Annotated in this window: 51 protein-coding genes and 1 tRNA gene (2 of these 52 only partly in view); 26 read left to right on the top strand and 26 right to left on the bottom strand. The window is 32.6% G+C overall.

Annotation, left to right across the window (positions count from 1 at the left end):
* Both ACZ098_RS10220 and ACZ098_RS10225 read right to left on the bottom strand, forming a co-directional pair.
* Window positions 1–766: the beginning of a CHAT domain-containing protein gene (locus ACZ098_RS10220; RefSeq protein WP_487311648.1), read on the bottom strand. The gene continues 1469 nt to the left of window position 1, outside the view; only the first 766 of its 2235 coding nucleotides appear in the window; its start codon is at window positions 764–766; the stop codon falls past the left edge of the window.
* 95 nt (window positions 767–861) lie between these two features.
* On the bottom strand, window positions 862–1098 hold the full coding sequence (locus ACZ098_RS10225) for a helix-turn-helix domain-containing protein (RefSeq protein WP_487311649.1): 237 nt from the start codon (window positions 1096–1098) through the stop codon (window positions 862–864).
* Between the two features lie 579 nt (window positions 1099–1677).
* Between ACZ098_RS10225 and ACZ098_RS10230 the strand changes: the two genes are divergently transcribed.
* From ACZ098_RS10230 to ACZ098_RS10240, 3 genes are read left to right on the top strand one after another with little or no spacing between them, the layout of a single operon-like run.
* Window positions 1678–4764, top strand: a complete 3087-nt coding sequence (locus ACZ098_RS10230; protein WP_487311650.1) for a SusC/RagA family TonB-linked outer membrane protein — start codon at window positions 1678–1680, stop codon at window positions 4762–4764.
* A 17-nt stretch (window positions 4765–4781) separates the two neighbouring features.
* Window positions 4782–6155 (top strand): RagB/SusD family nutrient uptake outer membrane protein, encoded by a 1374-nt coding sequence (locus tag ACZ098_RS10235; RefSeq protein WP_487311651.1) that lies wholly within the window; start codon window positions 4782–4784, stop codon window positions 6153–6155.
* On the top strand, window positions 6155–8770 hold the full coding sequence (locus ACZ098_RS10240) for a S9 family peptidase (RefSeq protein WP_487311652.1): 2616 nt from the start codon (window positions 6155–6157) through the stop codon (window positions 8768–8770). Before ACZ098_RS10235 ends, ACZ098_RS10240 begins: the two co-directional genes overlap by 1 nt.
* 46 nt (window positions 8771–8816) lie before the next feature.
* On the opposite strand, the gene ACZ098_RS10245 is transcribed toward ACZ098_RS10240, so the two are convergent.
* From ACZ098_RS10245 to ACZ098_RS10260, 4 genes are all read right to left on the bottom strand, one after another.
* Complete coding sequence (locus ACZ098_RS10245; protein WP_026704840.1) at window positions 8817–9098, bottom strand: DUF6520 family protein; 282 nt, start codon at window positions 9096–9098, stop codon at window positions 8817–8819.
* Between the two features lie 93 nt (window positions 9099–9191).
* Window positions 9192–10679 (bottom strand): MauE/DoxX family redox-associated membrane protein, encoded by a 1488-nt coding sequence (locus ACZ098_RS10250; RefSeq protein ID WP_487311653.1) that lies wholly within the window; start codon window positions 10677–10679, stop codon window positions 9192–9194.
* Between the two features lie 92 nt (window positions 10680–10771).
* Window positions 10772–11341 carry a helix-turn-helix domain-containing protein gene (locus ACZ098_RS10255; protein ID WP_487311654.1) on the bottom strand — a complete coding sequence of 190 codons (570 nt, stop codon included), beginning with the start codon at window positions 11339–11341 and terminating at the stop codon, window positions 10772–10774.
* A 185-nt stretch (window positions 11342–11526) separates the two neighbouring features.
* On the bottom strand, window positions 11527–12765 hold the full coding sequence (locus ACZ098_RS10260; RefSeq protein ID WP_487311655.1) for a site-specific integrase: 1239 nt from the start codon (window positions 12763–12765) through the stop codon (window positions 11527–11529).
* 458 nt (window positions 12766–13223) lie between these two features.
* On the opposite strand from ACZ098_RS10260, the gene ACZ098_RS10265 reads away from it, so the two are divergent.
* From ACZ098_RS10265 to ACZ098_RS10315, 11 genes are all read left to right on the top strand, one after another.
* Window positions 13224–14456: a tyrosine-type recombinase/integrase gene (locus ACZ098_RS10265; protein WP_487311656.1), complete on the top strand. Its 1233-nt coding sequence runs from the start codon at window positions 13224–13226 to the stop codon at window positions 14454–14456.
* Window positions 14457–14507: 51 nt separating this feature from the next.
* On the top strand, window positions 14508–15725 hold the full coding sequence (locus ACZ098_RS10270) for a hypothetical protein (RefSeq protein ID WP_487311657.1): 1218 nt from the start codon (window positions 14508–14510) through the stop codon (window positions 15723–15725).
* 98 nt (window positions 15726–15823) lie between these two features.
* Complete coding sequence (locus tag ACZ098_RS10275; RefSeq protein ID WP_026726786.1) at window positions 15824–16111, top strand: helix-turn-helix domain-containing protein; 288 nt, start codon at window positions 15824–15826, stop codon at window positions 16109–16111.
* A gap of 3 nt (window positions 16112–16114) precedes the next feature.
* Entirely contained in the window at window positions 16115–16390 is a 276-nt protein-coding gene (locus ACZ098_RS10280) for a helix-turn-helix domain-containing protein (protein ID WP_374549777.1), read from the top strand.
* A gap of 2 nt (window positions 16391–16392) precedes the next feature.
* Complete coding sequence (locus ACZ098_RS10285; RefSeq protein ID WP_487311658.1) at window positions 16393–18651, top strand: DUF3987 domain-containing protein; 2259 nt, start codon at window positions 16393–16395, stop codon at window positions 18649–18651.
* 110 nt (window positions 18652–18761) lie between these two features.
* A complete protein-coding gene (locus ACZ098_RS10290; RefSeq protein ID WP_487311659.1) occupies window positions 18762–21656 on the top strand; it encodes an SNF2-related protein in 2895 nt (964 codons plus the stop codon).
* Between the two features lie 44 nt (window positions 21657–21700).
* Window positions 21701–23554 (top strand): site-specific DNA-methyltransferase, encoded by a 1854-nt coding sequence (locus ACZ098_RS10295; RefSeq protein ID WP_487311660.1) that lies wholly within the window; start codon window positions 21701–21703, stop codon window positions 23552–23554.
* On the top strand, window positions 23555–26236 hold the full coding sequence (locus ACZ098_RS10300) for a DEAD/DEAH box helicase (protein WP_487311661.1): 2682 nt from the start codon (window positions 23555–23557) through the stop codon (window positions 26234–26236). It begins immediately after the preceding gene.
* 6 nt (window positions 26237–26242) lie between these two features.
* Window positions 26243–26770 carry a hypothetical protein gene (locus ACZ098_RS10305; RefSeq protein ID WP_487311662.1) on the top strand — a complete coding sequence of 176 codons (528 nt, stop codon included), beginning with the start codon at window positions 26243–26245 and terminating at the stop codon, window positions 26768–26770.
* A gap of 19 nt (window positions 26771–26789) precedes the next feature.
* Window positions 26790–27026, top strand: a complete 237-nt coding sequence (locus ACZ098_RS10310) for a hypothetical protein (RefSeq protein ID WP_487311663.1) — start codon at window positions 26790–26792, stop codon at window positions 27024–27026.
* 1 nt (window position 27027) lies between these two features.
* Window positions 27028–27444, top strand: a complete 417-nt coding sequence (locus ACZ098_RS10315) for a hypothetical protein (protein ID WP_487311664.1) — start codon at window positions 27028–27030, stop codon at window positions 27442–27444.
* Between the two features lie 1270 nt (window positions 27445–28714).
* Here the strand turns inward: ACZ098_RS10315 and ACZ098_RS10320 are convergent.
* Window positions 28715–29518 (bottom strand): hypothetical protein, encoded by an 804-nt coding sequence (locus ACZ098_RS10320; protein ID WP_125012700.1) that lies wholly within the window; start codon window positions 29516–29518, stop codon window positions 28715–28717.
* A gap of 90 nt (window positions 29519–29608) precedes the next feature.
* Here ACZ098_RS10320 and ACZ098_RS10325 point away from each other — a divergent pair, with 90 nt between their 5' ends.
* Window positions 29609–30103: a thermonuclease family protein gene (locus ACZ098_RS10325; RefSeq protein ID WP_487311665.1), complete on the top strand. Its 495-nt coding sequence runs from the start codon at window positions 29609–29611 to the stop codon at window positions 30101–30103.
* 84 nt (window positions 30104–30187) lie between these two features.
* Here the strand turns inward: ACZ098_RS10325 and ACZ098_RS10330 are convergent.
* From ACZ098_RS10330 to tpx, 7 genes are all read right to left on the bottom strand, one after another.
* Window positions 30188–30272 (bottom strand) — tRNA-Ser (locus ACZ098_RS10330).
* A 158-nt stretch (window positions 30273–30430) separates the two neighbouring features.
* Entirely contained in the window at window positions 30431–31564 is a 1134-nt protein-coding gene (gene ribB / locus ACZ098_RS10335) for a 3,4-dihydroxy-2-butanone-4-phosphate synthase (protein ID WP_487311666.1), read from the bottom strand.
* The gene (locus ACZ098_RS10340; protein WP_487311667.1) at window positions 31554–33011 is read right to left on the bottom strand and encodes an LptF/LptG family permease; all 1458 of its coding nucleotides are present in this window, start codon (window positions 33009–33011) and stop codon (window positions 31554–31556) included. Before ACZ098_RS10340 ends, ribB begins: the two co-directional genes overlap by 11 nt.
* A gap of 6 nt (window positions 33012–33017) precedes the next feature.
* Entirely contained in the window at window positions 33018–33659 is a 642-nt protein-coding gene (gene lolA1 / locus ACZ098_RS10345) for an outer membrane lipoprotein periplasmic chaperone LolA1 (protein WP_487311668.1), read from the bottom strand.
* A 10-nt stretch (window positions 33660–33669) separates the two neighbouring features.
* On the bottom strand, window positions 33670–36153 hold the full coding sequence (locus tag ACZ098_RS10350) for a DNA translocase FtsK (protein ID WP_487311669.1): 2484 nt from the start codon (window positions 36151–36153) through the stop codon (window positions 33670–33672).
* A gap of 49 nt (window positions 36154–36202) precedes the next feature.
* Window positions 36203–36574, bottom strand: a complete 372-nt coding sequence (locus tag ACZ098_RS10355) for a diacylglycerol kinase family protein (protein WP_487311670.1) — start codon at window positions 36572–36574, stop codon at window positions 36203–36205.
* Window positions 36575–36581: 7 nt separating this feature from the next.
* The gene (gene tpx / locus ACZ098_RS10360) at window positions 36582–37079 is read right to left on the bottom strand and encodes a thiol peroxidase (RefSeq protein WP_487311671.1); all 498 of its coding nucleotides are present in this window, start codon (window positions 37077–37079) and stop codon (window positions 36582–36584) included.
* Window positions 37080–37218: 139 nt separating this feature from the next.
* On the opposite strand from tpx, the gene ACZ098_RS10365 reads away from it, so the two are divergent.
* From ACZ098_RS10365 to arsB, 4 genes are all read left to right on the top strand, one after another.
* Window positions 37219–37542, top strand: a complete 324-nt coding sequence (locus ACZ098_RS10365) for an ArsR/SmtB family transcription factor (protein WP_487311672.1) — start codon at window positions 37219–37221, stop codon at window positions 37540–37542.
* 282 nt (window positions 37543–37824) lie between these two features.
* Window positions 37825–38301: a DUF6428 family protein gene (locus ACZ098_RS10370; protein WP_487311673.1), complete on the top strand. Its 477-nt coding sequence runs from the start codon at window positions 37825–37827 to the stop codon at window positions 38299–38301.
* 153 nt (window positions 38302–38454) lie between these two features.
* A complete protein-coding gene (locus ACZ098_RS10375) occupies window positions 38455–39066 on the top strand; it encodes an arsenate-mycothiol transferase ArsC (RefSeq protein ID WP_487311674.1) in 612 nt (203 codons plus the stop codon).
* 4 nt (window positions 39067–39070) lie between these two features.
* A complete protein-coding gene (gene arsB, locus ACZ098_RS10380; protein WP_487311675.1) occupies window positions 39071–40117 on the top strand; it encodes an ACR3 family arsenite efflux transporter in 1047 nt (348 codons plus the stop codon).
* Here arsB and ACZ098_RS10385 read toward each other — a convergent pair.
* The 4 genes from ACZ098_RS10385 to ACZ098_RS10400 form a co-directional block, all read right to left on the bottom strand.
* Window positions 40114–40887, bottom strand: a complete 774-nt coding sequence (locus tag ACZ098_RS10385; RefSeq protein WP_487311676.1) for a sulfite exporter TauE/SafE family protein — start codon at window positions 40885–40887, stop codon at window positions 40114–40116. The genes arsB and ACZ098_RS10385 overlap by 4 nt on opposite strands.
* Before the next feature lie 52 nt (window positions 40888–40939).
* Window positions 40940–41197 (bottom strand): DUF6952 family protein, encoded by a 258-nt coding sequence (locus tag ACZ098_RS10390; protein WP_290831531.1) that lies wholly within the window; start codon window positions 41195–41197, stop codon window positions 40940–40942.
* A gap of 126 nt (window positions 41198–41323) precedes the next feature.
* A complete protein-coding gene (locus ACZ098_RS10395) occupies window positions 41324–41632 on the bottom strand; it encodes a thioredoxin family protein (protein ID WP_290831530.1) in 309 nt (102 codons plus the stop codon).
* A gap of 94 nt (window positions 41633–41726) precedes the next feature.
* A complete protein-coding gene (locus ACZ098_RS10400; RefSeq protein ID WP_487311677.1) occupies window positions 41727–42362 on the bottom strand; it encodes a peroxiredoxin in 636 nt (211 codons plus the stop codon).
* A gap of 471 nt (window positions 42363–42833) precedes the next feature.
* On the opposite strand from ACZ098_RS10400, the gene katG reads away from it, so the two are divergent.
* Entirely contained in the window at window positions 42834–45083 is a 2250-nt protein-coding gene (gene katG / locus ACZ098_RS10405) for a catalase/peroxidase HPI (protein ID WP_487311678.1), read from the top strand.
* Between the two features lie 177 nt (window positions 45084–45260).
* Window positions 45261–46937, top strand: a complete 1677-nt coding sequence (locus ACZ098_RS10410; RefSeq protein WP_487311679.1) for an amino acid permease — start codon at window positions 45261–45263, stop codon at window positions 46935–46937.
* A gap of 172 nt (window positions 46938–47109) precedes the next feature.
* On the opposite strand, the gene ACZ098_RS10415 is transcribed toward ACZ098_RS10410, so the two are convergent.
* Together ACZ098_RS10415 and ACZ098_RS10420 are read right to left on the bottom strand one after the other, a co-directional pair.
* A complete protein-coding gene (locus ACZ098_RS10415) occupies window positions 47110–47898 on the bottom strand; it encodes an anti-sigma factor (RefSeq protein WP_487311680.1) in 789 nt (262 codons plus the stop codon).
* Entirely contained in the window at window positions 47899–48429 is a 531-nt protein-coding gene (locus ACZ098_RS10420) for an RNA polymerase sigma factor (protein WP_487311681.1), read from the bottom strand.
* A gap of 189 nt (window positions 48430–48618) precedes the next feature.
* On the opposite strand from ACZ098_RS10420, the gene ACZ098_RS10425 reads away from it, so the two are divergent.
* A complete protein-coding gene (locus ACZ098_RS10425; RefSeq protein WP_487311682.1) occupies window positions 48619–49206 on the top strand; it encodes a glutathione peroxidase in 588 nt (195 codons plus the stop codon).
* A gap of 44 nt (window positions 49207–49250) precedes the next feature.
* Here ACZ098_RS10425 and ACZ098_RS10430 read toward each other — a convergent pair whose 3' ends face one another.
* Window positions 49251–49745, bottom strand: a complete 495-nt coding sequence (locus ACZ098_RS10430; RefSeq protein ID WP_487311683.1) for an N-acetyltransferase family protein — start codon at window positions 49743–49745, stop codon at window positions 49251–49253.
* Between the two features lie 140 nt (window positions 49746–49885).
* On the opposite strand from ACZ098_RS10430, the gene menD reads away from it, so the two are divergent.
* Entirely contained in the window at window positions 49886–51544 is a 1659-nt protein-coding gene (gene menD / locus ACZ098_RS10435; protein WP_487311684.1) for a 2-succinyl-5-enolpyruvyl-6-hydroxy-3-cyclohexene-1-carboxylic-acid synthase, read from the top strand.
* A 53-nt stretch (window positions 51545–51597) separates the two neighbouring features.
* Here menD and ACZ098_RS10440 read toward each other — a convergent pair whose 3' ends face one another.
* On the bottom strand, window positions 51598–52029 hold the full coding sequence (locus ACZ098_RS10440) for an SET domain-containing protein-lysine N-methyltransferase (protein WP_487311685.1): 432 nt from the start codon (window positions 52027–52029) through the stop codon (window positions 51598–51600).
* Window positions 52030–52140: 111 nt separating this feature from the next.
* On the opposite strand from ACZ098_RS10440, the gene ACZ098_RS10445 reads away from it, so the two are divergent.
* On the top strand, window positions 52141–52983 hold the full coding sequence (locus ACZ098_RS10445; protein WP_487311686.1) for a CvfB family protein: 843 nt from the start codon (window positions 52141–52143) through the stop codon (window positions 52981–52983).
* Here the strand turns inward: ACZ098_RS10445 and ACZ098_RS10450 are convergent.
* Window positions 52973–53695, bottom strand: a complete 723-nt coding sequence (locus ACZ098_RS10450; RefSeq protein WP_487311687.1) for a hypothetical protein — start codon at window positions 53693–53695, stop codon at window positions 52973–52975. The two genes, ACZ098_RS10445 and ACZ098_RS10450, sit on opposite strands and share 11 nt — an antisense overlap.
* Before the next feature lie 134 nt (window positions 53696–53829).
* Between ACZ098_RS10450 and ygiD the strand changes: the two genes are divergently transcribed.
* The gene (ygiD, locus tag ACZ098_RS10455; RefSeq protein WP_487311801.1) at window positions 53830–54663 is read left to right on the top strand and encodes a 4,5-DOPA-extradiol-dioxygenase; all 834 of its coding nucleotides are present in this window, start codon (window positions 53830–53832) and stop codon (window positions 54661–54663) included.
* A gap of 19 nt (window positions 54664–54682) precedes the next feature.
* Here ygiD and ACZ098_RS10460 read toward each other — a convergent pair whose 3' ends face one another.
* The 3 genes from ACZ098_RS10460 to ACZ098_RS10470 all read right to left on the bottom strand — a co-directional run bounded on the left by ACZ098_RS10460 (window position 54683) and on the right by ACZ098_RS10470 (window position 56849).
* Window positions 54683–55108, bottom strand: a complete 426-nt coding sequence (locus tag ACZ098_RS10460) for a PH domain-containing protein (RefSeq protein WP_487311688.1) — start codon at window positions 55106–55108, stop codon at window positions 54683–54685.
* A gap of 2 nt (window positions 55109–55110) precedes the next feature.
* Entirely contained in the window at window positions 55111–55635 is a 525-nt protein-coding gene (locus ACZ098_RS10465; RefSeq protein ID WP_487311689.1) for a hypothetical protein, read from the bottom strand.
* A gap of 104 nt (window positions 55636–55739) precedes the next feature.
* On the bottom strand, window positions 55740–56849 hold the full coding sequence (locus tag ACZ098_RS10470) for a C1 family peptidase (protein ID WP_487311690.1): 1110 nt from the start codon (window positions 56847–56849) through the stop codon (window positions 55740–55742).
* 109 nt (window positions 56850–56958) lie between these two features.
* On the opposite strand from ACZ098_RS10470, the gene ACZ098_RS10475 reads away from it, so the two are divergent.
* Window positions 56959–57671, top strand: the 5' portion of a protein-coding gene (locus ACZ098_RS10475) for a 1,4-dihydroxy-2-naphthoyl-CoA synthase (RefSeq protein WP_487311691.1). It continues 127 nt past the right edge of the window; only the first 713 of its 840 coding nucleotides appear in the window; its start codon is at window positions 56959–56961; its stop codon lies beyond the right edge, outside the window.

The raw sequence follows: 57671 nt of genomic DNA on the forward strand, positions 1-57671 counted from the left end.
TCATTGAAATATTATCAATTTTTTGTGATTGATTAATTATTTCTTGTGTTCGTTCAGCATGATTCGTTATTAGGTTATCAGGTTTTTTCAACTGGTTAACCCATATATTACCAATAATTTGATTTAGTATAAAGTAATTGTTTTGTGCAATATTTGAGCCTGGGAAATCATTTGAATTAATGAAGGTACCATTTGGATTTATAGGAAAATCGATGCCTAAATCGATATTTTCACCTTGCTTTTTGTAATAATCGATTATTGACTGATTAATTTTGGCACTATCTCTGTTTATCAAATCAATAAAATCATGTTCCGATTGAAAATAATTATTTGTATTGTATTGATTTTTGTAATCCTCTGAACTTGGTAAAATTGTAAAGTAAGAATGTTCAGAAATTTCTAAAAATTGAGAAATTTGCTGATGATTTTTTAATGAGCTGTCAATTATAAAAACGTTTAAGTTTGAAATGATTTTATAAAGATTTATATATTCATTGAATTTGGATAAATCATCCTCACTATCATCAGTAAAAAAAAATGAAGGAAATGTAAATATTTCAAATGATCTCCTAGAATTAAATCTAAAATTAAATTCAAAATTATTTATCGAATTTTGTAATTGAGACAAATCTATAGGAAGTACGCGTAATAGGTTTAAAGCAGTGCAATAAAATTCATTACTACTATAAGACATTGTATCTGTTATTAAAATATACTGAATACAACTTGGAGATGTTGTTTTTATTACCGAATTAGATACCCTCATAAATTTATTATTTTCAAGTATCAAATATACATAACTGTATTCTAACTTATTCAAACAAAAAAAGATGCTATTTAGCATCTTTAAATTGTATTTTTCTATAATGGTTTATCTGGCCAAAGGTCTTTAGGAGAACATTCGAGTATTTTTGCAATATCATTCAAATGTTTGACATTATACTTTGCTTTTTTCGATGGAGCTTCAATATCAGATATGAAAGTTGTACTTTTACCTAAAGCCAAAGACAGAGAAACTTGACTAAGACCTTTCTTTTCTCTCAATTCTTTTACTCTTTTTATTAAGTATTTTTCTATGTCATCTAGTGATTCGTGCATATTACAAAATGACTTCAAAAAAGATTAAAAAACTAAGGACTATAATCCTGTATTTGAAATATTTTATTATATTAGCACCGAATTAATTAAATTTGCGATTCTTCAAATACAATATTGAAGCATTCGCTTAGAATCTCGCACTGGAAAACTGGTAATTTTAAAGAAACGAGATGATAAGTAAGATGCTCACACTCTTGGGTGTGGGCTCACTTATTGTTTCTAGGTATACCAGTACCTCCAGTGCAGTAAGATGAGTTCCATGCCTTTTTTTTGTACCCAAAGGTTTCCTCAACTGTATTCTTAGCACTGTTTCTATTTTTCTTGGTTTTGCAAATTGTTTTCAGAAGTTCTCGATACAATTTTCTGTACCTAAAACTAGCGTTTTATGTACAGAAAATCACTCGAAGTGACGGTAGCAGTATAAACAAATAAAGCGATTGCCTATGGAATAACCTAATTAAACAACAGCGAGATTGCTTCGTGCCTCGCAAAAACAAAAAAGCCCTCTATCTCGTCGGGAAAACTAGTATAGAGGACTGGACAAACAAAACTAATGTTTCATTTAACTCAACCAAAATTATGAATAAAAAACGTAATGGGAAAGAAAGGTGGTTTATTCTGCTTTTCTGCCTTTATATTCAAGTTGCTTTTTCTTATGGAAGCGACATTGGAAGAAAGAAGAAAGAAGAAAAATGCAAGACTTTTTACACTTTGAATATTGAATGCGATTCCTCCTTCGTCGGAATGACAAAAGACGGAAAGACTCTGAATCAAGTTCAGAGTAAAATTACTGGAATAGTTCGCGATGCCAGCGGTGTATTGACTGGTGTTACCGTTTCTATTAAAGGTAAGCCAATTAACACTATAACAGATGCCAATGGTCAGTTTACTATAGGTGCTGCTGAAGGCGATGTGCTTGTTTTCAGTTTTATAGGATATACTTCAATATCAATGACAATAACAATTGCAAACTTCAATGGGAATGCATTGAATATAACCATGAAAGAAGATGCGACTACTTTGAAGGAAGTGGTTGTGAATGCTGGGTACTATACTGTAAAAGATAAAGAACGTACTGGAAGTATTTCTAAGATTACTTCTAAAGATATAGAAAAACAACCAGTAACTAATGTGCTTTCGGCTATGCAAGGACGTATGGCTGGTGTGGATATTGTGCAGGATAGTGGAAGTCCTGGTGGTGCTTTTAGTATTAAAATTAGAGGTACTAATAGTTTGCGTGCTGATGGAAATCAACCACTTTATATTATTGATGGTGTTCCGTATTCGTCTGAAACTATTGGTTCTATTGCTACTTCTGGAACGGCACCGAGTTTGACTAGTCCGTTGAATTCAATTAATCCATCGGATATTGAGAGTATTGAAGTGCTAAAAGATGCTGATGCTACGGCGATTTATGGTTCGCGTGGTGCTAATGGTGTGGTCTTGATTACTACCAAAAAAGGAAAGGCAGGAAAAACCACCTTTACTGTGAATGGTTCTACGAGTGTTGGAAGTGTTACCCGAACACCTAAACTGATGAATACGCAACAGTATTTAGCGATGCGCCAACAGGCATTTGCTAATGATGGTATTAGTGTTTATCCCGATTTTGCTTATGATGTGAATGGTACTTGGGATGCGAACCGCTATACTGATTGGCAAAAGGAATTTATTGGTGGTACTGCCGAGGTTAATAATTTGCAAGCTTCGGTTTCTGGCGGAAGTGCCAAAACACAGTATTTATTGAGTGGGAATTATAGAACGGAAACGACTGTTTTCCCTAGTGATTTTAAGTATAATAAAGGTGCTGCGCATTTCAACATGAACCATACTTCGGACGATGATAAATTTAAGTTGGTGTTTTCGGCTAATTATACCGCACAAAAGAATAATCAACCTGCTACGGATTTGACTGCGGTATCGAGAACTTTGTCACCTAATGCACCTGCGCTTTATGATGCGGATGGTAATTTGAATTGGGAGAATAGCACATGGGATAATCCGTTGGCTAGTTTGCTATCGGAGTTTGATTCGAGGATTAAAGATTTGAACGCTAATACGGTTTTGTCTTATCAAATTTTAAAGAATTTACAAGCGAAATCGAGTTTTGGTTATTCGGATTTGAAGAATACGGAAAGCAGAACCCAGCCGCATACGATGTATAATCCGGCTTATGGATTAGGAAGTGAGTTTTCGGGATTGAGTGTTAGTCAGACTGATAGAAGTACTTGGATTGTTGAACCTCAATTGAATTGGAATACCACTCTTGGAAAAGGAAAAGTAGAAGCTTTGGTTGGAAGTACTTTTCAGCAACAGAAAACCAATCGATTGTTTATGAATGGATTTGGATTTTCGAGTAATAGTTTGATTCACGATTTGGCTTCGGCATCGATTAAAACTATTGACTTGAGTGATGAAACGATTTATAAGTATCAAGCCTTTTTTGCCCGAATCAACTATAATTGGAATGAACGTTATCTACTAAATATTACCGGTCGCCGTGATGGTTCGAGTCGCTTTGGAACTGGCAAGCAGTTTGCGACTTTTGGCGCTGTTGGTGCGGCTTGGATTTTCTCGAATGAAAACTTTTTAAAAGATAATTCAGTGTTGAGTTTTGGAAAATTACGCACGAGTTATGGAACGACTGGTAATGATCAGATTGGCGATTATCAGTTTTTGGACACTTATGCTTCATCAGGCAATACCTATCAAGGATTGATTGGATTGCAACCGATACGGTTGTTTAATCCCGAGTTTGGATGGGAAACGAATAAGAAATTTGAAGTGGCGTTGGAAACTGGCTTTTTGAAAGATAGACTGTTTTTAACTACTGCGTATTATTTTAATCGTTCGTCTAATCAGTTGGTTGGTATTCCGTTGCCCGGAACGACTGGGTTTGGTTCGCTGAATGCCAATCTTGATGCTACAGTGCAAAATAGTGGACTTGAGTTTACACTGCGAACTGTAAACATTCAACGTACCAATTTTGAGTGGACAACTAATTTTAATATTTCTGTTAGTAGAAATAAATTGGTTTCTTATCCCGGATTGGAAAGTTCTACGAATGCTAATCGCTACATAGTTGGTCAGCCGATTAACATCATAAAAGTTTATAATTACACAGGCATGAACCCAACTACTGGTGTTTATGAGTTTGAAGATGTGAATGGTGATGGTGTGATTACTTCGATAGGAGATAGAACAGAAATTGTTGATTTAAGTCCCGATTTCTTTGGTGGCTTGCAGAACAATTTTAAGTATAAAAATCTACAATTGGATTTTCTGTTTCAGTTTGTGAAGCAGGAATCGTTTGGACCAACACCTGGTGTTCCGGGAACTCCAGTTAATCAGTTGGCAAGTGTGAGCAATTCTGATGGGCAACAGCCTTTTACAAGTGGCGTTAATGGAGATATTATTAATGCGTATTATCGTTATGCATTGAGTACAGGCAATATTGAAGATGCTTCGTATGTGCGCTTGAAAAACATATCATTGACGTATGATTTGCCTTTAGAAAAGAGAACAGGTGTTCGATGTCAATTGTATTTACAAGGTCAGAACTTATTGACTTTTACCAATTATTCTAACGGAGATCCCGAATTTAAGTTCAGTAATTTTTTACCACCGTTGAAAGTGTATTCGGCAGGTGTGAAACTGACTTTATAATCTTAATTTATATGACTATGAAAAATTTTAAAATAACAGTACTTAGTTTATTTGTGTTACTTAGTTTGATGGGTTGTGATAGCTTTGTGGATGTTGAGACACCCAATTCGCAACTTACAGGTTTGACTCTTTTTGAAGATAGAACTACAGCGAATGCTGCACTGATTGATATTTATTCCAAACTTAGAGATACAGGATTACTGAATGGTTTGACTACTGGTTCTGCCGTTGGTATGGGATTGTATGCTGATGAATTGACTTATTACGGAACTACGGATGATAACATTTCGTTTATTTTTAATAATACGTTGCTACCGACAACATCCATTGTATCTCAGTTGTGGAATGAAAGTTACCAGCAAATTTATTGTGCCAATGCAGTGATTTATGGTTGCCAAAATTCCACTGGCCTTTCGACTTCGGATAAAAATCAGTTTATTGGCGAGGCACTATTTGTTAGGGCTTTGGTGCATTCTTATTTGACGAATTTGTATGGCGATGTGCCGTATATTACTACTACGGATTATGAGGTAAACCGCTTGGCGACTAGAATGCCAACATCGGAAGTTTATAACAATATTATTGCCGATTTGCAACAAGCGATTGCATTATTACCCGAAGCTTATTTTGCACCTGAGCGCGTTCGACCTAATCGTTCGACAGCATCGGCATTGTTAGCACGCGTGTATTTGTATAATGGGAATTGGGCAGAAGCTTCCAATGCTGCTTCGGCTGTTTTGAATAATGCGGAGTATGTTTGGGAAACGGATATTGATAAAATATTTTTGAAAGATTGTACGGCTACGATTTGGCAGTTTTCTCCGAAGTTGTCGGGCAATAATGCTGATGAAGGTTCTGTTTTTGTATTTCAGACAGGACCACCGCCGTTTGTTGGATTGCGTGCCGAATTGTATAGTTCGTTTGCGAATGATGACCTTAGAAAAAGTCATTGGATTGCCACTGTAACAGATGGTTCTAACACTTGGTATCATGCTAATAAATACAAACAAAATACGAATACTGGAACTTCTGTGGAGTATTCGATTGTGTTTCGATTGGCGGAGCAATATTTAATTAGAGCCGAAGCGCGAGCACGACAAGGCGAATTGAGTAATGCCAAACAAGACTTGGATATGGTTCGAAGTTTGGCAGGATTACCGAATACAACAGCTAACACTGAAGCTGAAATTATTGAAGCTGTTCAACAAGAGCGACGTTATGAATTGTTCACGGAATATGGACATCGCTTTTTTGATTTGAAGCGAAATGGTGCTTTGAATACTGTTTTGCCGATTGTGAAACTGGGTTGGAATAGTACCGATGTTCATTGGCCAATTCCCGAAACGGAATTATTGGCTAATCCGAACTTAACTCAAAATCCCGGTTATTAATGAGAGCCCCTTTTTTTCCAACATTTTATGGTGTGATCGCCATAATTTTAGTTGGGTTAGTTCCCTGTCCTGTAATGGGACAGGTGCTAACTAAGAAGCATGTGACCGAAGCCGATTATGGTTTGTGGCATCGAATGATACAAGAGCAATTGTCTGACAATGGTAATTGGGTTAGTTATCGGTTTTTGTACTCGAATTCGATTGATACGACGTTTGTGGTTCAGACGAAAACGATGAAAAAGTTTATTTTCCCCAATGCAGTTTCTGGACAGTTTGATGGCGAAAAAAGCTTTGCCTTTATCAAAAAGGAAGGATTGGTATTGTTTGATTTGAAGAGCTGTACTGAAAAGTTATTACCAAATGTAAGTCGGTTTGCGTTTTCGGCAGATGGGCTGTATTTGGTTACTTTGGAAAATGCCAGTACGTTAGTCATTAGAAAGAACGAAACAATTGTTGAGCGGATTGAAAATGTAACTACTTATGAGTGGAATAATGATAAGACCAAGTTGGTTTATGCAACTTCTACAACTGGTAATGGTTCTGTTGGCTCTTTGAACTTTAAAAACACTTTCAGTAAGCAAGAAATTTTGAAACCAACAAAACAAACTTTTGAAGTTTTCAAGTGGCAAAATAATGAAAATTCTGTTGCTTTTTATGGCATTGATAAAGGAAATGAAGCAGTGTTTTATTATAATTTTGGGACAAGTCAGTTATTTACGTTGAACTCTTCGGATGCAATTTTTCCGTCGCAACTGAAAATTGCTCCCGACCAAAATATTGAATTGAAAGTTTCTCGTGATGGTAAAAAAGTGTTTTTTGGTGTTTCCTCAGTTGTTGCAAAAGATACCACCCAATATTCTAGTGGTGTTGAAGTTTGGCATACAAAAGATAAGGTGCTTTATAGAGAACGAGCGATGCGCGCAAGTTTGGCTTATCCGCAATTTTTAGCAGTTTGGTTGCCCATAGAAAAAATTGTTCGTCAACTCAATTCGGAGCAACAAAAATGGGTTGTTTTGAACGGTACTCAAGATTATGCTCTTGTGGCTGCTATTGATCAATATGAACCGCAGTATAAATGTTATGCGAGTATGGACTTTTACTTGATGGATATTAGAACCGGTGAAAAAGAATTGGTGTTGAAAGAACAGACAGGATATGATAGTCAGATGGATTTTTCGCCCGATGGTAGGTATATTAGTTATTACAACAATAGTAATTGGTGGCTTTATGATATTGTAAAAAAATCACATATCAATATTACCCATGGTTTAAACGCTAGTTGGGATAACCGAATCAATGATCCTGCTCAGGAGTTGCGCTTATGGGGTCAGACTGATTGGACGAAAGATGGGAAATTTATATTGTGTTATGATTATCATGATATCTGGGCGATTTCTCTTGATGGCAAACAACGCATGCGACTTACTATTGGTAAAGAAAAGAACTTGCGGTTTCGATTTGATACTTCATCAATTTCTAATGTTGAAGAGTTTAATTATTCGAATACCGGAACTTTTATTTATGATTTATCAAAAGAACTTATTCTGACTGCATTTGATTTGTATAGTGGTGCACGCGGTTATTATCAATTGCAACCTAATAAAAAACCACAAGCCCTTATAGTTGAAGATGGAATGGTTACTAAATACACTAAATCAAAAAAAGGTAGTGCTTTTATATGTGTGAAGCAACGTTTTGATTTGCCACCAACACTAGTGTTTCAGAATAATGGTTTGTCAAAAATAATTGCTCAAAGTAATGCACATCAAAAGAAGTATCATTGGGGCAAATCGGAAATGATACATTATGCTGATAGTAAGGGAACACCATTGAATGGAGCTTTGTATTATCCTGCAAATTATGACGGAACTAAAAAAGTTCCTTTGGTTGTTTATATTTATGAGGTAGTTTCTAGTGATGTGCACAAACATGTAAATCCGAGCTATGATAATATCATCGGTTTCAATATCTCCAACTTGACTACCAATGGCTATGCCGTTTTATTGGCTGACATAGCCTATGAAAAAGGAAATACTGGTGTTTCAGCTGCTGATTGTGTAACTGCTGGTGCTACAAAAGTGATACAAATGGGAGTAGCTGATGAAAAAAGAATTGGGTTATTTGGACATTCGTTTGGTGGTTATGAAACTAATTTTATACTTACTCAAACGGATTTATTTGCTACTGCAATAAGTGGCAATGGCATTTCGGATGTTGTAACACATTATTTTAATTATAATAATGATTGGGGTTCTATTGACAGCTGGCGTTATGAGAATCAACAATGGCGAATGGGTTTTCCGTTTTTTGATAATAAGGAAGCTTATTACAGCAATTCACCTATACAAAACGCTGATAAAATTACTACTCCTTTACTTACATGGACTGGAAAGTTGGATCAAAATATAAGACCTGAACAGTCAGAAGCCTTTTACGCCGCATTCAGACGATTGAAAAAAGAAAACGTAATGTTGGCCTATTCTAGTGATGGTCATGTTCTATTTAACCCAAATAACCAGAAGGATTTGACGTTGAAAGTGAAGGATTGGTTTGGTCATTATTTGAAAGATGAACCAAAGAAAGAATGGATGAAAGCGGATTTTGTAACCAATTAAAATAATATGCAGTTTCCTCTTGGAAACTGCATATTTCTTTTACAGCTTATGGTACCGGTTTGTAAAGATTTACACTACAGGCATTTGCGCCATTTTTCAACCACACTCGTCTTGGAATGTCTTCATTAGACATACATGCTTGACTGCCAGTTGTAAGACAATCCACCGAAACTGGATGACAGATTGCAGGCGAAGGATTTTGGATGAATCCTGAGATTAAAACTGTTTTTTTTGATTCTGCAATTTTAGCCTCGTTTGTGCTCACTGCTCCAGCACTTGCCAATGTGAATGCCAATACTGGCAAGATCACTTTTAAAATGGTTTTCATGGTAATAGAATTTTAATTATTTTTTTTGACTTACTCTTTTTTACAGGTTTTCAGTCTCGTTCCTGCTACTGATCAGAATAGATTTTTATGTTGTTATTTGTTGTTGAAATGTTTTTTACTCAACTGGTATTTGTGTAAGCGATGTCCAATTATTGCGTAGAGATAATTATCTATTACAAACATTTCTTGCAACTTGGTTTTATTAATGTTATAGATGTAGATACTTGACAAGTAGGTGTTTTTTTCGATGTTGTACACATCCACAATTGAAGCTTGTTTCCACATTTCTTTGGGTTCATATCGTCCGATTAATTTTGAATTTACAAATAGTAAATTATTAGAAACTGCCGTTAGTTTGTTTACAGTTGGCGGAAGTGATGCTATTTTTCGTTGTCCCGTTTCTTTAATGTGCTCTACTTTGAGCTTGGCTTTGGTTGTTGTGTCTATAGTACTTCCGCGACGGATTAGTTTGAGGTTGGTATCGGCTATGATGAATTGATTTCGGTAGTAATAGGTGTAGATGAATTTTTGCGATTGTTGGTCAAACTGCATCATGCCATCAGTATCAAAAAAGCCGTCTATTTGCTTTTGTAATAGCTGAGGTGCATAGTTTACTTGTAAACTGTCTTTGAAAGTAAACGTTCCTAAAATGTTATAAAGCGTTTTTAATTGTTGTGCCCGAAAGGCTATTTTATCTGGAGCAATTATTTCGGCTTTTGAGAAATAGTAGTTGTTGTCATACATTACAAGTTTTGCTTTCCAATCGGATATATTTCCTTTATAGATCACTGGTACAGTGCCATCCATCAGATAAAAATAAGGAGGTGCAATTCGGACTTGTACTGAAACGAAAGGAAAGTTTTCGCGCTCCAGTTGTATTTTATATTGACGCTTGGTTTTTAAAATGGTATCGTAAGCTAGTATGTGTAATGGTGCTTGACTGTCACCGAAATAAATGGTTTTGCCATCGGTTCCTGCATAGTATTTTGAATTATTTGTTAATTCGGCTTCGGCTGTTTGGGTTGTTGCACCTTGAATAAATCTTCGGATGAATGGGTTTTCGCGGTGCATGGTGTTTTCTGAATAGAAGTATAGAATAACAATTACAGCTGAACCGATAATTGCGATAATTGCCAGTTTTAGAACTGTTTTGGATTTATTCGTTACCATAAATACTGAGGCTATTGCCGCGAGAATTGTAAAAGCGATATTGAAAATTAGGTGTTCTTTCCAGCCCATTTCTTCAAGTATTCCTCCGCAGGAACAAGGCACAAATGAGGAATAATTGAGAATAACAACAATATACGCAGTGAACATTAGCATTAATCCAAATGAGGCTAACAAAGCAATATATCTTGATTTTGGAAAAGCCAGTAGTAAAGCGATGAGGAATTCAATTATTAAAACTGAATAGGAAACAAATCCGGTGTATGCGCTTATAAGTGGTGATTGACCGAGTTGGGCTTGAAAGTTTTGGAATTCTAATAACTTGCTTAATGCGGAGTAAACAAAAAGTATCATTAGTAAAATACTTATTATTTCTACAAGAATTGTTTTAAGATTGGTGACCTTTATTTTCATAGTTTAATAGAATTGGTAGTGTAAAATTCTATAAATGAAAATGTTATCCTATTTCATTTCGGGAATATCGGTTTGCAAAATTGGGAATGACTTTATTGGCTATCGCTTTCTTTTTCTCTTTTTACTTCGCTTGGCGGAAAATTGTACCGTTTTTTAAATGCTTTATAGAAATTTGGATAATCATTAAACCCGCATATCAAAGCAATTTCTTTCAATGGAATTGCTGTTTCCTTGATTAGAAAATGCGCTTTCTTCAATCGCTCGTCATTGTAAAATTGATAGATGCTTGTCTTTACAATATTCCGGAAGCTGTCTTTTAAAGTGAACTCATTAGTGCCAAACATTTTTGAAAGTTCTTTAGTTGTTGGCAAAGGTTCTTCTAAATGATTTTTGATGTAGTCAAGGACTTTATGAATTAATTCGGCATCGGATTGTTTAGTAGTATTTTGATTTGTACAGTAATCATAAGGTTGTTTTTTGAACTCGTATTTCGAAATTATGTTTTGCATTTTTTCCGCTACTTCATTCAGCATGGTTGCCAATTGGTCCAACTCATCGCCACTACCATTTGGCTCCACTCGGAACGCTAGATTTCCTGTTGCCATTTCTAAAAGCATTTTGTATAAGCTTTTAATTCGCTGTTGATTTTGTTGATTATCCATTAAGGTATATGTGTGAATGATTGCCAGAAAGGAAGTTGGGAAATGTTGACAAAACTATACCATCGAATTATATAAATCAAGAAGTATAGTGTTTCATTCGGGAATTAAACACCTTGTTTTGGATGTTTTTTTAATGAAAAAAGCATTGCTGGTAGTGCAATGCTTTTAAAATTTAAGAAGATTTTTTATGAGCTTTTCGCAACCAGTTGAGGTGCTAATTTTTGCTTGAGAATGGCCATATCATCGCTCACTTTTCTGTCAACTACTTTTGCGTAGTGTTGTGTGGTTCTTATGTTAGTGTGACCAAGCATTTTGCTAACGCTTTCAATGGGAACGCCATTTGTAAGTGTTATAGAGGTCGCAAATGAGTGGCGTGCAAGATGGAAAGTTAACTCGGTTTTAATGCCGCAAACATCACCAATTTCCTTGAGATAGCTATTCATCTTTTGATTACTTAAAACTGGTAGAATTGTTTCTTCATTTATACATTTTGGATGTGATGCGTATTTCGCCATAATTTGTTCTGGAATAGGAAGCAAAGGAATTTTGGAACTGGTATCTGTTTTTTGTCTGTTCTTGAAAATCCATTTGTTGCCATCAATACCAATTCCGATATGATCGGAAGTTAATTGTTTTACATCGATGTAAGCAAGACCTGTAAAACAACAGAAAATGAAAATATCTCTAACTTGTATCAATCGCTCACAATGAAACTTCTTATTGTAAATTGTTTCGATCTCGCTCTCAGTCAAAAAATCTCTTTCAACTTCCTTTATTTTTCCTTTATACTTCACAAATGGACTTTCAACAATCCATCTGTTATCCAAGCAGATTTGAATTATCTTTTTGAAATTCTTGATGTATTTTACCGTTGTATTGTTACTGCATTTTCGCACAGTTCTCAAATAAAAATCGTAATCGGTTACAAAAGCTAAATCAATATCTTTGATATTAATATCTGAAATATTGAACTTCCATTTCATGAACTCTTTAGTATGGCTCAGTGAAGTTTTATATCGCTCCAATGTTCCTGGAGAATACTCTTCAGTTTTTACTAAAGCTTCAATTTGATCATTGTGATTTTGAAAGATGGGTACTAGTGTTCGCTGTTTTTCAGTTTTGCCAGTCAATACATTATTAAAAACCTCGGCTGTGATATCTTTATCAACTGCAATTAGTTTCTTTTCAATACTAGAATTTTTTGCAATCAGTGAATCAAGGTGGCTATTTATTGTTCTAGCTTCTTCCGAAGTGCCTTTCATTCTGCCTGCTTCTGTTGACCATTTGGTAGGATCAATGTACTTTCCTGTGCTTTTATCGAGGCGTTTTCCATTGATTGTGGTTCTGTGATAAATTGGAACTAGTCCGTGTACATTGGCTTTTGCTCTTTTTAGATAAAAAAGATTTGTGATTGTTGCTTCCATTTTGGTGACCTTTTAATTAGTAATAATTTAGTTAAAAAGTCAAATAGGTACAAGATGTTCATTTTCTGAACTGGCTGTAAATACTGAGGTTGGCGAACAGATAGGGGCACAATTCTTAGTGATTGCCTTGTGCCCCGAATTGTGCCCCTTTAGTATTGCGAATTAATGAATGTTTTGATATAGGATTAAAACAAAAAACCCCGAAAATCATAAGATTTAAGGGGTTTTGAAGTACTTTAAAAAGTATTTTGCGGAGAAAGAGGGACTACAACTTTCAAAACTGCCAAAAAATAAAAATTCCTATTTATATACAAAAAGTCAATAAAATCAATACTTTACAAAGGTTTTTAAAATAAAAGGTATTGGATAATATTGGATAAATTAGGATAATTTTTGACAAATGTGGACTAAATGTGGACTAGATTTTGTATCTTTATGGAACATAAAAAGGCAAAAATATGGCATCAATTTATCTACTCCTTCAGAGCAAAAAAAGTCCTGCGGTAATTTACATTCGTTTACGTGATGGACGAACACTTGACATCAAAGCAAAAACAAATTATCATATTGACCCAATCAATTGGGATGATGCAGAACAGCGACCAACAAAGAAAGCTTTAAAAGACATTGATATTGCAAACCTGGATACAGATTTGTCAACATTAAAAAACGACCTATTAAAAGAGTACAACCGAAGCAAAGGAGTTAAAGTTGTAGATGCTCAATGGTTAAAAGATTTTGTAAACCCACCGCAGGAACAAGAAAAGCATCCAGATAAATTAGTAGATTATATTGATACATTCATTGAGTTTAAGAAAGCCGATGTAAAAAGCAGCACTATTACAAAGTGCAATGTTATCAAACATTTATTGATGCGTTATCAAGAACACACAAAATCAGTTTTATACATTCGTGATATTGATGCTAAATTCAAAATGGACTTTGAAAAATATTGCATTAGTGTTGGATATGCTCCAAACACCACAGCAAGAAACATTCGTTTTATAAAAACATTTTGTCGCCATGCAAAAGCCAACGGAGTAGAAACACATTATCAGCTTGATAGTATCAAAGCAAAATATCATAAAGTTGAAAATATCTATTTAGATGAAAAGGAAATTGCAGAAATAGAAAAACTAAAAAGCAAGGATCTAACCGATGGTTTAGAAAATGCACGTGATTGGTTATTGATAAGCTGTTATTGTGGTCAAAGGGTTTCTGATTTTTTACGTTTTGATAAATCTATGATTAGATACGAAAAGAATAAAGCAGGAGAATTAAAGCCATTAATCGAGTTTACACAGGTTAAAACAGATAAGATAATGACAATACCGCTTCATTCAAAAATCATTGAAATAATGAAGAAATACGACGGTAATTTCCCAAGAAAAATATCAGACCAGCGTTATAATGAACATATCAAAAAAGTATGTGAGAAAGCAAAAATTAACACTCCTACTCACGGCACATTATTCGACCATGACAAAAAAGAAAAGGTTACAAAAGATTATCCAAAACATTTACTAGTTTCTTCTCATATCGGAAGAAGAAGCTTTGCAACTAATAATTACGGCAAAATTCCAACATCTTTTTTAATGTACATTACAGGGCATACAACAGAAGCAATGTTTTTAACTTACATCGGTAAGAGTAACAAGGATATTGCAATGGAGTTAACAAATTACTTTTAAATTTTAAAGGTTTTTCATACTTTCACATTTTTTAAATAATTACGCAAACTGATGGGTAAGTTAAGCGATAAAGAACAGGAAGTTTTAGACTTCCTGTTGGATTTTGTAAATATGGAAATTTTCAGCATTGAGCAGCAAGAAAGAGACTTGGGCAGACTTGACTATTCTCTATGTTCTGATGATGACGAAAAACAAACTATCACTACTAAAAAGGTTCAAAAATTCAAAAAAAGAATAAGTAAATGCAATCCAATCATTGCAGGTTATCTTAACGCTTTAACAACTCCCGACCCATTAAATACTGAGTTCGAAGAATTACGAGAAATCATCACTAAAAATTTTCTATTTACTGAATACTATGAGCTTTTTGAAGAATTAGTAAACAGTGATATTAAAGATTTAGAGCGTTATCAATTTGAAAGTGTTATTGAAAGTTTAGGTTATGATTACAAACCTTTAAAAGACTTTGTTCAAGGGGTTTGTGATGTAAATAGTTATTTCACTTATAAATCATTCCTTGATATTCCAAACGATAGCGAATTGAATTATGATAAAGTAGTTAAAAAACTTAATGATGCTTTTTTCAAATTGGAAGCTTTCATGTCAGGTACAATAAACGATTACAAACATTTTGATTTTAATACTGCTTTTACAGAGTTGTTTTATTTCACAAGAAAATCAGAAAATTACAATTATGAAAACTGTAAACGTGTTGGGCAATATTGGGGACTAACAGAACAAATCAGAGTTGATTATGATAAAACAAACTTTGATAATGTAAAAGCATACAACAATAAAGCGTTTTGCCATGATTGTGATGTAATAACTTCAATAGCTTGGGACAGAATTGAAGAATTTAATTCTTTTCAAACTCCAGATGAAGTTGAAGAACAAACAAGAAAAAAATCAATTTCTGATTTAATGAAACCTACAACCAAAAGCCCGGAAGTAGTAAAAGTTGAAAGTAAAGAAACGGAGAGCAAAATACCTAGTGAAGAAAACCCATATCCTAGAATTTTTAAAGATTACTATTCTTATTCTGTTTTTAAAAAATTACATACCGAATTTGGGAACTCAAAAGAGAATTTATCTAATTACAGCTATGTGTTTTATAAAATGACTTATGAGGGTTTAATACATTATGATTTGCTACACAAAACATATATTGAAATGTTATCTGAATTTGATATATCGCTTGACAGATTAAAACCCAGTGCAGAAATTGGAAAGAAAGCTTTGCGAGATAGCGTTTATGCTAAGGTAAAATAAACAACATGAAAACCGTGTAATAAAACACACGATTTCATTCAATCCACAACACGACTTCATCTAGAATTTTGACTTGTTAATCTTAAATATAACAAGTCATGCAAAACAATGCAATTTTACTTCAAACCCTAACTGTTGAACAGCTTCAACAGCTAATTGGCACATCCGTTAGAAACGGAATTATTGAACTTCAAAAGGAAATTCAAACAAAAGACAATTCAGAAGAATTAATGACCAGAGAAGAAACCTGCCAATTTCTAAAAATTGATAGCAGCACTTTATGGGCATGGACAAACAATGGTAAAGTCAAAGCTTATGGCATAGGTGCAAGACGTTATTACAAAAAGACTGAAATAATGGAGTGTTTAACCTTATTAAAAAAGTAAGCTATGAGAAATTACGAAGAAAGAATTGAAAACATTTTAAACAGGTTAGATACACAGATAACATTTGTTGTAGCCAAAATGAAAATGAATGAAAAGTTTGATCCCGAAGATGTTTTTTTTGATAACGGTGAATTTATGAAACTAATGAATATCAGTAAAAGAACAGCACAGGAATGGAGAAACAAGAAAATTATCGAGTTCTCTCAAGTAGGTAATAAAATCTATTACAGACTTTCAGATATCCAAAAATTACTAAATGATAACTATAATTCTAAGTAATAATGGAACAGATAGCAAATAGTAAACTGATGGTTAGTGTTTATCAAGAGTTCAAATACAATTTAGGAGAAAAAAATCTTTTAGAAGTATTACAAGAAATAAAATCCGATAAATATCAAAGTGAAATTAATTCTATCCGATATGCTTTGCATAAAGGAGATGAAAAAACAGCCGAAGAAATCAAAAGTAATTTATTAGGTTTTACAACTTCTGGAACATTTGGAGAAAGCAGAACAAAAGCAAATATAGTAACCTATTCACAGGTAGTATGTTTAGATTTTGATGATATACCATTAACTGAAATAAACAATCTTGTAACGCTTGTAAATAGATGTAGATACACGTTTGCATCATTTATAAGTCCAAGTAACGAAGGTTTAAAAGTATTCATTAAAGTCAATTCAAATGCAGAGCAACACACAACAGTTTACAATCAAATCGCAAATTTTTATAAAGAGTTATCAGGTTATGATTTTGATGCAAAATGTAAAGACATTACCCGATTGTGTTTTGTTTCTTGTGATACAGATTTATTTTTAAATGAAAATGCAGTAATTTTTGAAGTAAAGGAAGAAATAAAACCATTAAAAACAGAACCACAAAAAGAAGTAAAACATGACCTTACAACAGATGAATTATTAGATAAATGCTTAAAGTTTACGGAGCAAAAAGAACAATATTACAATGGGAATAGAAACAACTTTATTTTCCTATTCTCTTGCAATGCTAATAAGTTTGGTATTTATGAAGATGATACTTTGAACTATTGTATTAATAATTTTGATTTAGAGGAAAGAGAAATAAAAGCAACGATAAATAGCACATATAAAAACCAAAGTGCAGACTTTGCAAAGTTTGCAAAGTTTGCAAACACGCAAAGTTTTAAAACAGATAGTATTATAAATACAGACAATAATTTTGATGATTATGAAGATTGTCTAAAAGGAACTCCTATAATTCCGCAATCCGTTTACGATAACCTACCACCTATTTTGTTTGAAAGTTGTCAAGTGTTTACACAAGAAAGAGAAAGAGATACATTTCTTACAGGAGCATTAGCAATTTTATCAGGTTGCTTACCTAATGTTTCAGGTTTATATAGCGGTAGCGTTATTTATCCAAGCTTGTTTTCTTTCATTTTAGCTCCAGCAGCTTCGGGTAAAGGTGCGTTAAAATTTGCAAAAGCATTAGCCGATAAATACCACGATAAAACATTAGCAGTTTCCATTGAGGATAAAAAGCGATATGATGAAAATTTAGCGGCTTATAAAATGCTAAAATCAAAAGGTAAACTAGAACAAGGGCAAGAAATGCCACAAGCTCCAAAATTCAAAGTGGTTTACATTCCGGCAAATACAAGTAATGCAAAAATCATTCAGCATTTAGATTGTAATGAGGGTAAAGGAATTATATGTGAAACCGAAGCAGATACATTAGGTCAAACATTTAAAAACGAATGGGGTACTTATTCAGATATGCTGAGAAAATCATTTCATCACGAAAAAATATCAGTAAGTAGAAAAACCGATGGCGAATTTAAAGAAGTTAATAATCCACAATTAGCAGTGGCTTTATCAGGAACACCAAAACAAGTTTTTAATATTATTTCTTCTGCCGAAGATGGTTTGTTTAGTCGATTTATATTCTATGTTTTCAAAACAGATGCAGTTTGGTTAGACCCATCACCAAAGGGAAATCCTGTAAACTTAACAGACTATTTTACTAGACAATCAAAACAAGTTTTAAGGTTAGTTGAGTATTACGAAACGGACGAAATGATTTTACATTTAACTGAAGAACAATGGGCTATTTTCAATCCTTTTTTTAGTTCATTTTTAGAACAAATAAACACTTTTGTAAGTGAAGATGCTTTGAGTATAGTTAAGCGTTTAGGGTTGATATTATATCGTTTTTGTATGATTTTCACAGCAATAAGAAAATTTGAAGCAAAAGATTATCACAAAGAAGTATATTGTTTAGATATTGATTTTGAAACCGCATTAACATTAACAAAAACATACGTTCAACACAGTATAATAATGTTTACTAATCTACCAAAGCAAGGAGAACAAGGACCATTCAAATCAGGTGAAAATAAAAAGAAGTTTTTCGATGCGTTACCTAATAAATTCCAAAGAAAAGAAGCAGTTGAAATCGGTAAAAAGTTTGATATTGGAGAGCGTTCAGTGGGTAACTTTCTAAAATCTTGTTTAGGAAAATATTTAGAACAACCAGATTATGGTTTTTATAAGAAAATATAGATTTTTTACTTTAGAATATTCCTTAGAAATTTTTATATTTGAGCTTTGTTGAAAAATCAACAATAATTTCACACTAATTCATAGTGTGATTTTTATTTCAATAAGCTAAAATGAGTTTCACAGATTATCACGCAAAATATTTTGCCTTCGACCTTACACGTCAATTACCTTCTAATAGTATTGGAAAGTTTGTCGCATCATTACAAGATGCACAAGTAGACTTAAATCCACATCAAGTAGATGCTGCTTTATTTGCATTTCAATCACCTTTATCTAAAGGTGCTATTCTTGCAGACGAAGTTGGATTGGGTAAAACAATTGAGGCTGGAATCATTTTATCACAACAATGGGCTGAGAGAAAACGTAAACTTTTAATTATTGCTCCTTCAAATTTAAGAAAGCAATGGAATCAAGAATTATTAGATAAGTTCTTTTTACCTTCAATTATCTTAGAAACAAAGTCATTTAACGATGAAGTAAAAACAGGTAACTTCAATCCATTCAATCAAAATGAAAACATAATAATTTGTTCTTATCAATTTGCAAAATCAAAAGCTAATTATATCGAACAAACAAAATGGGATTTAGTTATCATCGATGAAGCACATCGTTTGCGTAATGTCTATAAACCATCAAATAAAACGGCTAATGCTATTAAAGAAGCATTGATGCCATATAAGAAAGTTTTATTAACAGCAACACCATTACAAAACTCAATTTTAGAATTGTATGGTTTAGTATCTATTATTGATGATTATGTTTTTGGAGATTTAAAAAGTTTTAAAGCTCAGTATTCCAGAATTGTTGATGATGAAAACTATGAAGAATTAAGAAATAGAATAAAACCTGTTTGTCATAGAACATTAAGAAAGCAAGTATTAGAATACATTAATTACACAAATAGAATCCCTATATGTGAAGAGTTTTATCCAACAGATGAAGAACACAAATTGTATGTTTTAGTTTCTGAATATCTGCAAAGAGATAAATTATATGCTTTACCTAACAGCCAAAGACAATTAATGACTTTGATTTTACGTAAATTATTAGCATCCTCTTCGTTTGCTATCTATGGTACATTAAATTCTTTGGTTGTTAAATTAGAAAATTTACTCTCCAAACATGAAGTTTCTGATTTATTACTCGAATTAGATGAAGATTTTGAAACGGCTGACGAACTAGAAGAAGAATGGCAAGAAGATGAAGTGATTGTAGAAGATGTTGTTTTGTCAGAACAAGATGTAGAAAATATTAAAGACGAATTAAAAGACTTAAAAGAATATAGATTACTTGCTCAACACATTGTCAAAAACTCAAAAGCAGAGCATTTATTTACTGCTTTAGGAAAAGGATTTACAGAATTAGAAAGACTCGGTGCTAATAATAAAGCATTAATATTTACAGAAAGTAGAAGAACACAGGATTTTTTATATAATATTTTAGAAGCTCGTGGGTACAAGGACAAAGTTGTTCTATTTAACGGTATGAATAACGATGAAAAATCTAAAGGTATTTATAAAAATTGGTTAACAAAACACAAAGGGACAGATAAAGTTACAGGTTCACCAACAGCTGATAAACGTTCCGCTTTAGTAGAGTATTTTAAGAATGATGCTACTATAATGATTGCAACAGAGGCTGCAGCCGAAGGTATTAATCTACAATTCTGCTCACTAATTGTAAATTATGATATGCCTTGGAATCCTCAACGTATAGAACAACGTATAGGTCGTTGTCATCGTTATGGTCAAAAGCATGATGTCGTAGTAGTTAATTTTTTAAATTTAAAAAATGAAGCTGACATAAGAGTTTATCGATTACTTGCTCAAAAATTCCAATTATTTGATGGTGTCTTTGGTGCTAGTGATGAAGTTCTAGGAACCATTGGTACAGGTGTAGATTTTGAAAAACGTATTGCTCAAATTTATAATAATTGTAGAAAGCCAGAAGAAATTCAAGAAGCCTTCGACCAATTACAAAATGATTTAAAACCCCAGATATCTGAAAGGCTAGAGGAAGTAAAATCTACCTTAATGGAAAACTTTGATGAGGAAGTTAGAGAAAAGCTACGTTCAAGTATGCTTGAAACTAAAGACTTTTTATCAAAGTTCGAAGATAAATTATGGAAAACAACACAGTATTTTTTAGCTGATAAAGCACAGTTTCAAAACGATTATTCTTTTAAACTTCTAGAAAACCCTTTCCCTAATGAAATCATTCATTCGGGGCCATATATGATTTTAAAAGCTAATGAGCATGGCAGAAAGTCAGAAATTGAAATTCCTGATGATACAAATGTTTATCGTGTAGGACATAAGTTGGCACAAAGAATTTTACAAGGATGTAAAGAACTAGATACACCTACTAAAGAGGTCATTTTTGATTATACTAACTCAAACACTAAAATTGTTTATTTAGAGCAGTTTATTGGTAAATCAGGTTGGATGAAAATACAATTGTTACAAGTAAACTCTTTTGAGTTAGAAGAATACTTCTTAATAAGTTGTTTTACTGATGAAGACGAAGAAATATATCCTGATATGGCAAATAGATTCTTTTCACTAAATGCTAATGTAAGAGACAATATTTCAACCAATCAAGTAATTGAACAAACTTTTAAAGAATCTTTATTTTCATTAAGACAAGTAATTCTAAACGAAAACGCTTTAAGAAACCATAACTTTTTTGATGTGGAAATGGACAAGTTAGACCAATGGGCAGACGATATGAAAATCAGTCTTGAAAAAGAGATTAAAGATATTGATGCCGAAATAAAACTTAAAAAAGCAGAAGCTAAAAAAACACTAAACTTAGAGTTAAAAGTAAAAGCTCAAAGAGAAATTAAAGAGCTTGAAAATAAACGTAGCGATAAAAGAAGAAGACTATTCCAGGCTCAAGATGAAATCGATGTTCGCAAAGAAGATTTATTAACAGAGATTGAACAACGATTAAACCAAAAAATAATAGAAAAAGACATATTCAGTATACGTTGGCAATTAGTTTAAACCAATGTAATTGAAAAGTGTACAATAAACCCACTAACCTGATTATGGCAAATAAAAATTTACAAAAATTAGAACTTACTTGGATTGGCAAAGGCGAAGAACCTAGGCTAGAACCTCGTATTTTAATAGAAAATCCTGAATATAGCTATGGTGCAATAAATGATGAAAATATATTAATTCATGGCGACAACCTTTTAGCTTTAAAAGCATTGGAACAAGATTATGCGGGAAAAGTAAAATGTATTTATATTGATCCTCCTTATAACACAGGTAATGCATTTGAACATTATGATGATGGTTTAGAGCATTCTATTTGGCTCAATTTAATGACACAACGACTGAAAATATTAAAAAAATTATTAAAATCAGACGGTACTATATTTGTTCAATTGGACGATAATGAAATAGCCTATTGTCGGGTGATTATGGATGAAATTTTTGGCAGAAATAATTTCATTAATCAAGTTTCAGTAAAAATGAAGCAAACAGCTGGTGCAAGTGGTGGTGGTGAAGATAAAAAGCTTAAGAAAAACATTGAATATATTCTTATCTATACTAAAAATATTGATTCCACAAATGGATTCAAAAAATTTAATGACGTATACGAAGAAGAAGATTTATTTCAGCTTATCGATGAAATGGAATCTGATGGTAAAAGTTGGAAATACACAAGTATCTTATTGGATAAAGGGGATTTGATAGAAGAAACAGAAACTATAGATGGTACCGGCGAGACAATCAAAATTAAAAGATTTAAAGGAGTTAAAAGAACTACAATAAATAAAGTTATTAAGGAGGAAAATATAACTAGAGAACAAGCTTATATAAAGTATTTTGATAGAATTTTTTCTGATACTAACGCTCAGACTAGTATTAGACAAAGAATTATTGATAAAGCAGAATATTTAAATGAAGATGAATTATTAATGTCAACATATATACCAAAATCAGGTAAGGAAAAAGGTAGGGCAGCTAATCATTATTATATTAGTAATACTATTAGGCGAGTAATATGGTTAAAAGATTCTGCTCAAAAAAGAGGAAATAAACTTTTTAAAACCGAAAAATTAGGGACTTATTGGGAAGGGTTTCCATTAAACAATTTAACCAAAGAAGGTGGAGTACAGTTTCCTAATGGAAAAAAACCAGAATTATTATTGAAAACTGTTCTAGACTTGGCTACTAATGAAGGTGATTTAGTTTTGGACTCTTTTGCAGGTTCAGGTACAACAGCAGCAGTGGCTCATAAAATGAATCGTAAATGGATAACAATCGAATTAGGAGAACATGCTTATACACATTGTTTACCGCGTTTAAAAAAAGTTATTAATGGAGAAGATAACGGCGGAATTACAAATTATTTAAATCCTGTATGGAAAGGTGGTGGCGGCTTTAAATTTTACACATTAGCACCAAGTTTATTAAAAAAAGACAAGTTTGGTAATTGGGTAATATCAGAGGATTATAATCCTGATATGTTAGCAGCAGCAATGTCAAAACAAGAAGGGTTTAAATACCAACCACACGAAGCAGTTTTTTGGAAACAAGGTTATTCTACTGAGCAAGATTTTATTTTCACAACTACACAATTTCTAACAGTACAACAATTAGAAGCAATTGCTGATGGAATGCAACCAGAAGAGAGTTTGTTAATTTGTTGTAAAGCGTTCCAAGAAGAGTGTCAAAATAAATTTAAAAACATTACCATTAAAAAAATCCCTTTGTTACTATTAGAACGTTGCGAGTTTGGTAAAGACGATTATAGTTTAAATATTATTAATGTACCATTTGAAGAACAAGAAACTGAAGAAGATGATGATTATGCATCAGATGATAATACTGTAGTAGATAACAATGCTAATGACTCAAGTAATAACGCAAAAACTTTATTCGACTAAATGAATACAACTATATTAAATGCAATTAAACAACGTTTGTCATTACGTATACCATTGCAAGAAGCACTCGATATTACAGCTACAATAGCCGACCATATACCTTTAAAAAAATCAAAACGCAGTAGTAGTTTAGAAAATGATTTAGAATCTATTAAAGCTTTATTTCCGTCTTGTTTAGATTTTCAAAGAGATTTCCCATCAGTTACACATAATATTGCTACAGGTGTTGGTAAAACACGTTTAATGGGGGCGATTATTGCCTATTTACACCTATCAAAAGGAGTTAATAATTTTTTCATATTAGCACCAAACTTAACTATTTATGAGAAATTAATCAAAGATTTTGGAGACCCATCATATCCTAAATACGTTTTTAATGGTATTGCTGAATTTGTTCATAATAGACCGGTAATTATTACAGGAGATAACTATGCACAACAAGGTGGTTTATTTAGCGAATCTGATATTCGAATCAATATTTTCAACATTGCAAAGTTTAATTCCGATAACAAAGGAACAAATAAAGGCGGGCTATCATTAGCACCAAAAATGAAAAGACTTTCTGAATATTTAGGAGAATCTTATTGGAATTATTTATCAAATTTAGATGATTTAGTAATTCTTATGGACGAAGCACATCGCTATCATGCAGATTCTTCAAAAAACGCTATTAATGAATTAAATCCTGTCTTAGGTATAGAACTAACAGCTACGCCATTTGATGAAAAAGGGAAAGCATTTAAAAATGTTGTTTATGAATATACTTTAGCCAAAGCATTATCAGATGGTTTATATGTTAAAAATCCAACTATTGCTAAAAGAAAAAACTTTAGAAAAGGAGATTTAACTGATTCGGAAATTGAACTTATAAAACTTGAAGATGCGATTTCAATTCACCAACAAACAAAAACCGATTTAGAGTTATTTGCATTAAACAATAATGAAAAATTGGTAAAACCTTTCATATTAGTAGTTTGTAAAGATATTAGTCACGCTAAGGACATATATGAGTTAATTAGTTCAACAAAATTCTACAATGGTGAATATCTTGGTAAAGTACTTCAAATTGATAGTTCAACCAAAAAAGATGAAGAAATAGAACAGCTGTTTGTATCATTAGAAAACCCAGATAATGAGATTGAAATAGTAATTCATGTGAATATGTTAAAAGAAGGTTGGGATGTCTCAAACCTTTACACTATTGTTCCGTTGCGTGCAGCGAATGCAGCAGTATTAATTGAACAAACTATTGGTCGTGGACTTCGTTTACCTTTTGGTGGAAAAAGAACAGGTGAAACTAATATAGACAAGTTAACAGTAATTGCTCATGATAATTTTGATGCTGTAATTGCTGAAGCTCAAAATCCTGATTCGATATTAAATAAAATGTCGTTTATTGAATTTGATGAATCGGAAATAAAGGAAAAAAGTATAGCAACGGTTTCTCAAAGTAAAGCGGAAGTTGAAATACATAAAGAACAAGAGGTAGTAAATACTATTAGTAACGAAACAGATAAGCAAAAAGCTCAAAATTCGTTAGATGCTAAAAAAGCAATTTTATCGGTGATTGATAAATTCAATAAACATACTGATGTAAAAAGTACAAAAGACTTAGTAAAAGACAATGTTAAATATGATGTTCTAATTGAAGTAGAGAAGAAACTTAGAGAAGAGTCAAATGATTTATTCATTGAACAGAAAGTTGAAGAAGCAAAGGAAAATTATAATAAAATAATAACAGGTTTTACCGAAAACATTATTGAAATACCTAGAATGGACTTAGTTCAAGGTGATGTTCATGCCTATTTTGAAGATTTTGATTTAGACACTTCTTTTTTCTCTTTTAAAGCACTTGAAGAGGAAATAATTAGAGTAAGTTTAACTAGTAAAGAAGTAGAAACATTAAGAGCAATTTCAAGTGGTTCTTATAACAATCCGGTTGAATCAATAATAAGTGAACTGTTAAATTTCTCTGAAATTGACTATGATGATAATGCCGATTTATTACACAAGTTAGCAACTCAAGCTTATAATAAAATTGTTGAAACCAATGATTCTGATAAAGAAGTAACAAAAGCAGTTTTTCAATTTAAAAAAACAATTGCAGAAAGAATTTATATTCAAATGAAAAGGCATTTTAAATTGATTTTCAAAGACTATGAAAAGCCAAACGTTCTTGCTTTTACCAAAATATTACAACATAATTTTTCAGCACTTGCAAACAATGGATTTAGAGATTATCGTGATGCAATAAGCCCAGTTAGTCTTGTTCCAAAATATGTTTATAGAGGGTTTGAAAAAGCTTGTCATTTTGAATATAAATTTGATTCTAATACTGAAAAAGATTTAGCATACATATTGGAAAGCGATACAAAAGTTTTAAAATGGCTAAGACCTGCACCTAATCAATTCCGTATTTATTGGGATAATAATAAAAGAAGATACGAACCTGATTTTGTTGTTGAGACTTCTGATGCAATTTATATGGTAGAACCAAAGAGTAAAGATAAAATGTTGGATGCAGATGTACTTTCAAAAAAAGACGCTGCTTTAACATATTGTAAATATGCTTCGGAATTTAATTTAGAAAACAACGGAAAAGCTTGGTATTATTTATTAATCCCTCATGATGAAATTACCAAAACAACTTCATTCGAATTATTAATTAATAAATTTAAGTAATAGTTAATGATCGTTACAGGTTACTATACTTTAGAAAACAAAGACAACTTTGATGAAATTGAAGTTGATGGTCCTTTTGATTGCACTCATAAAGGGGCTTGGCTAGGTACAGGCTCATACTTTTGGGATACCAACATAGATTGGGCACATGAGTGGGGTGATATTGGCTATCGTAGAAGAGGTAAAAAATATTGTATTACTGAAACGAAAATTGATTTAAGTAATAATTGTTTTGATTTATTCGGTTCTGTTAGTTCACAACAAGCATTAATGGAATGTATTGATTTAATGATTGCGAGTGGAAAGCTTAATAATACTAAAAGTGCAATTATCCCGAATCTAATTGAATTTATGAAAAATCAAGGTATATTTACTTATAGTTCAATTAGAGCAGCAGATATGCAAAGAAGTATAATGAGATTAAGATTCAGAGGAGATAGGCCTGAATTTATGGTAATTAATCAAAGAGTACAAATTTGTGTAATTCATAGAAAAGGAGTACTTTTGCACCCATTAAAAGTGATTTTTCCATAATTTTCACTATATTTACAATATGAAATCAGAGTTAGCAAAAAAATTAAAAGAAGTTTTAGACAATATGTCACAAGCACAATTCGATATGGAGTGGAGTGCTATTACTTCACTTAATATGGAAGGTCCATCATTTGAAGAAGCTGTAGAATACTTTTCTATTCCTGATTCTAGTGCATCATCTTTTGTATTAGCTCAAGAAAGTCAGTTTAATCAGCCAATTGCAGCTGGTGAAAACAATTACGCTTTAGCTGCTTAGTATGGAAACAAATCATGCTTCAATTCAGTTTCTAAAATTCTTTGTAAAAGAGAGTTATATTTCATTTAATGAAATAGGAGAATACAAAATTAAAATAGATTTTGATGCTTCAGCTTTTGTAAAACAATCAGTAAATAAGTATCATTTATATATTGAAACAATTATTACCGAAGCGGAAGGTAAATTAAACATACGTGTAGTTTCTGAATCAATATTTGATTATGACAGCGAGATAAATTTAGATGAATTAAAAAATGGTCTATTCACAAAGAATGCACCTGCTATTGTTTTTCCCTATATAAGAGCATATATAGCATCATTAACAGCTATTTCAGGTGTCCCAACATTAAATCTTCCTACACTTAATTTAACCAAACTAGGTGAACAGCTTTTAGATAAAATGACTTTTGAGCAATAATTCTTTTCAATTTTAAAATAAACATTCAGAGAGGACAAAGTTGTTCTCTTTTTTTATTTGCTATAATTTAAAGTAAAAACTAAAGCATTAAATTATTACCTCATTCACCTGCACAAAAATCGCTCCTAGTCCAAGTATTCCTAGCATCAATTCTTTGTTTGCTTCATTTCGTTAATAATTAAGTAAAAACAAATATTAAAAAAATAGGAACGCTATCGCTGAAGTATTTTCACCCACCCAACCCAACGCTCTGCCAACGCTCTAGTGGTTTTCTCCCAACTCAATAAGCACTTGTTTTTTCCCATGCTGTGCAAAGCATTTTTTGCCTGTTTTATTTTCCCAACCCCATCGCACATAAAACAGGCAAAAAAAGCCCTGCACTTTCCCAACGCTCGAAAAACAAGAGCTTCCCAACGCTAAAAACCACTCCAAAGCTATTTTACATAATGAAGGCAACATTATAGTTCAAAAAAAAGCGTTAATATTTTTGATGGTTTTTTTTTAGAACTATAATTTCATTATGTAAAATATCCGCTCAGCCAACGCTCCCACCCAAAAGCGGTACAGTATTTTCATTGTTTTTTGAAGATGCCATAACGTAACACAACAACATTTGTAGTAAATAGAAAATACCCATTTCAAAAGACAAATCAGGCATCCTCAAAAATCAAATTTGCCCACAAGAGTATAGTTTTTTATTTGCCAGACGTTTAGTAGTAAATTGCTTTTAAGCTGTCTTGATGCTACTCAATAAGAAAGAAGCATTCAATAAAATAAGAAAACATATTTTCAATAGAACAGATGAAGCATCAAGCCAACAATAAAAGCAATCAGTAAATCTCGTTAAGCAAATAAAAAACTATACCCTTGTTTCGCTACTGCCAAAGCACTAGGTAAGTTCAGTTGGGGAAATCTTCCATTTCCCCAAACCCCTATGGATGCAATTTTTTTTAAAATAATGCCAGACGTTTTTCACTCCGATTGAAATTAAGCGGTAGGCATTATTTCAAAAAAAACAGCTCAAATTTTAACCAATCCGAATGTTGATTTTTGAATGGAAAGTTTCGGGCTTCCTTGCGATTGTGGAATGGATAAAAAAACGGTTGTTCTTTTTTCTCTTAATTCGTAGATATTCCGTACTTAAATGCACTATAACCCCTACATAAGTGCGGATTATAGATAAATGAGTGCAAAATAAAAAACCCTCTCTTTCGAAAGGGTTTACTTTGCAACATTGCAGACTTTGCAAACTTGCAAACTGATGGTCTTTTTAGAATACTTCTTGAACTTTCATTGCGTTACCTGCATTGAATAAGTAGTAATTTCCTCCAACTTCTTGATAAAACTCAATACCAACACAACCTAAAACAGCAATATTAGTTGTTAAGGTTGGAGAACCTGGCAAAGTTGCTGTAATATCAATTAATGAAGTCACAGCATTAACAGGAGTATAAGCAGAATAGGCAATATCTGATAACTCATTCAATGTTGGTTCGGCAGGCTCATAAGCACTTGTAGCAGGATTATAAACAAAATCCGATACAGCAGCTAAGGCATTGATAATTCTAAAATGTGTCGCTCCTGATGGAACATTTAAAAAACTCATTGGATTAAAAGCAGGTAATGATAAAGTACTTTCGTTTCTATCAACTGTTGCAGTTAATGTAAATGGAGCACTAAGAATACCATTAAAAGAAATGTTCTTATTAAAATCCAATCCTCTTAAATATTGAGGTTGTTGTGAAACCAAGACAGCTCTTTGTCCTCTGGCTTCTGAACCATCTTCAATATTTATTTTTTTCATAATAGCAGTTAATCTACCTGTAAATTGGCTATCAGTCATTTGTTTCATTAAAGCTGATAAAGCAATTCTAACAGATTTTCCTGCCATTGCACATGCTGCAAACTCAGACATGTTTTCACGAGTACGAACAAAACCCGGAGCGGTTTTTACTTGCTCTCCTGTTGGTCCTCCTTTTAATCCTGCATAGTAACCAGTGTTACCTTTAATTTTGAAGTGTCTAACTTCTCCAAGTGTGCCGACATACTTAACATGCCCTTTTTGTTGTGCCATTTCTGTACAATTTAAATTAATATTTATTAAAAAATTTTATCTAAATTTACAACATAAAACACTGATTGTCAATATATTAAATAAAGTAAAATGATGCATTTTAAAGCAAATGAAACAACGATTAAAAAAAACCTTCTCAAAATTGTAAAGTTTGTTGATGGTGATGGAATTATTTTAGAAGATATTATTTCAAAAAAGGAATTTGAAGTTAGATTTTTAGGTATTGATGCACCCGAAATAAATTATTGCAATAAGATAAAACAAGATGAAAAAGAGTTACAAGTTCCAGCTGCATTATTAATCAAATTAGGTTATTTATCATTTAACTTTTTAAAAGATCAAGTTAAATTGGGTGATTATTGCACATTAGTACAGGAACAAAATAATTTAGTTGATAAATACGGTAGACATTTAGGCTATCTTATTTTAAACGATGGTAGAGTTTTGAACGAAATTATGATAAAAGAAGGCTACGCAAAGCCATATAACGATGTTTTCTGTGAAATGCTTCCATTGTATCAAGAATGGAATTTACAAGCTAAAAACAGCTTAAAAGGATTATATTCTTTAGTAAATAGATTTTAAATTGATTGTGGGCTAAATGTGGACTAGGACTAGAAATAAAAAACCCTAACTAATTGATAATCAATCATTAGGGTTTTAATTGTGCGGAGAAAGAGGGATTCGAACCCCCGGACCTGTTACAGTCAACAGTTTTCAAGACTGCCGCATTCGACCGCTCTGCCATTTCTCCAGTTTGAGCGTCTGCAATTCGTTATTGCGAGTGCAAATATAGTAACCTTTTTTTGTTTTCCAAATACTTTTTAAATAAAAAAACGATTAATTTTTGTCTAAAAAAGTAATCGTTTCATTTTCTATGCGTTAGGATGACTATTTTTTTAATATAAATGTTTAATAACCCACATATTCGGTAATTTCTAGACCGTATCCAATCATTCCAACGCGCTTAGTTTGTTCTGTATTGGAAACCAGTTTTATTTTAGAAATGTCCAGGTCGTGTAGAATTTGCGCTCCGATTCCGAAATCTTTGGCATCCATTTTTATTTGTGGTGCATTTTTTATTCCTTGTTCTTGTAAAACTTTCAATTCGGATAATCTATTAAGTAGATCTAACGATTGAATTTCTTGATTGATAAACAGTACCGCACCTTTTCCCTCTTCGTTTATCACCTGAAACATTTTGTCTAGTTTCTTATCGGCATCATTAGTTAAAGTGCCTAAAATGTCGTTGTTTATTTGAGTAGAATTGATCCTTGTTAGAATGGCTTCTCCTGCGCTCCAACTACCTTTAGTGAGTGCTATGTGTACTTGTTTATTAGTAGTTTGTAAATAGGCTCTAAGTCGGAACGATCCAAAACGCGTTTCAATATTAAAGTCTTCTTTTTTTACAATTAAGCTATCGTGTAACATTCTATAGGCTACCAAAGCTTCTATTGAAACCAATTTTAAATCGAATTTTTTCGCTACTTCTACAAGTTGAGGTAGTCGAGCCATTGTACCGTCATCGTTCATTATTTCGACAATAACTCCGGCAGATTTAAATCCGGCAAGTCGTGCAAAGTCAATTGCGGCTTCGGTATGACCTGTTCTTCGTAAAACACCACCTTGCTTGGCAACTAATGGGAAAATATGACCAGGACGCGCTAAATCATGTGGTTTAGTACTTTCATTTACTAAAGAGAGTATCGTTTTGGCTCTGTCTGCTGCCGAAATTCCAGTTGTAACGCCGTTTCCTTTTAAATCGATAGAAACTGTAAATGCTGTTTCCATTGGATCGGTATTGTTGCTCACCATAGCATGTAGTCCTAACTCTTTACATCTGCTTTCGGTTAAAGGAGCACAAATCAATCCTCGGCCGTAAGTAGCCATAAAGTTAATCATCTCTGGAGTTACTTTCTCAGCAGCGGCAAGAAAATCACCTTCATTTTCTCTGTCTTCATCATCTACAACAATTATTACTTTTCCTTGACGAATGTCTTCTATTGCTTCTTCAATGGTATTCAATTGTATTTTTTCAGTTGACATTGTCTTCGTTTTTTTTGTTGAAAATTTTTTGGAATATTTTTTGAACAGGCATTGTGATGGCGTCAAATGAAATGATACCACCAATGTCTCGAGTTGCCCGATACGTAAGTAAAATAGCTAAAGGAGATAAAATCATCGAGGACATCCAAGTGCCTAAAAATGGTGGAATTCCGTTTTGTTGCGCTACTTTTTTACCAAATGTATTAATGAAATGGAATATTATAAAAATGGTTACGGCAAAAACTATAGGTAATCCCAAACCACCTTTTCTGATAATTGCTCCCAATGGCGCTCCGATAAAAAACATGAGAATACAAGCAAATGCAATTACAAATTTTTCATACAGTGCAATCCAGTGGTTGTTTATGTTTTTTTGTTTGGCTTCCATTTCTATAATTGAACTATCAATAGAAAAGCCCGTATTTTCAATATTGCTTTTTGCAATTTTTAAAATTTCTTTTTTCCTTGACAAATCAAGATTTTTGGTAATATTGTTTTGATCAAAATCTGATTTTGTTGTACTACTTGGAATGGGATTATAAATCGTTACAATACCCGATCTTTGATAAATATTTTCAGTAAATGATTTTATATCTTTCTTAAAATTGGTATCTAAAGAGTCTAACGTATACTTTAGTTCATTTACATTAAGCATGGTGTTGGTGTTGGCAATCTCACCTTCATCTTCACTAGTTTTATTTAATTTAGACAAATCAATGTTGATAACATCTTTCTTAAACTCAGCTTTCGCAAAGGGAACTTTATTTTTTTCTTCGATCTTTTTTGGGATGACATCTTCGTAATAATTGCCATCAAAGAGCACCATTTTTAAAGTATTCGAGGATTCACTACTAATTAATTCGCCGTTTTGCGCCTTGATAATCGTAGTATTTCCGTTGCTGTTCGCACTTTTTTTATGAATGGTGATGCCTTGCAATTGATTCCCATTTTCACCCGATTTTTTGTCTACTTTAATCGTGTAATTTCCAATCGTGCTAAATTGACCTTCAGCTATGGCTAATGCTGGTTTAGCTTGGGCGATATTTCGTCTAAAATTGATGAACTTATACTCGGCATAAGGAATTACGTTGTTGGCGAATACAAATGCGACTATGCTTAATAGAAATATAAAAATAGTTAAACTGCGCATCGCTCTTTGTAATGAAATTCCGGCCGATTTCATAGCTGCAAATTCATAATCTTCGGCCAATCCACCAAAGGTCATGATTGAAGAGAGTAATACCGAAAGCGGTAAAACAAGAGGAATAATTCTTGGCATTGAGAACAGCAAGAATTTAATTACCGTAATAAAATCTAAGTCTTTTCCGGCTAATTCGGATATGAACAGCCAAACGGTTTGCAATATGAATATAAAAAACAAGATTACAAATACCGTGGTAAATGTAATCAAGAATGTTTTTAATAAGTATCTGTCGAGAATTTTCACTTCAAGTTAATCTAATTTATTGATGTAGTATTTTGGGTATTTACTTGCTACAAATGTAAATTGATTTTTTGATAAAGGCTGATTTGTTTTAAAAGAATTAACAGTCAATGTTGTTTTTGTTCCGTTTTTCCCAACTTCAATAAGATTGTAGATGTGTTTAGTTTGCACATCAATTCCTAATAACACCTCTTTTCTTTGGTCTTTAGAACTGTTAGGAATTAATTTAATGTACTGGATTTTTCTTCCGTTTACGTTTTGAAGAATATCCCAAGTATACTTGTATCCGCTATTGAAAAAAGTCAACATTTTAGATGGTGTAATGGCTTTTTCATCGGCATCGTTTACACTGGATATTGTAACTTCCTCATCTTCTGGTACTATAGTATATGATTTCTTACCATCATAAATTTTAGTCACACCCATAAAGTTCAATACATATTTATTTCCTTGTAGGGTTACATTACCTTTACTGTCTTGATTGATATTTTCTTTAGCGTTATTTAAAGAATATTTAAAATCAATAACGATGTTGTTGTACGTTTTTATTTTTGCTGTTACTTCGTCTAGTAATGCTTTAGCTTTTTTATCTTGAGCAGTTCCAGAGAATCCAAGTAGGATTAAAAAAACAATTGAAAGTACCTTTTTCATTTTATTGCAATTAATTTTGTTCATTATTTAGAAAATTATCTAATGAAGTCAAGTCGGTTACGTTTACGCTTCTGGCTTTACTTCCTTCAAAAGGTCCAACAATTCCGGCAGCTTCTAGTTGATCAATCAATCGTCCGGCACGGTTGTAACCTAGTTTTAACTTTCTTTGCAATAATGATGCCGAACCTTGTTGTGCTGTAACAATTATTTCTGCCGCTTCTCTAAATAGTGTGTCACGTTCTGAAACATCAATATCCAATTTTACACTTTCTTCTCCAATAAATTCAGGTAACATGTAGGCTGTTGCGTAGGCTTTTTGTGAACCAATAAAATCGACTATTTTTTCGACTTCTGGTGTATCTACAAAAGCACATTGTACACGAACTAAATCATTCCCATTAGAAAATAACATGTCTCCACGACCAATAAGCTGATCGGCTCCACCTGTATCCAAAATGGTTCTAGAATCTATTTTTGAGGTAACTCTAAACGCTATTCTCGCAGGAAAATTGGCTTTGATCATACCTGTAATTACGTTTACCGATGGTCTTTGCGTAGCAATAATCAAGTGAATTCCGATAGCACGTGCCAATTGAGCCAAACGAGCGATTGGCGTTTCAACTTCTTTTCCAGCAGTCATTATTAAATCGGCAAACTCATCGACTACCAATATAATATAAGGTAAAAAACGATGTCCTTGTTCTGGATTTAATTTTCTACTTTTAAATTTGTCGTTGTATTCTTTTATGTTTCTAACCATTGCATCTTTTAGTAAAGAATAACGGTTGTCCATTTCAACACAAAGTGAATTTAAAGTTGTAATTACTTTAGAATTATCGGTAATGATAGCATCTTCTACATCGGGAAGTTTCGCTAAATAATGTCTTTCAATTTTATTGAATAAAGTCAATTCTACTTTTTTAGGATCAACCAAAACAAATTTTACTTCTGCAGGGTGTTTTTTATAAAGTAACGAGGTCAAAACCGCATTCAATCCTACTGATTTTCCTTGTCCTGTTGCTCCAGCCATTAAAAGGTGAGGCATTTTAGCCAAATCAACCACAAACGTTTCGTTGGATATTGTTTTTCCTAATGCAATTGGTAGTTCCATTTCGGCTTCTTGAAATTTTGCCGATGAAATTACGGTTTTCATAGGAACCATTGTTGGATTTTTATTCGGAACTTCAATACCTATTGTTCCTTTTCCAGGAATTGGCGCGATGATACGAATTCCTAATGCAGCAAGAGATAATGCAATATCGTCTTCCAAACTTTTGATTTTGGAAATTCGAATTCCAGCTTCGGGTACAATTTCATATAAGGTAACCGATGGACCAACCGTAGCTTTAATCTGTGCAATATCGATTTTGTAATTGCGCAGGGTTTCTACAATTTTGTTTTTATTCTCTTCTAATTCTTCTTGATTGATGGTAATTCCAACTGTTGAATATTCTTTCAATAAATCAATCGTAGGGAATTTATAATTTGATAAATCTAATGTGGGATCAAACAATCCAAAATCGGCGACCAATCGCGAAGCTAAATTTTCTTCAATAATATCTTCGTCTTTCGCTTTTTCTATTACAAATTCTTCTTCTTTAGAAATTAACTCTTCAATAGGTTGCAAGTATTCGGGTTCATACTCTTCAGTTGGAGTAACTTCAAGTGATAGCGGTTTGTTTTTTAACGTTGGTTCTAAATCAATTTCAGAGTAACTTGAAATGGTAGGTTTTAAATCTTCTTTATTGATTTCAAACTGAGATGTAGGCTTTATTGCAATTTCTTCTAACAATTGGTCTTCTTCCTCTTCATCAATTGCAAATTCTTCTAGATTATAGGCGTCTCCGTTTTCTGCAACAGGTTTTGTATTAGATGTAATTTCTTCGTCTAAATCTGATTTTCTGTTTTCGAAAAATGTTTTGATTGCATCGGGAGAAACTTTGATTTTAAAGAATAAGTAAATAATGATTCCGAAAATCAAAACTAACAAAGTACCAGTTTTACCAATGTAATCTTGAAAAAATAAGTTCATTTCGTAACCTATAGTTCCACCAAGTTCGGGTAATGCTGTAAAGAAAAAGCCAAATAGTATGGCTAAAATTATGATGGCAAATAAATCCCAGAACCAAGTAGATTTTAGCTTTTTTAAAGGTAAATCTAAAATCAAAAAAGCACCAGTAATGAAAAACAATTTTACGAATAAAAATGCGGCAGCACCAAAACCTTTGTAAATAAAGATATCGGATAAGTAGGCTCCAAATTTACCTAACCAATTGTGTGCAATTTCGGTGCGGTCGGTTATATTAGATAGGGTACTTTGATCCGACCTTCCGTGAATAAAAAAAGAGATAAAGGCTACCAAAAGTCCTATTGAAAATAATAACAACAAAAACCCAAAAACAACTTTGGTTTGTTTTTTATATTTCCATGGCTGCATCTCTTTAGGAGCAGTTTCTTTCTTAGATTGTGGTTCTTTTTTTACTGTTTTTGCCATTTGAAAATGATGTACATACTATAAAAATAGCACTTATAATTAGATGAAATTATAATTTTGGAATATATATAATGCAACCGATAACAATTGCTGTTACAGCTGCGAAAAATACTGCGCCAGCTGCGATGTCTTTTATAAATCCAATTTTTTCGTGATAACTAGGATGAATAAAATCGGCCACTTTTTCTACAGCTGTATTTAAACCTTCAATACCCAAAACCAATCCGATTGCAAGAGTTTGAACAAGCCATTCTTCATGACTTATGTTGTAATAAAATCCTGCAATAGTCAATAAAACAGCAATCGAGGATTGAACCATAACGCTGTGTTCGGTGGTGATTAATTTAAAAGCTCCTTTGGCCGCAAAGCCCAAACTCTTAAATCTTCCGGTAATAAAAGTAGTGTCTTTTTGAAATTCCATAAACTGTTTAAAGAGCTGCTAAAGCTGCGTCATAATTTGGTTCGTTTCCAATTTCGGCAACTTGTTCTGTATATTTTACAATTCCGTTTTCATCTAAAACTACTACGACTCTTGAATGTAACCCAGCGAAAGGGCTTTCTGAAAGTTCTAAACCATAATCTTTTCCGAAAGCTCCAGTATTAAAATCAGATAAATTTTCAACATTTTCAAGTCCTTCTGCGCCACAAAAACGTTTTTGTGCAAACGGCAAATCACGTGAAATACATAAAACTTTGGTGTTTTCTAATTCGCTTGCCTTAGCATTAAAAGCTCGAACAGAAGCGGCACATGTGCCAGTATCAACACTTGGAAAAATGTTTAAAACCAACTTGCTTCCAGCATAATCTTGTAATGTTACAACCGACAAATCAGTTTTAAGTAATTTAAAATCAGGTGCTTTTGCTCCTATAGTTGGTAGTTCACCATTAGTATTTACTGGATTTCCTCCAAATGTTATTGTTGCCATAAAAGATAATTTTTTAGACTTCAAAAGTATGAAATTATTTCTGATTTGATAGAGGTGATTTTAGTCTAAAATTTAACATTATTTTCAATTGATATAAATTGTTTTATTGTAATATTGCAATATAATAATTAACAAAATTATGGGCGCATCCAAATCGGAATCTTTTTCTTTAGAGCACAACGAATTAGCAACGCTTTTTAAAGCATTGTCGCATCCGGCAAGAATTGCAATTGTCGATTATTTGTTATCTGTTGAAAGTTGTATTTGTGGAGATATCGTAAATGAATTACCCTTGGCACAACCTACAGTTTCGCAGCATTTGAAAGAATTAAAAAATGCAAATATCATAAAAGGCAGTATCGAAGGAACAGCAATTTGTTATTGTTTGAATCCAGAAACTATGACCAAAATAGAATACTATTTTGGAGGCATTTCGCAGCAGCTTAAAAACAAGTGCTGTTGACACGTTTTTGGACAACTTATATTGCTTAGAATTTTTTAAAATAGAATAGTTACAACGTTTAAAAGTATAAAATTTAAGTTGTCAAAGAATGGATTAATTCTATATGTCAAAGTAAACAGACAATCTAAAAATCTAAAAATCTAACAATCCAATAATCCAATAATCTAATAATCCAACAATCTAATAATCCAACAATCTAATAATCCAACAATCTAATAATCCAACAATCCAACAATCCAACAACCCAACAATCTAATAATCAAACAATCTAAGAAGTCTAAAATGAAATTATCCGAAGTAAAATCAGCATTAAACAATCTATCGCAAATTGCTTTTCAATTGCCTAATGGCGACTTAGTTCCCAATCATTTTCACGTTACCGAGGTAGGTAAAATCACTAAAAATTTTATCGATTGTGGTGGCGTGGTAAGGAACGAAGAAGTGGCTAACTTTCAACTTTGGGAAGCCAATGATTATGACCACCGATTGCATCCTGAAAAATTGGTTCAGATAATCGAATTGTCTGAAGATAAATTGCAAATACCTGATTTAGAGATTGAAGTTGAGTATCAAATGAAAGAAACAATTGGGAAATTTAGCCTTGATTTTGACGGCGTAAATTTCCAATTAAGGTCCAAATTAACCGATTGTTTAGCTAAAGATAATTGCGGAATTCCAACAGAAAAATTGAAAGTACGAATAGGCGAGTGGAAGGTAAAAGAAACTTCATGTTGTTCTCCAGATTCTGGGTGCTGCTAGCTTGTACATTTGGTTGCGCAAAGTTTCACAAACTTTCGCAAAGAAATTTATGCTAATCTGTGAAATCTGTGTCAAAATAAATAGCTAAAAAAGAATTTAAATCGCTACGAACCATGATAAATCATATGATAATTTCCATTAAAATTGTAATTTATGTTTAAAAACTTGTCAAAAACGATAGAATCTATTGTTCAAATTTCGGTATCTGATGATAGAAAAGAAGTTTTAAATTCCCTCATTGAATACATTCAAAACAAAGTGAATGGTAATGAAGAAATTCGATTGAACTTTATTTGTACACATAATTCACGTAGAAGTCATTTGTCTCAGATTTGGGCGCAAACGATGGCTTTTCACTTCGGAATCAAATACATCTTTTGCTACTCAGGCGGAACCGAAGCCACTGCGATGTTTCCAAAAGTGGCAGAAACGTTAGAAAATCAAGGTTTTGAAACTCAGAAATTAAGTGAAGGTGAAAATCCAGTATATGCAATAAAATTTGACGAAAATCAACATCCGATTGTTTGTTTTTCGAAAACGTATTTCGATGAATTTAATCCGAAAAGCAATTTTGGCGCTATTATGACTTGTAATAATGCCGATGAAGGTTGCCCGATGGTTTTTGGTGCCGAAGCAAGATTTCCAATAAAATATGACGATCCAAAAGCTTATGATGGAACCGAATTAATGAACGAAAAATACGGAGAACGCAGTTTGCAAATAGCGTCAGAAATGTATTTTGTTTTTAGTCAAATAAAGCATTAATATCATGAAAAAAAGATTAGGATTTTTAGACCGATTTTTAACGCTTTGGATTTTCTTAGCGATGCTAATCGGTGTCGCTATGGGTTATTTTATTCCGAATTCTGCTAATTTTATTAATTCGTTTTCATCAGGAACTACGAATGTTCCGTTGGCGATTGGATTGATTTTGATGATGTATCCGCCATTAACTAAAATCGATTTTTCTAAAGTGCCTCAAATGTTTGAAAAGCCCAAATTACTTTCCGCTTCATTTTTTATCACTTGGATTTTCGGTCCGTTTTTGATGTTTTTATTGGCTACTTTTTTCTTGAAAGATTATCCCGAATACATGACCGGATTGATCATTATCGGAATTGCACCGTGCATTGCTATGGTGATTGTTTGGAACGAATTAGCCGAAGGAAACCGCGAATTGACAGCTGGTTTGATTGGAGTTAATAGTTTATTGCAAGTATTTTTCTTCAGTTTGTATGCCTATTTTTATTTAGAAATACTACTTCCTTTATTCGGAATTAAAGGATTAGAATTAAATATCACGATTGCCGAAATCGCTCAAACGGTTGGCATCTATTTAGGAATTCCGTTTGCGTTAGCAGTGATGAGTCGTTTTGCAATAAAAAAATATTTAGGAGATAAGTTCTTCAATCAAAAATTCATTCCTTTTGTTTCTCCACTAACCTTAATTGCTTTACTTTTTACAATTGTGGTAATGTTCAGCTTGAAAGGCGAAATGATTGTCGATTTACCCATGGACGTTATTAGAATTGCCATTCCATTAGTAATTTTCTTTGCAATTATGTTCTTTTTGATGTTTTTTGTTGCCAAGAAAATCGGAGCGAATTATCGTGATGCTGTTGCATTATCGTTCACAGCTTCGGGAAATAATTTTGAATTAGCAATTGCCGTTTCCATTGGTGTTTTCGGTATCAATAGCGGACAAGCATTTGCAGGTGTAATTGGTCCATTAGTAGAAGTGCCAGCATTGATTATCTTAGTGAACGTTGCGTTTTCGTTGAAGAAAAAGTATTATAAAATACCAGAAATAAATTAAATCCAGCCCAATCCCAATCCTATAGAAATTATAATTAATAAAGTTGCTACTGCAATTTGAAGGAATTTTAGAGTGACTTTTTTTAATAATTTGTTTCCAATAAAAGCGCCTACCATTGCCGAAAGTGTGACACTACTAAGTAATGGCAAATTTTCTTTTAAATCTAAATTCAAAATGCGTGTGCTGTAAACGCCAAGTCTTGTGAAATCTACAAACGATGAAATTACAACTGTAGTTGCAATAAATGTTTCTTTGGAAAGTCCGGCACGAATTAGAAACGCACTTCGCAAAGCTCCTTGAGCGCCAGTTAATCCGCCGAAAAAACCACTTAATGCACCGCCGATTGGAAGTTTATTTTGATCAAATTGTAACTTGTTGAAAAACGGAATCAAATCGATAATCGCAAAAAACAACATGAAAAGAGCAACAATCAATTTTATAGGAAAAATTTCGAAGGTTTTATCAAATAGTTGGTACGAATAAATAGGTTGCATATTTGGAATTTGAATCAAAAGTAGCGCACCAATAAAGGCAAATACAACGGCAGGAATTCCAAATCGGAGTACAACTTCTTTATCGAATTTTTTTCCAACTAAAACCAATTTGAATAAATTATTGGAAAAATGAACAATTCCTGTCAATGCGATTGCAACTTCTACTGGAAAGAAAATCATCATTATTGGTGTTAAAAGCGTTCCTAATCCAAATCCTGAAAAGAAGGTGAGGATAGCAACGAGAAAGGCCACAGCTGAAATTAGTAGTATTTCCATAATTCAAAAACAGTCAAAAAAAAAGCTCCCAAATCAATGAGAGCTTACTTTTTTATTTATCTATCGAACCTAAAACGCGTTTCATAAAATCATTTAACGCTTCTTTTTTGTCTTTGCCTTCTTTGATCATTTTGTTGACTTCAAGTGCGCCGTACATATTAGAAATTAATTCACCAATGACATCCAGTTCTTCGTCTTTCAATGATGGAACTTCGGTTAGTGCTTCCAAAACTTCAATGGTTTCAATTAAATAATCTTGATCATTTTCTTCAATAAATTGCGTCAAATGTTTGATAACTGGTAATTTCATTTTTTTAGTTTACAAGGTTTTGAAAAAGAGTTAAAAGTTTGTGTGGTTAAGAGTTTAAAAGGTTTTGAAAATGTTTAAATTATAAGATTAGGGATAATTCCTTTTAACCTTTTAAACCATAAACTTTTAAACTAATTCCTTTACCAATTCAGCTAAAACTTCTGCTTTATTGGTTTGCGTTTCGTTCAATAACTTTCCGCCTACAAAAGTTGCAAATGTTGGTAAATTAGAAACATTAGCCAATTTTCTTGATTCTGGTGAATTCTCTGCATCTACTAAAACAAAAGTAATTTCTTCATTTTCAGAAGCCATTTTTTTGAATTTAGGTTTCATAATTCTACAATTTCCGCACCACGATGCCGAATACTGAACTACAACTTTATTATTTGAAGCAACTAAATCTTGTAACGTATCTTCGTTTAATTCGATTAACATAGTTTTTAAAATTTAAAGATCAATATGAATATCAAAAGTCAATTTTAATTTTAGTAATTGACTTTTGATATTGTAATTGAAATTTGTTATTGTATTAGTTTTGAGCTAAATACGCAGCAGTACTTAATCTGTCAGCGTTCATCGCATCTTTTCCTTCTTCCCAGTTTGCAGGACAAACCTCACCTTTAGTTTGAACGTGTGTATAAGCATCAACCAAACGTAAATATTCGTTTACATTTCTTCCTAACGGCATGTCGTTTACACTTTCGTGGAAAATTTTACCGGTTTCGTCAATTAAATAAGTAGCTCTAAAAGTTACATTAGAACCTTCAAGAATTTCGTCGTTTAATTCTTCATTGTAAACCCATTCCGCATCAAGAATGTCTAATGCAGCAGCAAGGTTTCTAGTGGTATCGGCTAAAATTGGGTAAGTAACACCTTCAATTCCACCGTTGTTTTTAGGAGTATTTAACCATGCAAAGTGTACTTCGTTGGTATCGCAAGAAGCACCAATTACAATTGTATTTCTTTTTTCAAATTCTGGTAAAGCAGCTTGAAAAGCATGTAATTCTGTTGGGCAAACAAATGTAAAATCTTTTGGATACCAAAATAAAAGTACTTTTTTGTTGTTGTTTACAGCTTCTTCAAAAATGTTGATTTTTAAATTATCACCCATTTCCGACATTGCATCTACTGAAATACTTGGGAATTTTTTACCTACTAATGACATAATTATATGGTTTAAATGTTATCTTAAATTTGGTGCAAAAGTACTATGTAATATCAGGTTTTAAAAATTGGTTTTTATTATATTTTACTATGTGTTGATAGGCTTAACTTATGAGTTTGGTAGTATTGCCAAATAGTTGTGTTGTTTGAAATTTTAACTCTTTTTAATGATGAAATTCGTAAAAATTAAGGTTTAAATTTTCGTTATTCTTAGTGGTGTTTTTTTTATTTTTTTGAAATTTTATCAATTTCGATTTATTTATTTAGCAAAGCTTACTATTTACTTTTCATAATTTATGTTGATTTTGATTACATTTAATTCATAGATTTACAATCAGAAGTATAGTTATTTATTTTTTCATATAATAAAATTTAAAAGTAAAACTATAGTTTTTATCTATTGAAAAGCAATTTAGGTAAGGATGGATTTTGGTAAATTCGCTTTCAAGAAAAATATAAAATCAAAAATAATATGGAAAATAATTCAAACGAAAGCCAAACTTCCTACAACGTAAACGGTGAAAGTAAATGTCCTTTCAATCATGGTGTAGGCGTTGGGACACATGCTAAGCAAAGTGCTGGTGGCGGACCGATAAATCGCGACTGGTGGCCAAACCAACTTAAACTTGACATCCTCCGTCAACATTCTTCATTGTCAAATCCAATGGGCGAAAACTTTAATTATGTAGAGGAGTTTAAAACCATCGATTATCAAAGTTTGAAAAATGATATTAATGAGTTGATGACTTCGTCACAAGATTGGTGGCCAGCAGATTACGGAACATACGCAGGATTATTTATTAGATTAGCTTGGCATAGCGCTGGAACCTACAGAATTGGTGATGGTCGTGGTGGAGCTGGCGCAGGAACACAACGTTTTGCTCCGCTAAGCAGTTGGCCAGACAATGCCAATTTAGATAAAGCCAGACTATTATTATGGCCTATCAAACAAAAATATGGTAGAAAAATTTCATGGGCAGATTTAATGATTCTTGCAGGAAACTGTGCGTTAGAAACTTCAGGTTTCAAAACTTTCGGTTTTGCAGGTGGTCGTGAAGATGTTTGGGAGCCAAATGAAGATATTTATTGGGGTTCAGAAACTACATGGTTAGATGATAAACGTTATAATGAAGATAGAGAATTAGAAAATCCATTGGCCGCAGTACAAATGGGACTAATATATGTAAATCCAGAAGGACCAAATGGAAATCCAGATCCGCTTTTGGCTGCAAGGGATATTAGAGAAACCTTTGGAAGAATGGCCATGAACGATGAGGAAACCGTTGCATTAATTGCTGGTGGACATACTTTAGGGAAAACACACGGCGCAGCCGATCCAGCAAAATATGTAGGTGTAGAACCTCATGGCGCAGGAATTGAGTTTCAAAGTCAAGGTTGGATAAATAGTTTTGGAAAAGGTCATTCGGAAGATACAATTACCAGCGGATTAGAAGGTGCTTGGACCACAACACCAGACAAATGGAGTAATAATTATTTTGAAAATTTATTTGGATACGAATGGGAATTAACTAAAAGTCCTGCTGGTGCATACCAATATAAGCCAGTTGGAAATGCTGGTGCAGGATTAGTCCCAGATGCACACGATGCTAGTAGAACACACCAACCATTTATGTTGGTTACTGATATGTCTTTGCGAGTTGATCCAGCTTACGAAAAAATATCTAGACGTTTTCTAGAAAATCCAGCTGAATTTGATGATGCTTTTGCAAGAGCTTGGTTTAAATTAACACATAGAGATATGGGACCAAAAGTTCGTTATGCTGGACCAGAAGTTCCAGCGGAAGAATTGATCTGGCAAGATCCAATTCCTACCGCAAGTTACGAGCAAATTAACGATACTGATGTTGAAAATTTAAAAGAAGCAGTAGCAAACTCTGGTTTATCTGTGTCACAATTAGTTTCGACAGCGTGGGCTTCTGCTTCGACTTTTAGAAATTCTGATAAACGAGGTGGTGCCAATGGAAGTCGTATCAGATTGGAACCACAAAAAGATTGGAAAGTAAATAATCCAAATCAATTGACTAAAGTTTTAGAAATATTATCTGCAATTCAATCCGATTTCAATAATGCAAATGGGAATAAAAAAGTTTCATTAGCAGATTTAATCGTTTTGGCTGGTAGTGTAGGTATAGAGAAAGCAGCAAACCAAGCAGGAAATTCTGTTAATGTTCCTTTTACGTCAGGTAGAACCGATGCTTCACAAGAACAAACTGATGTAGAGTCGTTTTCAGTTTTAGAGCCACAAGCTGATGGTTTTCGAAATTATGTAAAAACGAAATATACCGTTTCAGCTGAGGAATTATTAATAGATAAAGCTCATTTACTAAACTTAACTGCACCAGAAATGACTGCTTTGGTTGGTGGAATGCGTGTTTTAAATACCAATTTTGATCAATCTCAAACTGGTGTTTTTACAACACGTCCAGAAACTTTAACAAATGATTTCTTTGTTAATCTGTTAGACATGAATACAACATGGAAAGCAGTATCTGAATCGGATGATGCATTTATAGGAACCGATCGTAGAACTGGCACTATTAAATGGGTTGGAACTCGAGTAGATTTAATATTTGGATCAAATACCGAACTTAGAGCAATTGCAGAAGTTTACGCATGTCAAGACGGTCAAACTAAATTTATAAACGATTTTGTTGCTGCTTGGAATAAAGTTATGAATGCAGACCGATTTGATTTGGTATAAATTTAATTCATAAATTATTTAAAATAAAAGGTAATCTATAACGGATTACCTTTTTTTATTGGCCTAAAGTTGTTATTAAATTATTAATTATTTTATTCACTAAGTTTTATATATTTGTTTTCACCAAAAATTAGCAAAGCGTTAATTATAAATTTTACTATTATCAATACAAACTATATGAATTTTTCTAATTTATTTCGAAAAAAATCAACCAAAGCAATAGTTCAAGAAGGAGGCGATGGAGAACATTCTGGATTGAATAAAGTCTTAACTGTAAGAGATTTAACTTTTTTTGGGATTGCTGCAATTATTGGTGGAGGAACATTTAGCGCTATTGGAAATGCTTGTTTTTCAGGTGGACCAGCTGTTATACTTTTGTATATAATGTGTGCCATTGCTTGTGGATTTACAGCAATGTGTTATGCCGAATTCGCTTCAAGAGTTCCAGTTTCAGGTAGTGCTTATACCTATGCTTACGTATCTTTTGGAGAATTATTTGCTTGGATAATCGGTTGGGCTTTAATAATGGAATATTCCATCGGAAATATCTATATTGCTTTTTCGTGGAGTGGCTATTTTACCAATTTACTTGAAACATTTCACATTCATTTGCCTGAATGGCTTACTATAAATTATAAATCGGCTGTCGACGCTGTTGAAGCGAATAAAGGTACCGAAGGATTAGCTGCATGGAAAAATGCACCAGTAATTGGAGGTTTAAAAATAATCTTTGATTTACCAGCAGTTGTGATTAATTTACTAATTACTTACCTGGTTTATAGAGGTACAAAGGAATCTAAAAACTTTAGTAATATAATGGTTTACATAAAGTTAGCTATTATTGTATTAGTGATTGTTGTTGGTGCTTTTTATGTAGATATTGACAATTGGACACCTTTTATGCCAAATGGTTTTAGTGGAGTTATGGGCGGCGTTTCGGCGGTTTTCTTTGCCTATATTGGTTTTGATGCCGTATCAACTTTGGCAGAAGAAAGTAAAAATCCGCAGCGCGATTTGCCTAAAGGAATGATTTATTCTTTGGTAATTTGCACGGTAGTTTTCATAGTTTTAGCCTTAGTTATAACAGGAATGGTTTCTTATGAATTACTTGGAGTGAGTGATCCATTGGCCGAAATTTTTGCCTTGAAAGGTGTAAAATGGATGTTATTTATAGTTTCGATTGCCGCTGTGGTTGCAATGACTAGTGTTTTATTAGTATTTCAAATGGGACAACCTAGAATTTGGATGACGATGTCACGAGATGGATTGATGCCAAAGAAATTTGCTGAAATTCATCCTAAGTATAAAACACCAGGTTTTGCAACAATAGTTACTGGTTTGGTTGTTGGAATTCCGATTTTCTTTACCGACGAAAACTTTGTATTAGACTTTACTAGTATCGGAACTTTATTTGCCTTCGTTCTGGTGTGTGGCGGTGTTTTAATGCTTTCTCCACAAAGCGAAGCCGATTTAGCAGAACGCGCTACCAAAGGAAAATTCAGAATTCCATATGTGAATTCGAAGTTTATTTTTCCTGCAATGATGGTTGTTGCGGTTGCATTAATTTTTAAATACGTACCAACATTCTTTACTGATATTCTTGATTTTTCTGATGGCAAAATGGCTACTAATCTGCCTATGCTTGTGTTTATATTGGTTTGTATTGTAATGACCTTTTTATCTTTCACCAAAAATTTATCTTTAATTCCGTTGTTAGGATTGGTTTCATGCTGTTATTTACTAACCGGAATGGCCGTTTCTAATTGGATGTGGTTTGGCGTTTGGTTGGTTATCGGATTGATTTTTTACTTTATTTACGGATATAAAAACAGCAAACTAAATAGTATTGAATAATGGATTCTAAAATATAATCAAGTACTTACAACTAATTATAATACAACTAAATGTTTGTTATCTGATTGCCAGATTATTTTTATAACTAGACCTTGATTATTCTTTACTACAGTATACAAAAAAAAGGTTCAACATCAAGTTGAACCTTTTTTTTAATTAGGGTTTTCTATTTTTAAACTTTACCTAAAGTGTAAAGTTGTTCCATCGTAGGAGAAGCACTACCACCGGCAGGTTCTAATGTAATTCCGAAAGCTTCAGCACCAGATGTTCCACTAACAGCGAAAATCTTTTGTGAATTTCCTTTGAAATTTTCAAGTAAACCGATGCTTGTTGGAGTCAAAACAGGCGCCAATTTCAAAGACCATATTTGATATACTTTTCCTTCTGGAGGTTCTGGTAATCCCGAGGCATCAACATAAACAGTTTGTGTTTCTTGATTCCAATAAATCTTAGCAAAACTTTCTGGAGCTATTGCTTGACCACCAAGTGTAACAACCGTATTTTTAGTATCTCTAACAACATTTAAAGCTGTAGCAGTTTCTTTGTTTTTAAATTCTAAATCTACTACAGATTTCTGAAGATTTGACTTTTCAGCTTCTACAGTTTGTAAAGAATTAGTTGTATTATTAAGTTGCACATACAAATAACTTGCTCCTAATAATAATGCAAAAGATGCCGCCCATCCTAAATATTGAGCTGTGTTCGATTTAGGTTTCATTTCGATAACCTTACCATATTTTAGCTCTAGCTTAGCTTTGATTTTTTCGAAGTTTTCAGCTGAAATAGGAGGAGCAAAGCTACTTGATAAATTCAATATTGCTTTTTCTATTGCTACAATTTCATTCTGAATATCGATATTATTTTTAGCTAATTCGCTAATTTCTTTAGTTTCACTTTCGTTTAATATACCATAAACATAAAGTTCTAAAGTACCGGATTCTATATATTCTTGTGTATCCATTTAAACTTTTAAATAATTTCTAAGATCATTAATGCAATTTCTATTTTGTGTTTTGACAGTTCCAAGCGGAATTTCTAGTTCGTCTGAAGCCTCTTGTTGCGTGTATCCTTGAAAGAACAAAAGTTCTATAAGTTGAATACATTTAGGCTTTAACTTCTTAACAAATTCTTGAATTCCAATAGTATCGATCCTATTTGTTAGTTTGTTACTGTCGTCTAATAGATGTACGAAATTATCTGAGGATAGGTTTTTTTGACTGTTGTTAAATCCTTTAGATCTTAGCTTGTCAATAGCAGTATTTCTAGCAATATTAAGAATCCAGGTATAAAAGCGACCTTTAGATTCATTATACGATTCGATGTTTTTCCATATTTTTACAAACACTTCTTGAAGAACATCTTCTGCTTCTTCTTGCTCTTTTATAAGATTAGTAATTACTCCAAATAAACTTTTGGAATACATGTCATATAAGGTAGTAAATGCTTTGTCATCCTTTTTAAGAATTAACGGCAATATATCTTCTTGTGTCATATTGGATTGTTTAGTATTTTACAAATCTATAAAATCTTATTTTAATTTCTGTTTTTGGATTGTTATTTATATTGTTTTTAATTAAATTTTAAGAATCTTGCAAAAATTTTAACAATCGTTTATTTTTAATTAAATGTTAAGTTAGTAATTGTTGTTACTAAATAATTTAAATTTGTAAAAAAATTAATTATGAAAATACTAATGGCATCTGTAAGTGCTTTAATGATTTTAGCTAGTTGTCAAAATCAAGCACAAACTAAAAAAGTAACAGCAGTAAGCACTTCAACACCTATGGAAAAGCAAAATATTTATCAGTTTAAAGTAAAAGATTTAGAAGGAAACGAATTTGATTTTGCAACGTTAAAAGGCAAGAAAATTTTAGTTGTAAATACCGCTTCCAAGTGCGGATTAACACCACAATACAAAGATTTGGAAGCAATTTATCAAAAATATAAAAGCGATAATTTTGTTGTAGTTGGTTTTCCAGCCAATAATTTCGCCTCGCAAGAGCCAGGAACAAATGCTGAAATTGGAGAATTTTGCCAACGCAATTACGGAGTATCTTTTCCTATGATGAGTAAAGTTTCTGTAAAAGGAAGTGATATGGATGCTGTTTATCAGTTTTTAACTCAAAAATCTAAAAATGGTTTGCAAGATTCTGAAGTAGAGTGGAATTTTCAAAAATATTTGATAAATGAAAATGGGCAACTCGAGAAAGTAATTGCACCTCAAGTAACTCCAACTGATGTCTCTATTGTAGATTGGATTAAAGCTTAAAAACTCAAATATTATTAAAAAGCAGAAGACAACTTCTGCTTTTTTTATACTATTTTTTGAACAAATACCGAATGCAACCAACGATCAAATTTATATCCCGACTCCTTAATAGTGCCTACAACTTCGAAACCAAATTTTTCATGAAAAGCAATACTACTGGTATTTTCTGAATCGATAACGCCAATCATAGTATGCAGTTTTTGTTCTCGGGCTAAAGAAATTAAATTTTCTAAAATAATTCTTCCAATACCTTTACCCAAATGGGCAGGATGTGCATACACCGAATGTTCTACAGTAAATTTATAAGCTTCTCTAAATCTAAATTCGCTATAATAGCCAAATCCAACAAGGTTTTCACCTTCAAGTGCAACCAAAATAGGAAAGCCTTTTTTTATTTTATCATCAAACATAGCAATTTGAATCTCGAGTGTTCTTGGCTCATAATCATACAAAGCCGTTGCATTTAAAATATTATAATTAATAATTTCTAAGATTGCCTCGGTATCTGTAACTTGGTAAGGTCTAATAGTGATTTTCATTTTTCAAAAATAGTATTTTTTACCATAATGAAATTACTTAATTAACTTAACTTTCTCAATGGTTTAATTTTTCTTAAAGTAATTACTTTGTAACTTTGTAACACAATTTAAATTTGCGCCATTAAGCAAAATATAGAAAAATGACATACCCAAAAATACCTTTAGCACAATCTATTATTGAAATTTTTCGCGCTAAAGGAATTCAACATATAGTAATTTCTCCTGGTTCTAGAAATGCACCTTTGACTATTGGATTTGCAAGTCATCCAGATTTTACCTGCTACAGTATCGCCGACGAACGCTGCGCTGCCTTTTTCGCTTTAGGTATCGCCCAACAAATAAATCTACCCGTTGTTGTAGTTTGTACTTCAGGTTCGGCGTTGCTTAATTATTATCCTGCATTTGCAGAAGCATTTTACAGTCAAATTCCGCTTATTGTACTTTCTGCCGATCGTCCACAAAGTAAAATAGACATTGGTGACGGACAAACCATCAGGCAAGAAAATGTATATGAAAATCATTCTCTTTTTAATGCCAATCTTACTGAAAATGTTTCTCACGAAAATGATTTTTTGATAAACGAAGCAATACATACGGCTTTCGCCAAATGTGGTCCAGTGCATATTAATGCTCCATTTGAAGAACCTTTATATGAAACGGTTGATGAATTATCGGTCGTTCCAAAAATTCAATCGTTCGAATTAATCGATGATATAGTAGAAGATTATACATCAGAATATACTACTCTTTGGAATGCTGCGAAGAAAAAATTGGTTTTGGTTGGCGTAAATAAACCCAATGCAGTAGATCAAAAATATCTTGATATTCTTGCCAATGATCCATCGGTTGTGGTCATGATTGAAACAACTTCGAACCTGCATCATCCGAAATTTATAAACACCATTGATACCATAATCACACCATTTACACATGATGATTTTGTGGATTTTCAACCTGAAGTTTTGTTAACTTTTGGCGGTATGATTGTTTCCAAACGTATAAAAGCATTTTTAAGAAAATACCAACCCCAACACCATTGGCATATTGATGAATTTCGTGCTTATGATACTTTTGGAAGTTTGACCAAGCATTTTGAGGTTAAACCCAATGTTTTCTTTGAATCGTTTTTTCAGAATACCCGTTTTGTAGAAAGTGGTTATAACGAAAATATGCAAAAAATAAAAGCTCTACGGCAAGAGAAAAGTGCCGCATATTTAAAGACTATTCCGTTTTCAGATTTCAAAGTTTTCGAAAAAATCATCCCAAAATTGCCCCAAAACGCGCAACTTCAAATAAGTAATAGTTCGCCTATTCGTTATGCGCAATTATTTGATATTGATCCAACTATTGAGGTTTTTAGTAATAGAGGTACAAGTGGAATTGATGGAAGTACATCAACTGCAATTGGCGCGGCAGTTGGCGCAAAAAAACCAACTATTTTACTAACCGGTGATATTGGATTTTTATACGACAGTAATGCGCTGTGGAACAATTATATTCCAAAAAATTTTAAAATAGTGTTGATTAACAATGGCGGTGGTGGTATCTTTAGAATATTACCTGGTCATGATGAAACCCCAGTTTTCAATACATTTTTCGAAACTTCGCATTACTTAACAGCAGAACATTTAGCTAAAATGTTTGGTTTTAAGTATCATATAGCCAGTAATGAAGTTTCATTAGAACGAGAGTGGGATGAAATTATGAGCAACAACGAGCAACCGTGTTTGTTAGAGGTTTTTACACCAACACTTGAAAATGATCGCATATTGTTGGACTATTTTAAAAATTTGGTTTAAATTATTTGCTTAAAAAAGTGATTTGAACGGCAGTTATTTTCAGATTTCTTATTTTAATCTTTAGCATGTTTTTTCCAGTATTTTTTGCCATAATTACAAAAAATTTCTTCGCCACATTTAATTTTCCTAACTGCTATCAAACAAACATTTTCATTTTCGTCTAAAGTTATTTTTGAGTTATTTTTAAACTTTGATTGAGAAAAACCTGATGCATCGTTCGCATATTTGGCAAAACCAGATGTTGTGCCACAATCCAATATTTTTCCATTGGGAAGGTTCATGAAATAACTATCTAAACCTAAATTCACTCGCATTTCAGCTTCATAATCCGATAAAATTTCACCTTTAAATTGTGCAATTATTTCCTCTTTATAAATTTCAATTGCAGTAAATAATCCTTTTCCAGCATTGGTAATTTGTGAAGTTTTAATGTACAAATAATCTTCTTCTTTCGCTTGAATAGTATTTTGATCTAATGTCGACATGTAATTTTTAGGTGTAATCAAATGTAATCAATTTCATTGCAATGATGAATTCCTATTTCATAATTTACAATTCATGATTGCGATTTCGTACCTTTGCCAAAATTTAAGAAAATGCTTAACATAGGTCAACACAATACGCTTACGATTTTACGAGATACTAAAGTGGGTTTGTTTTTAGGAAATGGAAACGAAGCCGACGATGTTTTATTACCAAACAAATACGTTCCAAAAGTGTTTGAAATAGGTGAAGAAATTACCGTATTTGTATATTTAGATCACGAAGAACGTCCTGTAGCAACAACACTTGTTCCTTATATTTTCTTAAATGAGTTTGCACTTTTACGCGTAAATTATACCAATCAAGTAGGAGCTTTTATGGATTGGGGAATGGAAAAAGATATCCTAGTTCCGTTTAAAGAGCAAGCACGACCGATGGAAAAAGGAAAGCGCTATTTGGTGTACCTTTATATGGATGAGAAAACGAATAGGTTAGTTGCGTCAAGTAAAACCAATCAGTTTTTAGACAATGAAAACATTACGGTTGAAAATGGCGAGGAAGTAGATTTAATTATTTCTCATATTACCGAAATCGGAATTAATGTAATTATCAATCAAAAGCATAAAGGTCTTATTTATAAAGATGAAGTGTACGACGACAGTATTCGAACAGGCGATAAAATGCGTGGTTATATCAAATTCATCCGACCTGATGGAAAAATAGATGTGGCTTTACAGAAACAAGGTTTTGAAAGTATCGAACCCAATTCTGAAATAATTTTAAACGAGCTTAGAGCCAGTAGAGGATTTTTAAGACTTAACGATAATTCGAATCCAGAAGATATTAAGACTGTTTTAAAAATGAGTAAGAAAACTTTTAAAAAAGCAATCGGACTTTTATATCGTGAAAAACTAATAGAGATTAAAGAAGACGGAATTTATTTAGTTACTCAGTAACAAGTACTTCGCCGGTAATCCATTTTTGTACTAATTTGTCGTTTTGAGTTATTGGTGCGATAATGTATTTTTTACTTTTAAAAGCTTCTGATTCAATTATTTTTTCTTTCACAACACCTTGAGAATTTATGTAATTAGAATGAATGAAATAGAGTTCGTTACTGTGTTTTAGTAAATATCCTACGTGAAAATCTAATCCAATAAAATATAGTCCATCTTTTTTATTTTTTAGAAAGTTGCTTTTAAATGTTGAAACGCTAGTGTTTTCTATTTCTTCAATATTTCCACTTATTTGTAAAGTTTTGGCCTCGTCTAAGGGACTTTTTTGTGCCAATTTAAAGCGATTAATTTTTAATCCTGCATGATTTAACGTTGTTGAAACAAAATAGCCACAAGCAATTTTACCTGATTTTGGAACTTCAGTATGACCTTCAAAAGACCATTTTGTGTCATACCAAAACGGAATTATTTCATCAAGAATTATTTTGGTCATTAAGTTTCTTGATTCTTCTAAAATTTTGTTTTTATCAGAAAGAGTAGTAGCTGCAAGGTATTTTGTTTTTAAAACTAATTTCCTATTTATTATTTTTGATTTTACAATTGAGTATTCTTCTTTTTTTAAAATTGTATTTTTTGAAGTTGATACAACCAAATTATTTTGAGAAATAGGCATTAGAAGAATTGCAATTGTGGAAAGTATAATTTTTAACATTGGATTTTTTATTCATTAACGAATATGTTAAATGTTTAGTATTAAAATAGAAAAGATTTTAAATTTGTATATACAAATGTTTTTTGATTTTGGAAAGAAACTATTTTATAAAAACTTTATTAGGAGGAATTGCGATGGCTTCATTACAACCGTTTTACAATTGGTCAAAAGATTTGTTAGAAGAAGATGAAAAACTTCCTGTTTTATTTATCGGACATGGTTCGCCTATGAATGGAATTGAGGATAATACGTTTTCTAAAATTTGGAAAAAATTTGGCAAAGAGATTCCGAAACCCAAAGCAGTTTTGGTTATTTCGGCACATTGGTTGACTAACGGTACGCATATTACCGCAATGAACAATCCGAAAACAATTCATGATTTCGGTGGATTTCCGCAAGCGTTATTCGACGTGCAATATCCAGCAAAAGGAAATCCAGAATTGGCTCAGTTTACATCAGATTTGATTACTTCGACAAATGTTGGTTTGGATCACGATTGGGGTTTAGATCATGGTACTTGGACTGTTGTTCGGCATATGTATCCTTATGCCGATATTCCGGTTTTGCAACTGAGTATTGATTATAACAAACCAGCGCAATATCATTTTGACTTAGCAAAACAATTGGCATCACTCCGAAAAAAAGGAGTTCTTATTATAGGAAGTGGCAATATGGTTCACAACCTTGGTAAAGTTGCCTGGGATAAACTTAGTGTTCCTAATTACGGATACGATTGGGCAATTGAAATGAATACAATTTTTAAAGAAAAAATTGCTAATGGCGATTTCAAGTCACTAATTGAATATGAGAAACTCAATAAAGCTGCAACTTTAGCAATACCAACTCCGGATCATTATTTTCCACTATTATATTCTATTGCATTACAAGAAAGCAATGATAATTTAAGTTTCTTTAATGATAATCTGGTTGGAGGATCGCTAACTATGACGTCGGTTAAAATAGGATAAAATAATGATTTGAAAATCTTTATTGAATTTCAATTTTTGGATTGATTTTCATCAATTCTTCAAGAAATAATTCACTTTTTATGGGTGAAATGAACACTTCTTCAAACTTGTTATAAGTGATAATAAATCCTTTGGTGTCCAACGCGGGTTTCATTAAAACAGGCACATATAAACCAGAATGATTTCTAATTTTATTGATTTTAGTAATATCGATTCGTCCTCTAAATGGTCCAGAACGATAAAGTAAAAAATTATTTTTCAGCACATAACGTGTATCCAAAAGTACCCAAAGTATAAAAGCGGTGACTGCAGAAATTATGATAAATGGAACAATTGAAGCATTTTTGTTTTGAATGTTTAATGCTATAACTGTAATTAATAATGCTACTAAAAGCCATAGTATCGTAACGGTTAGTGTGTTTTTGGAAGATAAAAATCGGTTCATAATTATTCTATTAATTTAAACGAATCAAGAAATGTTAGCGCTTCTTTAGATGTAACATTACCAAGTACTAAAATTTGATACATTTGAGTTTTTTTGATAAACGTTTTTCCCAATATATCGGTATCGTTCACACTTCCAGTAAATGTATTTCCTACATATTTGTTATCAAACAAAAAATCTTCTCCTTTTTTCTCGATATATTCTGCATTCATTTGTTTCGACAGATTGTTTAATGCGCCATTTTTAGCTCCGTCCATCATGTTTTTAGCTCGTTCAGGAGTCATCGATTTTAAAATTTCATCGGGATATTTGCTTTCTGATACCATAATCATAAAATCATCACCTTCGGCCAAATATATTTTCATGTTGACTACACCAATCTTAGAGTCGAGAACTTTTGAATCCATTTTTAATGATTCGGGAAATGTTGCCGAAAAACCTGATTCTTTATAAACAGCATTCTTAGTTTGTGAAAATACGGATAAGTGAATTAACAATAATAAAAGAATAAATTGCTTTGTTTTCATAACTTTCGATTTTATTTTTGAGGTAACAGATACTGTCGTTTCTTAGTAATTTATATTTGTTTGCAACCTACCTTATTTTTAGTTGCGATATTATAATACAGGAATTAAATTCCCAATGCATTTTTAGTTTTCTTAACCAATCCATCTTTGTGTAAAAGTACTGAAATACTTTTTAGTTTCAGATATGCCACACTCATATAAATATAACCATCTTTACCCGATTTTGTTCCCCAAGAATTTTTAACCTTATAGTAAATTTTTCCTGTTTGATCTTTTACTTTTCCAACAATATGCATTAAATGGTCATCTTGCGTATTGAAATTTTCAAATTCTGCTTGACGAAATTCAGGTGTAATGTTTTTTTCGGGTTTAATTTCGGTACAGATAACTTTAGCATCGGTATCGTTCTCGGCAATAACTGCAATGCCGTGTTTTCCAGAAAAAGTAGGTTCTGAAACATCACAATCTAAAGCTAATGAATAACCACTATCTATAGCATTGTCAATATTTTGAATGTACTCATCAAGTGGAAGATTGTAAAACGTTCCGTTTGAAAAATTATCAGGAATAGCCAACAAAAAAGGCTTGTACAAAGGCTCGTTTGTAAATGATGAAATGGTTACGTAGTCTTTTGGCTTGATTTTAATGTATTCTAAAAAGCTTTTTGGTGTGTACTTTTTTCCTTCAAATGAAAATTCAGTCACATTTTTACCCATATAAACATCCAAAACCGAACTTATTGCTTCTTGCCATTGCGGCGATAATTTTCGTGCAGGATTGTCAACATATGTTTTAAGCATTGCCTCAAGTACTGCAGTCATTTCAGCATGATTGTAGGTGTTAGTTTCTACCAATTTTCCACTGTAAACATTTTGTGGTACAATACCAAATTCTTGTAAATTATTCATTACGTCATGTGCCAATCCACCTTCACCAAACTGTGCTTTTCCCTGTCGCATAACATAATTCCAAGCTTTTTTAGGATAGGTATTTCGCACGTTATACATTTCAGACAAATCGATGGCTTTGCCAGTCAATCGAATGACTTCTGCTTCAAGAAATGAAGTTGTCGAAAAACTCCAACAAGTACCTGTGGCATCTTGAGAAATTACTGAATTTGCTTCAATGTCTTTAACCGTTTGAAATTCATAAGATTGTGAAAATCCAGTAAATCCTAATAGGCTAAGTCCAAAACAAAAAATGATTTTTTTCATTATTAAATACGAGTTGCTATGATGTTTTAATTTAAAAAATGGTTTATTTTTACGCTAAAATAGAATAAATTACTAGTCTCGATTATATTTTAACTAAAAAAAAGATTTCATGAGTGCAATTAACTGGGTGACAGCTAAAGAATTTGAAGATATAACGTATAAAAAATATAACGGTGTGGCTAGAATTGCATTCAATCGTCCCGATGTTCGCAATGCTTTTCGTCCCAAAACTACAGCCGAATTGTACCAAGCATTTTATGATGCTCAAGAAGATACTTCTATTGGAGTAGTTTTACTTTCGGCAGAAGGTCCAAGTTCTAAAGATGGTGTGTATTCTTTTTGTTCTGGTGGCGATCAAAACGCTCGTGGACATCAGGGTTACGTTGGCGATGATGGTCAGCACCGATTGAATATTTTAGAAGTACAACGATTAATTCGCTTTATGCCCAAAGTAGTTATTGCAGTCGTTCCAGGTTGGGCAGTTGGCGGTGGACACAGTTTGCATGTAGTATGCGATATGACTCTGGCAAGTAAAGAACATGCTATTTTTAAACAAACCGATGCTGATGTAACTAGTTTTGATGGTGGTTATGGTTCGGCATACTTAGCCAAAATGGTCGGTCAGAAGAAAGCCAGAGAAATTTTCTTTTTAGGTAGAAACTATTCTGCACAAGAAGCGTTTGAAATGGGAATGGTGAATGCAGTAATTCCGCACGACGAACTCGAAAATACTGCTTACGAATGGGCACAAGAAATATTGGCTAAATCACCAATGGCTATAAAAATGTTGAAATTTGCCATGAATTTAACCGACGACGGTAT

It is taken from the genome of Flavobacterium sp. SP2 (assembly GCF_057626655.1).

What these genes read in the sequence shown, in the direction of transcription:
- ACZ098_RS10225 (WP_487311649.1), bottom strand. Translation starts at nt 1,098, where the DNA reads ATGCACGAATCACTAGATGACATAGAAAAATACTTAATAAAAAGAGTA.
- ACZ098_RS10230 (WP_487311650.1), top strand. Translation starts at nt 1,678, where the DNA reads ATGAATAAAAAACGTAATGGGAAAGAAAGGTGGTTTATTCTGCTTTTC.
- ACZ098_RS10235 (WP_487311651.1), top strand. Translation starts at nt 4,782, where the DNA reads ATGAAAAATTTTAAAATAACAGTACTTAGTTTATTTGTGTTACTTAGT.
- ACZ098_RS10240 (WP_487311652.1), top strand. Translation starts at nt 6,155, where the DNA reads ATGAGAGCCCCTTTTTTTCCAACATTTTATGGTGTGATCGCCATAATT.
- ACZ098_RS10245 (WP_026704840.1), bottom strand. Translation starts at nt 9,098, where the DNA reads ATGAAAACCATTTTAAAAGTGATCTTGCCAGTATTGGCATTCACATTG.
- ACZ098_RS10250 (WP_487311653.1), bottom strand. Translation starts at nt 10,679, where the DNA reads ATGAAAATAAAGGTCACCAATCTTAAAACAATTCTTGTAGAAATAATA.
- ACZ098_RS10255 (WP_487311654.1), bottom strand. Translation starts at nt 11,341, where the DNA reads ATGGATAATCAACAAAATCAACAGCGAATTAAAAGCTTATACAAAATG.
- ACZ098_RS10260 (WP_487311655.1), bottom strand. Translation starts at nt 12,765, where the DNA reads ATGGAAGCAACAATCACAAATCTTTTTTATCTAAAAAGAGCAAAAGCC.
- ACZ098_RS10265 (WP_487311656.1), top strand. Translation starts at nt 13,224, where the DNA reads ATGGCATCAATTTATCTACTCCTTCAGAGCAAAAAAAGTCCTGCGGTA.
- ACZ098_RS10270 (WP_487311657.1), top strand. Translation starts at nt 14,508, where the DNA reads ATGGGTAAGTTAAGCGATAAAGAACAGGAAGTTTTAGACTTCCTGTTG.
- ACZ098_RS10275 (WP_026726786.1), top strand. Translation starts at nt 15,824, where the DNA reads ATGCAAAACAATGCAATTTTACTTCAAACCCTAACTGTTGAACAGCTT.
- ACZ098_RS10280 (WP_374549777.1), top strand. Translation starts at nt 16,115, where the DNA reads ATGAGAAATTACGAAGAAAGAATTGAAAACATTTTAAACAGGTTAGAT.
- ACZ098_RS10285 (WP_487311658.1), top strand. Translation starts at nt 16,393, where the DNA reads ATGGAACAGATAGCAAATAGTAAACTGATGGTTAGTGTTTATCAAGAG.
- ACZ098_RS10290 (WP_487311659.1), top strand. Translation starts at nt 18,762, where the DNA reads ATGAGTTTCACAGATTATCACGCAAAATATTTTGCCTTCGACCTTACA.
- ACZ098_RS10295 (WP_487311660.1), top strand. Translation starts at nt 21,701, where the DNA reads ATGGCAAATAAAAATTTACAAAAATTAGAACTTACTTGGATTGGCAAA.
- ACZ098_RS10300 (WP_487311661.1), top strand. Translation starts at nt 23,555, where the DNA reads ATGAATACAACTATATTAAATGCAATTAAACAACGTTTGTCATTACGT.
- ACZ098_RS10305 (WP_487311662.1), top strand. Translation starts at nt 26,243, where the DNA reads ATGATCGTTACAGGTTACTATACTTTAGAAAACAAAGACAACTTTGAT.
- ACZ098_RS10310 (WP_487311663.1), top strand. Translation starts at nt 26,790, where the DNA reads ATGAAATCAGAGTTAGCAAAAAAATTAAAAGAAGTTTTAGACAATATG.
- ACZ098_RS10315 (WP_487311664.1), top strand. Translation starts at nt 27,028, where the DNA reads ATGGAAACAAATCATGCTTCAATTCAGTTTCTAAAATTCTTTGTAAAA.
- ACZ098_RS10320 (WP_125012700.1), bottom strand. Translation starts at nt 29,518, where the DNA reads ATGGCACAACAAAAAGGGCATGTTAAGTATGTCGGCACACTTGGAGAA.
- ACZ098_RS10325 (WP_487311665.1), top strand. Translation starts at nt 29,609, where the DNA reads ATGATGCATTTTAAAGCAAATGAAACAACGATTAAAAAAAACCTTCTC.
- ribB (WP_487311666.1), bottom strand. Translation starts at nt 31,564, where the DNA reads ATGTCAACTGAAAAAATACAATTGAATACCATTGAAGAAGCAATAGAA.
- lolA1 (WP_487311668.1), bottom strand. Translation starts at nt 33,659, where the DNA reads ATGAAAAAGGTACTTTCAATTGTTTTTTTAATCCTACTTGGATTCTCT.
- ACZ098_RS10350 (WP_487311669.1), bottom strand. Translation starts at nt 36,153, where the DNA reads ATGGCAAAAACAGTAAAAAAAGAACCACAATCTAAGAAAGAAACTGCT.
- ACZ098_RS10355 (WP_487311670.1), bottom strand. Translation starts at nt 36,574, where the DNA reads ATGGAATTTCAAAAAGACACTACTTTTATTACCGGAAGATTTAAGAGT.
- tpx (WP_487311671.1), bottom strand. Translation starts at nt 37,079, where the DNA reads ATGGCAACAATAACATTTGGAGGAAATCCAGTAAATACTAATGGTGAA.
- ACZ098_RS10365 (WP_487311672.1), top strand. Translation starts at nt 37,219, where the DNA reads ATGGGCGCATCCAAATCGGAATCTTTTTCTTTAGAGCACAACGAATTA.
- ACZ098_RS10370 (WP_487311673.1), top strand. Translation starts at nt 37,825, where the DNA reads ATGAAATTATCCGAAGTAAAATCAGCATTAAACAATCTATCGCAAATT.
- ACZ098_RS10375 (WP_487311674.1), top strand. Translation starts at nt 38,455, where the DNA reads ATGTTTAAAAACTTGTCAAAAACGATAGAATCTATTGTTCAAATTTCG.
- arsB (WP_487311675.1), top strand. Translation starts at nt 39,071, where the DNA reads ATGAAAAAAAGATTAGGATTTTTAGACCGATTTTTAACGCTTTGGATT.
- ACZ098_RS10385 (WP_487311676.1), bottom strand. Translation starts at nt 40,887, where the DNA reads ATGGAAATACTACTAATTTCAGCTGTGGCCTTTCTCGTTGCTATCCTC.
- ACZ098_RS10390 (WP_290831531.1), bottom strand. Translation starts at nt 41,197, where the DNA reads ATGAAATTACCAGTTATCAAACATTTGACGCAATTTATTGAAGAAAAT.
- ACZ098_RS10395 (WP_290831530.1), bottom strand. Translation starts at nt 41,632, where the DNA reads ATGTTAATCGAATTAAACGAAGATACGTTACAAGATTTAGTTGCTTCA.
- ACZ098_RS10400 (WP_487311677.1), bottom strand. Translation starts at nt 42,362, where the DNA reads ATGTCATTAGTAGGTAAAAAATTCCCAAGTATTTCAGTAGATGCAATG.
- katG (WP_487311678.1), top strand. Translation starts at nt 42,834, where the DNA reads ATGGAAAATAATTCAAACGAAAGCCAAACTTCCTACAACGTAAACGGT.
- ACZ098_RS10410 (WP_487311679.1), top strand. Translation starts at nt 45,261, where the DNA reads ATGAATTTTTCTAATTTATTTCGAAAAAAATCAACCAAAGCAATAGTT.
- ACZ098_RS10415 (WP_487311680.1), bottom strand. Translation starts at nt 47,898, where the DNA reads ATGGATACACAAGAATATATAGAATCCGGTACTTTAGAACTTTATGTT.
- ACZ098_RS10420 (WP_487311681.1), bottom strand. Translation starts at nt 48,429, where the DNA reads ATGACACAAGAAGATATATTGCCGTTAATTCTTAAAAAGGATGACAAA.
- ACZ098_RS10425 (WP_487311682.1), top strand. Translation starts at nt 48,619, where the DNA reads ATGAAAATACTAATGGCATCTGTAAGTGCTTTAATGATTTTAGCTAGT.
- ACZ098_RS10430 (WP_487311683.1), bottom strand. Translation starts at nt 49,745, where the DNA reads ATGAAAATCACTATTAGACCTTACCAAGTTACAGATACCGAGGCAATC.
- menD (WP_487311684.1), top strand. Translation starts at nt 49,886, where the DNA reads ATGACATACCCAAAAATACCTTTAGCACAATCTATTATTGAAATTTTT.
- ACZ098_RS10440 (WP_487311685.1), bottom strand. Translation starts at nt 52,029, where the DNA reads ATGTCGACATTAGATCAAAATACTATTCAAGCGAAAGAAGAAGATTAT.
- ACZ098_RS10445 (WP_487311686.1), top strand. Translation starts at nt 52,141, where the DNA reads ATGCTTAACATAGGTCAACACAATACGCTTACGATTTTACGAGATACT.
- ACZ098_RS10450 (WP_487311687.1), bottom strand. Translation starts at nt 53,695, where the DNA reads ATGTTAAAAATTATACTTTCCACAATTGCAATTCTTCTAATGCCTATT.
- ygiD (WP_487311801.1), top strand. Translation starts at nt 53,830, where the DNA reads ATGGCTTCATTACAACCGTTTTACAATTGGTCAAAAGATTTGTTAGAA.
- ACZ098_RS10460 (WP_487311688.1), bottom strand. Translation starts at nt 55,108, where the DNA reads ATGAACCGATTTTTATCTTCCAAAAACACACTAACCGTTACGATACTA.
- ACZ098_RS10465 (WP_487311689.1), bottom strand. Translation starts at nt 55,635, where the DNA reads ATGAAAACAAAGCAATTTATTCTTTTATTATTGTTAATTCACTTATCC.
- ACZ098_RS10470 (WP_487311690.1), bottom strand. Translation starts at nt 56,849, where the DNA reads ATGAAAAAAATCATTTTTTGTTTTGGACTTAGCCTATTAGGATTTACT.